At 37.4% G+C, this 57671-nt stretch carries 35 protein-coding genes and 1 tRNA gene; 15 read left to right on the forward strand and 21 right to left on the reverse strand.

The genetic code is table 11. The annotated features are described in order from the left end of the window. Positions 1-778 precede the first annotated feature (778 nt). On the forward strand, positions 779-2266 hold the full coding sequence (gene hisS, locus WCP78_RS05870) for a histidine--tRNA ligase (RefSeq protein WP_336279577.1): 1488 nt from the start codon (positions 779-781) through the stop codon (positions 2264-2266). A 110-nt stretch (positions 2267-2376) separates the two neighbouring features. Here hisS and WCP78_RS05875 read toward each other — a convergent pair whose 3' ends face one another. Beyond that, entirely contained in the window at positions 2377-2901 is a 525-nt protein-coding gene (locus WCP78_RS05875) for a peroxiredoxin (RefSeq protein ID WP_336279578.1), read from the reverse strand. Between the two features lie 190 nt (positions 2902-3091). On the opposite strand from WCP78_RS05875, the gene WCP78_RS05880 reads away from it, so the two are divergent. Further along, positions 3092-4720, forward strand: coding sequence for an alpha-D-glucose phosphate-specific phosphoglucomutase (locus WCP78_RS05880; protein WP_336279579.1), 1629 nt, complete (start codon positions 3092-3094; stop codon positions 4718-4720). Positions 4721-4738: 18 nt separating this feature from the next. On the opposite strand, the gene fumC is transcribed toward WCP78_RS05880, so the two are convergent. Further along, the gene (gene fumC, locus WCP78_RS05885) at positions 4739-6127 is read right to left on the reverse strand and encodes a class II fumarate hydratase (RefSeq protein ID WP_336279580.1); all 1389 of its coding nucleotides are present in this window, start codon (positions 6125-6127) and stop codon (positions 4739-4741) included. A 222-nt stretch (positions 6128-6349) separates the two neighbouring features. On the opposite strand from fumC, the gene groES reads away from it, so the two are divergent. Continuing rightward, entirely contained in the window at positions 6350-6646 is a 297-nt protein-coding gene (groES, locus tag WCP78_RS05890; RefSeq protein ID WP_336279581.1) for a co-chaperone GroES, read from the forward strand. Between the two features lie 59 nt (positions 6647-6705). After that, on the forward strand, positions 6706-8349 hold the full coding sequence (groL, locus tag WCP78_RS05895; protein ID WP_336279582.1) for a chaperonin GroEL: 1644 nt from the start codon (positions 6706-6708) through the stop codon (positions 8347-8349). A gap of 981 nt (positions 8350-9330) precedes the next feature. Here the strand turns inward: groL and WCP78_RS05900 are convergent. The 4 genes from WCP78_RS05900 to murJ all read right to left on the reverse strand — a co-directional run bounded on the left by WCP78_RS05900 (position 9331) and on the right by murJ (position 13242). Further along, positions 9331-9909 carry a NifU family protein gene (locus tag WCP78_RS05900; RefSeq protein WP_336279583.1) on the reverse strand — a complete coding sequence of 193 codons (579 nt, stop codon included), beginning with the start codon at positions 9907-9909 and terminating at the stop codon, positions 9331-9333. Between the two features lie 64 nt (positions 9910-9973). Then, positions 9974-10465, reverse strand: coding sequence for a universal stress protein (locus WCP78_RS05905; RefSeq protein ID WP_336279584.1), 492 nt, complete (start codon positions 10463-10465; stop codon positions 9974-9976). A gap of 58 nt (positions 10466-10523) precedes the next feature. Then, the gene (trpS, locus tag WCP78_RS05910) at positions 10524-11594 is read right to left on the reverse strand and encodes a tryptophan--tRNA ligase (RefSeq protein ID WP_336279585.1); all 1071 of its coding nucleotides are present in this window, start codon (positions 11592-11594) and stop codon (positions 10524-10526) included. Between the two features lie 76 nt (positions 11595-11670). Continuing rightward, complete coding sequence (gene murJ / locus WCP78_RS05915; protein WP_336279586.1) at positions 11671-13242, reverse strand: murein biosynthesis integral membrane protein MurJ; 1572 nt, start codon at positions 13240-13242, stop codon at positions 11671-11673. Between the two features lie 1184 nt (positions 13243-14426). On the opposite strand from murJ, the gene WCP78_RS05920 reads away from it, so the two are divergent. Further along, complete coding sequence (locus tag WCP78_RS05920; RefSeq protein ID WP_336279587.1) at positions 14427-15272, forward strand: TIGR01459 family HAD-type hydrolase; 846 nt, start codon at positions 14427-14429, stop codon at positions 15270-15272. Then, positions 15272-16297 (forward strand): bifunctional riboflavin kinase/FAD synthetase, encoded by a 1026-nt coding sequence (locus tag WCP78_RS05925; protein ID WP_336279588.1) that lies wholly within the window; start codon positions 15272-15274, stop codon positions 16295-16297. Before WCP78_RS05920 ends, WCP78_RS05925 begins: the two co-directional genes overlap by 1 nt. A gap of 205 nt (positions 16298-16502) precedes the next feature. Here WCP78_RS05925 and WCP78_RS05930 read toward each other — a convergent pair whose 3' ends face one another. Next, positions 16503-16835 carry a protein tyrosine phosphatase family protein gene (locus WCP78_RS05930; protein WP_336279589.1) on the reverse strand — a complete coding sequence of 111 codons (333 nt, stop codon included), beginning with the start codon at positions 16833-16835 and terminating at the stop codon, positions 16503-16505. Positions 16836-17464: 629 nt separating this feature from the next. Between WCP78_RS05930 and parA the strand changes: the two genes are divergently transcribed. The 3 genes from parA (at position 17465) to WCP78_RS05945 (ending at position 20635) form a co-directional block, all read left to right on the forward strand. After that, positions 17465-18094, forward strand: a complete 630-nt coding sequence (parA, locus tag WCP78_RS05935) for a ParA family partition ATPase (RefSeq protein WP_336279590.1) — start codon at positions 17465-17467, stop codon at positions 18092-18094. Next, positions 18091-18321 (forward strand): hypothetical protein, encoded by a 231-nt coding sequence (locus WCP78_RS05940; protein WP_336279591.1) that lies wholly within the window; start codon positions 18091-18093, stop codon positions 18319-18321. The genes parA and WCP78_RS05940 overlap by 4 nt, the downstream gene beginning before the upstream one ends. Before the next feature lie 1900 nt (positions 18322-20221). Next, positions 20222-20635, forward strand: a complete 414-nt coding sequence (locus WCP78_RS05945) for a flagellar protein FlgN (RefSeq protein WP_336279592.1) — start codon at positions 20222-20224, stop codon at positions 20633-20635. A 537-nt stretch (positions 20636-21172) separates the two neighbouring features. Here the strand turns inward: WCP78_RS05945 and WCP78_RS05950 are convergent. From WCP78_RS05950 to WCP78_RS05980, 7 genes are all read right to left on the reverse strand, one after another. After that, positions 21173-24037 carry an autotransporter outer membrane beta-barrel domain-containing protein gene (locus WCP78_RS05950; protein WP_336279593.1) on the reverse strand — a complete coding sequence of 955 codons (2865 nt, stop codon included), beginning with the start codon at positions 24035-24037 and terminating at the stop codon, positions 21173-21175. A gap of 133 nt (positions 24038-24170) precedes the next feature. After that, complete coding sequence (locus tag WCP78_RS05955) at positions 24171-26531, reverse strand: autotransporter outer membrane beta-barrel domain-containing protein (RefSeq protein ID WP_336279594.1); 2361 nt, start codon at positions 26529-26531, stop codon at positions 24171-24173. Positions 26532-27733: 1202 nt separating this feature from the next. Beyond that, positions 27734-27807 (reverse strand) — tRNA-Gln (locus tag WCP78_RS05960). 86 nt (positions 27808-27893) lie between these two features. Then, positions 27894-28652 carry an iron ABC transporter ATP-binding protein gene (locus WCP78_RS05965; RefSeq protein ID WP_336279595.1) on the reverse strand — a complete coding sequence of 253 codons (759 nt, stop codon included), beginning with the start codon at positions 28650-28652 and terminating at the stop codon, positions 27894-27896. Continuing rightward, positions 28649-29599, reverse strand: coding sequence for an iron chelate uptake ABC transporter family permease subunit (locus WCP78_RS05970; protein WP_336279596.1), 951 nt, complete (start codon positions 29597-29599; stop codon positions 28649-28651). The genes WCP78_RS05965 and WCP78_RS05970 overlap by 4 nt, the downstream gene beginning before the upstream one ends. Then, the gene (locus WCP78_RS05975) at positions 29592-30548 is read right to left on the reverse strand and encodes an ABC transporter permease (protein WP_336279597.1); all 957 of its coding nucleotides are present in this window, start codon (positions 30546-30548) and stop codon (positions 29592-29594) included. The genes WCP78_RS05970 and WCP78_RS05975 overlap by 8 nt, the downstream gene beginning before the upstream one ends. Before the next feature lie 97 nt (positions 30549-30645). After that, the gene (locus WCP78_RS05980) at positions 30646-31581 is read right to left on the reverse strand and encodes a siderophore ABC transporter substrate-binding protein (RefSeq protein ID WP_336279624.1); all 936 of its coding nucleotides are present in this window, start codon (positions 31579-31581) and stop codon (positions 30646-30648) included. Between the two features lie 265 nt (positions 31582-31846). Here WCP78_RS05980 and WCP78_RS05985 point away from each other — a divergent pair, with 265 nt between their 5' ends. The 3 genes from WCP78_RS05985 (at position 31847) to WCP78_RS05995 (ending at position 45810) form a co-directional block, all read left to right on the forward strand. After that, a complete protein-coding gene (locus WCP78_RS05985) occupies positions 31847-38296 on the forward strand; it encodes an autotransporter outer membrane beta-barrel domain-containing protein (protein WP_336279598.1) in 6450 nt (2149 codons plus the stop codon). Between the two features lie 654 nt (positions 38297-38950). Next, positions 38951-42109 (forward strand): autotransporter family protein, encoded by a 3159-nt coding sequence (locus WCP78_RS05990; protein ID WP_336279599.1) that lies wholly within the window; start codon positions 38951-38953, stop codon positions 42107-42109. 425 nt (positions 42110-42534) lie between these two features. Continuing rightward, entirely contained in the window at positions 42535-45810 is a 3276-nt protein-coding gene (locus tag WCP78_RS05995) for an autotransporter outer membrane beta-barrel domain-containing protein (protein ID WP_336279600.1), read from the forward strand. Between the two features lie 410 nt (positions 45811-46220). Here the strand turns inward: WCP78_RS05995 and WCP78_RS06000 are convergent, their stop codons facing one another. Continuing rightward, positions 46221-46406 (reverse strand): hypothetical protein, encoded by a 186-nt coding sequence (locus tag WCP78_RS06000; RefSeq protein WP_336279601.1) that lies wholly within the window; start codon positions 46404-46406, stop codon positions 46221-46223. A gap of 2235 nt (positions 46407-48641) precedes the next feature. Next, complete coding sequence (locus WCP78_RS06005) at positions 48642-49385, reverse strand: creatininase family protein (RefSeq protein WP_336279602.1); 744 nt, start codon at positions 49383-49385, stop codon at positions 48642-48644. A 903-nt stretch (positions 49386-50288) separates the two neighbouring features. Here WCP78_RS06005 and WCP78_RS06010 point away from each other — a divergent pair. Beyond that, on the forward strand, positions 50289-50411 hold the full coding sequence (locus WCP78_RS06010) for a hypothetical protein (protein ID WP_336279603.1): 123 nt from the start codon (positions 50289-50291) through the stop codon (positions 50409-50411). A 248-nt stretch (positions 50412-50659) separates the two neighbouring features. Here WCP78_RS06010 and WCP78_RS06015 read toward each other — a convergent pair whose 3' ends face one another. Further along, positions 50660-51997 carry an NAD(P)H-dependent oxidoreductase gene (locus WCP78_RS06015; RefSeq protein ID WP_336279604.1) on the reverse strand — a complete coding sequence of 446 codons (1338 nt, stop codon included), beginning with the start codon at positions 51995-51997 and terminating at the stop codon, positions 50660-50662. Between the two features lie 164 nt (positions 51998-52161). Here WCP78_RS06015 and WCP78_RS06020 point away from each other — a divergent pair, with 164 nt between their 5' ends. Beyond that, the gene (locus WCP78_RS06020; RefSeq protein ID WP_336279605.1) at positions 52162-52650 is read left to right on the forward strand and encodes a MaoC family dehydratase; all 489 of its coding nucleotides are present in this window, start codon (positions 52162-52164) and stop codon (positions 52648-52650) included. Here the strand turns inward: WCP78_RS06020 and WCP78_RS06025 are convergent. Genes WCP78_RS06025 through WCP78_RS06035 form a run of 3 tightly spaced genes read right to left on the reverse strand, consistent with a single transcriptional unit; the run spans position 52647 to position 55158 of the window. Next, positions 52647-53306 (reverse strand): methionine ABC transporter permease, encoded by a 660-nt coding sequence (locus tag WCP78_RS06025; protein ID WP_336279606.1) that lies wholly within the window; start codon positions 53304-53306, stop codon positions 52647-52649. The two genes, WCP78_RS06020 and WCP78_RS06025, sit on opposite strands and share 4 nt — an antisense overlap. Continuing rightward, a complete protein-coding gene (locus WCP78_RS06030; protein WP_336279607.1) occupies positions 53299-54333 on the reverse strand; it encodes a methionine ABC transporter ATP-binding protein in 1035 nt (344 codons plus the stop codon). Before WCP78_RS06030 ends, WCP78_RS06025 begins: the two co-directional genes overlap by 8 nt. 6 nt (positions 54334-54339) lie before the next feature. Then, the gene (locus WCP78_RS06035; protein WP_336279608.1) at positions 54340-55158 is read right to left on the reverse strand and encodes a MetQ/NlpA family ABC transporter substrate-binding protein; all 819 of its coding nucleotides are present in this window, start codon (positions 55156-55158) and stop codon (positions 54340-54342) included. A gap of 520 nt (positions 55159-55678) precedes the next feature. Between WCP78_RS06035 and WCP78_RS06040 the strand changes: the two genes are divergently transcribed. Then, positions 55679-56320 (forward strand): SH3 domain-containing protein, encoded by a 642-nt coding sequence (locus tag WCP78_RS06040; protein ID WP_336279609.1) that lies wholly within the window; start codon positions 55679-55681, stop codon positions 56318-56320. A gap of 87 nt (positions 56321-56407) precedes the next feature. Here the strand turns inward: WCP78_RS06040 and WCP78_RS06045 are convergent, their stop codons facing one another. Continuing rightward, on the reverse strand, positions 56408-57439 hold the full coding sequence (locus WCP78_RS06045) for an aspartate-semialdehyde dehydrogenase (protein ID WP_336279610.1): 1032 nt from the start codon (positions 57437-57439) through the stop codon (positions 56408-56410). Positions 57440-57671 lie beyond the last annotated feature (232 nt).

Below are 57671 nucleotides of genomic sequence, written 5' to 3' on the forward strand. Positions count from 1 at the left end.
GCAAACTGAAATAGTCAATGCTGTGATAAGCCCAGCAAAAATTGCTGACCATGAAATGGGTGTATAAAAAAGTGGAGACTCCGTTTCTATTGATGTTTCTTTTAAAAAATGAGCATCAAACGTCTCTCAAATTGAAATAGTCAATGCTGTGATAAACCCAGCAAAATTGCTGACCATGAAATGGATCTGTCAAGATGCAGAGAGTGAGAGTATCAAAGATAGAGAGCGGTACTTTTGCAATATAGCAATATGGTGGAAAATTCTATTTTTAGTTGGAGAAGAGTTTCAATTTGCCACTATGGATAGTTAAACACAAAGTCAATATCTGAGTAAAATGGAACTTAGTTTCTATTGATGTAAAATGTTGTCTTGTAGAAAAAGTATAACTTTAGACCAAGCACTTGTAAGAAGAAAAATTAATGGTGCTCAAAGCTGAGCAAGAATGAGGGGATATCTTGTGGTCATTTTACAGGCGTGCATTAAAACGTGTTTTAAATCTAGATGATCCTGCTTCAAAATCAAAACTAAAGTGTGAAATTATATTCATTGTAAAAATACAATTGGAATAAAAATAGAAGACATTCTCAAAATTGAAAAAATTCTTCAGTGAAGTATCTTTAAGGAGAAAGGAGTATCGTCTTTGTAAAGCAAAAGCTTATGTGTGTTTGCTTCATGCCTAATCTATAAATCCATTGCAGTGTGTCTTTCTATAATATAGACACGAGCCTATAAGATCGATACAAGTCATCCGTGAATTATATTGTTGCTAGAGAAAAATATGTCATCAAAACAAGAAAAAACCAAAGCCCGTTTACCACGTGGTTTTGCTGACCGCGTAAGCTCACAGTTGTATGCAACTGAAACAATGATTGCTCAGATTCGTGAAGTATATGAACTGTATGGGTTTGAAGCGCTTGAAACGCCAATTTTTGAATATACAGATGTTCTTGGAAAGTTTTTGCCTGATACAGATCGCCCAAATGCGGGTATTTTTTCCTTACAAGATGATGATGAGCAATGGATGTCTTTGCGTTATGATCTTACTGCACCTCTTGCTCGTTATTTTGCAGAAAATTTTGAGGTTTTGCCAAAACCGTATCGGAGTTATCGTCTTGGTTTTGTTTTTCGTAATGAAAAACCCGGTCCAGGGCGGTTTCGCCAATTTCTGCAATTTGATGCTGATATTGTTGGAACACCAACAGTCGCAGCTGATGCAGAAATTTGCATGATGGCAGCGGATAGTTTAGAAAAATTAGGAATCCAGCGTCATGATTATGTTATTCGCCTTAATAATAGAAAAATTCTTGATGCTGTTTTAGAGAAGATTGGTTTGGGGGGAAGCGAACAGACTGAAAAGCGCTTAACCGTTCTTAGAGCAATTGATAAACTTGATAAATTTGGCTCTGAGGGGGTTCGTTTACTTTTAGGGCAGGGACGTTTAGATGAGAGTGGTGATTTCACTAAGGGAGCGGAGCTTAACAAGCAAGAGATTGATTATATTCTTTCTTTAACTGCTCTTGAGGCTGAACCAGAAGGTGAAATGATTGATGCCCTTAAAAAAATTGTTGGTCATCATTGTCAGGGGCTTGAAGGGATTCGTGAACTTGAAGAAATGCAAATCATTTTTAAAGAGAATGGTTATCAGGATCGTATCAAGATTGATCCATCTGTGGTGCGTGGATTGGACTATTATACGGGATGTGTTTTTGAGGCTTCCTTGCTTTTTGATGTTTTCAATGATGATGGACAAAAAGTTGTCTTTGGATCTGTTGGTGGTGGTGGGCGCTATGATGGGCTTGTTGCGCGTTTTCGCAGCGAAAATGTTCCAGCAACAGGGTTTTCAATCGGCATATCGCGCTTGATATCAGCATTGCAAAATCTTGGCAAACTACCTGTAAAGAAGACTATAGGGCCAGTTGTGGTCTTGATGATGGATAAAGAGCCAGAAGCTGTTGCTCGGTATCAAAAAATGGTGATGCAATTACGCAATGCGGGAATTCGTTCTGAACTTTATTTGGGTGCATCAGGGATTAAAGCACAGATGAAATATGCTGATCGGCGCCATGCTCCTTGTGTGGTGATCCAAGGATCACTAGAACGCAAAGACAATAAAATACAAATTAAAGATTTGGTTGAAGGTGCACGTTTATCTCATGAAATCAAAGATAACCAAATATGGCGTGAAAGTCGGCCAGCGCAAATAACAGTTGATGAAGAGCAATTAGTAAAAACGGTACAGGATATTCTGGCAGCTCAAAAACTGTAAAATTTTTTAGCTCTTTAAATATGAGGATTATCGTTCTAAGTCTTAATAAAATGGCACAAACTCTATTTGCAAAAAGGGATTGTGCCATTGAATGGGAAAATGGACTGAAGCTAGCTTTTTAATGTTTTTAAAATATTTTCTGGTGAAGAGACTTCATAAGGGTCTGCTGTACAATTATCTGAAAAGCCTGGTTCTTCAAACCATTGTTCAATGACTTCGTCGTTAATAACGGCGGCATAGCGCCATGACCGCATTCCAAAACCAATATTGTCTTTGGCAACCAGCATTCCCATTTTGCGAGTGAACTCACCTGATCCATCAGGGATTAATTTCACTTTTTCGATGCCTTGTGCTTTTCCCCAAGCATTCATGACAAAAGTATCATTGACGGAAAGACAATAAATTTCATCAATGCCAGCTTTTTTAAATTCATCATAAAGTTTTTCAAAGTTAGGGAGCTGGAACGTTGAGCAAGTAGGCGTAAAGGCTCCAGGAAGAGAAAAAAGAATAACCCGCTTCCCTTTAAAATACGTATCACTATTAATATCTTGCCACCGATAAGGGTTATTTCCACCTATTGATTCATCACGCACGCGTGTGTGGAAAGTGACATTGGGAACTTTTTTTCTCACCATGATTATGCTCCTGTATTTTGATGAAATTGCAATTAGAACAATTACTTTGTTTAAAGCGTGTCGGAAAGCGCATTTAAACGATCATATTGCAATAAGTTTGCAAATATTTCATTCTTACGTCAAGTAAAATTAATGGGCGCCTTTTCTAGGTGTTCACCTTAAAATTTAAAAATAGTATGAAGGCATTTTCATGACTATAACCACAGTTTTGACAAAAGCTTTTGATGATCAAAAACTGGGAACATCTGGTTTGCGCAAAAAAGTTTCGGTTTTTCAACAGCCTCATTATGTTGAGAATTTTATTCAATCTGTTTTTAATAATATTGGATCTATTGAAGGGAAATTATTTATTTTGGGTGGTGATGGCCGCTATTTTAATCATAGGCTTATTCAGACTGTCTTAAAAATGGCAGCTGCGCATGGTGTGGCGTGTGTTAAAGTTGGAAGAGGGGGCATTTTATCGACACCTGCTGTTTCCCATCTTATTCGCAAATATCATGCACATGGTGGGATTATTCTTTCAGCAAGTCACAATCCTGGTGGTTTAGATGGAGATTGTGGTATAAAGTATAATATCTCCAATGGTGGACCTGCTCCCAATTCTTTGTGTGAAGCTATTTTTGCAACGTCACGTTGTCTTTTTTCCTATAAAATTATCGAGGCTCCAGATATCGATTTAAAGATGGAAGGTACAAGTTTTATAGGATCTATGCGGGTTGATATTATTGATCCTGTCACCGATTATGTTGCTTTGATGCAGGAAATTTTTGATTTTGATCGCATTGCCAAGGCGGTTGCAGAAGGATTAACTTTGAAGTTTGATGCAATGCATGCCGTAACAGGGCCTTATGCGCATGAAATTTTTGAAAAATGTTTGCAGTTTTCTCAAGGGACAGTTATGAATGGCGTCCCTTTATTGGATTTTGGAGGGAGACATCCAGATCCAAATTTGGTTCATGCCAAGGGTCTTTACGATTTATTGATGTCTGATCAAGCGCCTGATTTGGGTGCTGCATCTGATGGTGATGGGGATCGTAATCTCATTATCGGTCGTAAACAATTTATCACACCTTCAGATTCTCTGGCTATTATGGCTGCACATGCGCATTTGATTAAAGGGTATAGGTTTGGTATTGCAGGGATTGCCCGCTCTATGCCAACAGGACGCGCAGTGGATCTTGTTGCTGAAAGAAAAGGACTTGATTGTTTTGAAACGCCAACAGGGTGGAAATTTTTTGGGTCACTTTTAGATGCTGAAAAAGTAACCTTTTGTGGTGAAGAAAGTTTTGGAACGGGATCTAACCATATCCGCGAAAAGGATGGTTTATGGGCTGTATTATTTTGGTTAAATCTTTTAGCTGTGACAGGAAAAACAGTAGCGCAAATTGTTCAACAGCACTGGCGTACTTATGGGCGTTTTTACTATTCACGTCATGATTATGAAAATGTGGAAGAAGATAAAGCATATGCCCTTTTAGAGCAGTTGCGCGCGCATTTACCACAGGCAGGAATGAAAATTGCTGGATTAACGGTCGAAAAAGCGGACGATTTTATTTATTGTGATCCAGTTGATCAGAGTATCACTACACGGCAAGGAATACGCGTTTTTTTTGAAAATGAAGCACGGTTAGTGGTGCGTTTATCTGGGACAGGGACGGTTGGAGCAACCTTACGGCTTTATTTTGAGCAGTATGAAGGTGATTGGTGTAAACACGCTCAAGATCCACAACAAGTTCTCCAACCCTTGCAACGAGCAGCACTTAAACTCTTAAATATACCACAACGGTTGGGTCGCGAGCGACCCGACGTTATCACATAAAGGTTTGCATCAAGCCGTTTATTGTGGGTGGATCATCTTTTTTGGGTCAACGAGTCGATCATAATCTTCTCCAGAAACACCAGCTTTGATAGCTTCAGTACGCAAAGTTGTATCATTTTTATGTGCCGCTTTAGCAATTTCAGCAGCTTTTTCGTAGCCAATTTCTGGTGCAAGAGCTGTGACCAACATGAGAGAGCGTTCCATAAGAGAGTGAATATGAACGCGATTGGCGCGTAATCCTTGGATACAGTGCATATCAAAAGAACGCATGCAATCACCAAGAAGATTAATTGATTGCAAAACATTATAGCCAATGACAGGCTTGTAAACGTTTAGTTCGAAATGTCCTTGGCTTGCAGCAAATGTTACACTGGTATGATTGCCGAAGACTTGGCATGCTACCATCGTCATGGCTTCACATTGGGTAGGATTGACTTTGCCCGGCATGATAGAAGATCCTGGCTCATTTTCTGGGAGGCTTAATTCGCCTAAGCCTGAGCGCGGACCTGATCCCAAAAACCGAATATCATTAGCAATTTTGAAGAGATCCGCCGCTAGTGCATTCAGGCATCCATGAAAATATGCCAGAGCTCCATGATGCGCAAGTGCTTCAAATTTATTGTCAGCAGTTTTAAAGGGGATCTCTGTGAGGGAACTGATTGTTTCTGCAAATGCAACGTCAAAACCTTGAGGTGCATTAAGTCCTGTTCCGACAGCGGTTCCTCCTTGGGCAAGCATCTGAACATCAGTAAGAGCCGCTTCAATGCGCTGGCGGTCAGCTTGGAGTGCGGTTCTATAGCCTGAAAATTCTTGTCCCAAAGTCAGAGGTGTTGCATCTTGAGTGTGAGTACGCCCGATTTTGATGATGTCTGCAAATTCTTCTTCTTTTTTTTCTAAAGTCGTAATAAGAGCTTCAAGAATAGGTAATAAGTGTTGACGTGTTTGGAGTGTGGTTGCAATGTGCAGTGCTGTTGGAAAAGAATCGTTCGATGATTGACTCATATTGACATGATCATTGGGGTGTACAGGTGATTTACTTCCAAGCTTTCCTCCTAAAAGCATGCTGGCCTGGTTTGCAATGACTTCATTGACATTCATATTGCTTTGGGTTCCCGAGCCTGTTTGCCAGACAGAAAGTGGAAAATGCTTATCGAAGGCACCTGAAAGCACGTCATCTGCTGCAGCAATAATTGCTTTCCCTATGTTTTGTGGAAGTTTACCTTTTTCCATATTTACGAGAGCTGCGGCTTTTTTTATAAGGCTTAAGGCATAAATTATGGTGAGAGGTTGTTTTTCTGTGCCGATATTAAAATTATGCAGGGAACGTTCAGTTTGTGCACCCCAATAACGGTCTTGACGTACTGAAATTGTTCCAAAGCTATCAGTTTCCTGACGTGTTTCAACCATGATAAAATCCTTTTATGTTCATCGGTTATAAAGCAGTAAATAACGCAAAATAGAAAAGAGAGGCAAGACTTCGAAGCGTCTTAAGATAAATTTTTGTGGGTAATCCTTGACATCATAAAGTCGCGATTTTATATTCTCCAGTAGTGTTAGCACTCACATATGAAGGGTGCTAACAAGGACTTAAGATTAATTCCATTATATTAAGTTTTAAGGATTTTTAAAATGGCTAACATACAATTCCGCCCACTTCAGGATCGTGTCGTTGTCCGCAGGGTTGAATCTGAAAATAAAACCGCTGGTGGGATTATAATCCCAGACACAGCGAAGGAAAAACCGCAAGAAGGTGAAGTTATTGCTGTTGGTAATGGTGCTCTCGATGATAACGGAAAGCGTGTGCCTTTGGAAGTTAAAACAGGGGATCGTATCTTGTTTGGAAAATGGTCTGGAACCGAAGTGAAGATTAACGGGGAAGACCTCTTAATCATGAAAGAATCTGACATTATGGGAATTTTAGGCTAATTCGGCCTTTCAGTTTTTTCATTTTGTACTATTTTGATAGAACTCCAAGGAGAAGTTAGATGGCTGCTAAAGAAGTCAAGTTTGGCCGTGATGCGCGTGAGCGTTTGTTGCGCGGTGTTGATATCCTTGCTAACGCTGTTAAGGTAACACTCGGCCCTAAAGGTCGCAATGTGGTGATCGATAAATCATTTGGTGCGCCTCGCATTACAAAAGATGGTGTGTCCGTTGCTAAGGAAATCGAACTAGAAGATAAGTTTGAAAATATGGGTGCGCAAATGTTGCGCGAAGTTGCTTCCAAAACCAATGACATTGCGGGTGATGGTACAACAACTGCAACTGTTTTAGGACAAGCTATTGTACAAGAAGGTGTAAAAGCTGTTGCAGCTGGCATGAACCCAATGGATCTTAAACGTGGGATTGATGCTGCTGTTGATGAAGTTGTAGCAAATCTTTTTAAAAAAGCTAAAAAAATCAAAACTTCAGAAGAAATTGCACAAGTTGGAACGATTTCTGCTAATGGTGCTGAAGAAATCGGTAAAATGATTGCTAATGCCATGGAAAAAGTTGGCAACGAAGGTGTCATTACCGTGGAAGAAGCAAAAACTGCCGAAACGGAATTGGAAGTCGTTGAAGGAATGCAGTTTGATCGTGGATATCTTTCCCCTTATTTCGTCACAAATGCTGACAAAATGGTTGCTGATCTCGATGATCCTTACATTCTCATTCACGAAAAGAAATTATCTAATCTGCAATCACTGCTTCCAGTACTTGAAGCTGTTGTTCAGTCTGGAAAGCCACTTCTCATTATTGCTGAAGATGTAGAAGGTGAAGCTTTAGCAACACTCGTTGTCAACAAATTGCGCGGTGGCTTGAAAATTGCTGCTGTAAAGGCTCCAGGATTTGGTGATCGTCGTAAAGCAATGCTTGAAGATATTGCTATCTTGACATCAGGTCAGGTTATCTCTGAAGATGTTGGCATTAAATTGGAAAATGTCACTTTAGATATGCTTGGTCGTGCAAAGAAAGTAAATATCTCTAAAGAAAATACGACAATTATTGATGGTGCTGGACGGAAATCTGAAATTGATGCACGTGTAAGCCAGATCAAAATGCAGATCGAAGAAACAACTTCTGATTATGACCGTGAAAAATTGCAAGAAAGACTCGCTAAACTTGCTGGTGGTGTTGCAGTCATCCGTGTGGGCGGTGCAACAGAAGTTGAAGTGAAAGAAAAGAAAGATCGTGTTGATGATGCCTTGAACGCAACACGTGCAGCTGTAGAAGAAGGTATTGTTGCCGGTGGTGGTACAGCATTACTGCGTGCTGCAAATGCGTTGACTGTGAAAGGAAAAAATTCTGATCAAGAAGCTGGTATCAGCATTGTTCGCCGTGCGCTACAGGCTCCAGCTCGTCAAATTGCTACCAATGCAGGTGAAGAAGCTGCAATTATTGTTGGAAAAGTGCTTGAAAATAATTCAGACACGTTTGGTTACAATACTGCAACAGGTCAATTTGGTGATTTGATTTCTTTTGGAATTGTTGATCCAGTGAAGGTTGTACGTTCTGCTCTCCAGAATGCTGCTTCAATTGCAAGCCTTCTTATCACAACAGAAGCTATGGTTGCTGAAGTTCCAAAGAAAGATGCTCCAATGCCTCCAATGCCTGGCGGTGGAATGGGCGGAATGGGCGGAATGGATTTCTAAGCCTTTTAAAAAATAGTAGTAAAAGAAACGGGTCGAGATCGACCCGTTTTTTGTATGAGTTTTGCCTTTCTTTTAATAATTGCTGTCCCGTATGGTGTTGATATATTCTCTCATCAATCAACCGACTTATTTCTTAACTATCCTAAATGTTTTTTTCGCTTGCTTTAAGTAAGTATTTTTGTAGAGAGATTTTTTCAAAGTTTGTCGTATTTTGGAAATCTCTTACATGAGAAATAAAAAATAAAAATTTCTTGCTCTATGGCTGCTTAAAGGGGTGTTTTTTGAACAAAGAGGCAGCTACACAAACTGATATCTTATGAAAGATTTTCACTGGAGTGATCTTTATATTTACGAAGACTGCAGAATATTTACGAAGATTGCAGATGATTTTGGTATCTTGAGTGCATTTATGAATGATTTCGAAAAAAATTTTTCTCACTTTAATATTTTTTATAATGTGAACAATGAGATGTAGATGATTATGCTGTAACTCATGGAAGTGATGTTAGGGTGCTAAAAAACTTCAAGTGAAATATATATTTCTTCTTAAGAATAATGATGATGGTATAAAGTATTTGTATTGTGGAGGGTAATAATAAATATGAACCATAAAACCATCAGAATTGATTAGGTTAACTGAATAAAGTTGGAAGCCATTAAAAAGTTTTAGTCTATATATATTATTATAAGTTGAAAATCTTTTCTGTTGTCCGAGCGAATTTGTATAGCGGGAACTTATTTTAGTTAAAAACTCTTCTGCTTTCTTTAGAAACCTTGCTTATTCCTCAGAAATTGCCTGTTCAAATCGTACTTTGGACTGATATGTTAATAGGTTTGTTTTACATGAGAATGTCGTACCATCCAAAAGGTTGGCTGTGGTATACTCCAGTTAGTTGAATAGGTAATGATACCCTACCACATCATGCTTTCTTAGAGAGTTGATTTTTATTGGTTGGATATTTTTAAGTTTTACCTTTTGGTTTATTGTGGCATGGCTTCAACACCAAGAACTTCTGGGATAAAATGTCGTAAAAGATTTTCAATGCCATATTTAAGTGTTGCAGTTGAAGAGGGGCATCCAGCGCAAGCTCCTCGCATATTGAGGTAGACAATACCATTTTCAAATCCGCGGAAAGTAATATCTCCTCCATCATTTGCAACTGCTGGGCGAACACGCGTTTCAAGTAGCTCTTTAATGATTAAAACAGTCTCTGCATCTTTCTCATCATAGAACTCTTCATTAAGCGCATTTGTTTGTGCTTTTGTTGCAGCATCAGTTGTAATGACTGGTGCACCAGACAGAAAATGCTCCATGATGGTGCCTAAAATTGCTGGTTTGAGATGCTGCCATTCACCATCTTTTTTGGTTATGGTAATAAAGTCATAACCTAAAAAAACACCTTTGACATTGGGAATATTAAAGAGTTTAGCAGCTAAAGGAGATGTGTTAGCGGTTTCTTCTTGTGAATAGAATTCTAATACTCCTTGGGGAAGAACCACACGACCTGGCAAAAATTTTAGTGTTGCAGGATTTGGAGTCGTTTCAGTTTGAATAAACATAGATTCTCCTTTTATTGCTTTAAGATTTGGAAAGAGGCTTGAGCATATAAAATATTATTGTATTTTAGGCGAGAATTTCAATATCCTCATCTGCAAGGTTGCTTGGGATAACAGTAACGGGGATAGAAAAAGCAGGTTCCCGAGAGCTAATTAATTGCACAAGTGGTCCTGGTCCTTCGACTTGTCCACTTGCAGCTAAAACAATGAGAGAAATTTTCTTATCTTTATTGATGAGTTCAAAAATTTCATCAATTTTTTTGCCTTCACGCACAATTATTTCTGTTTCAAGGGTGTGAGCGGTGTACACATCATCCGCGATTTGTTTTAATGTTTCATAGGCACTTTGCGTTAATTCAGTTCGCATGATATTATTAACACCCAGAAAATGTTGAAACTCTGAATTATCAACGACAGAAAGCAATACTAATGTTCTATTGGTATTTTTAGCATGCTGTGCAGCAAAAGCAACGGCACGTCGACATTCTGATGTTCCATCGATAATAACCAGAATTTTTCGTTTGTGATCTGTTTTTTTGCTTTTTTCCTCAGAAACCATGCTTTCCCCCCTATTTTTTATGAAGTATTTTTATTTATTATTAACTATATATATTTTGTTATGTATTATGCACAAATCCGACGATTTCACGAACTTTTTTCATATTATTTTCTGCTATTGCACTGGCACGCTGTGCACCACTACACAAAATAGAATCAATATAACTTTTTTCTTGGTTAAGACGACGTAATTCTTGTGTGATGGGAGCAAGCTTATGGACAATAAGATCGATTAAGGCTGTTTTAAAAAGTGAAAATTGTTGTCCAGAAAACTCTGAAAGAGCCTTTTCTTTACTTATTTCAGCAAAGGCAGCATAGATACCAAGCAGATTATCGATTTCTGGTCGTTTTTCCAAGGCCTCCGGTGTGTCGGGTAGAGGGGCGGAATCGGTTTTTGCTTTGCGTATTTTTTTTGTAATAAGGTCAGCATCATCTGTTAAATTAATGCGTGAAAAATCTGAAGGATCTGACTTTGACATTTTTTTTGTACCATCACGCAAGGACATCACGCGTGTGGCTGTTTTTCCAATAAGAGCTTCTGGTATTGGGAAAAAAGCTTGTTTTTTTTCCTCTCCTATTTGTATAGAGACACCAAAATTTAAATCAGCAATGCGATGAGCATAGTCGTTGTTAAATTTTTGTGCAATATCGCGTGTCAATTCGACATGTTGTTTTTGATCTTCTCCTACTGGAACATGGGTAGCACGATAGACTAAAATATCAGCAGCCATCAGGCTTGGGTAAGAAAAAAGCCCAAGAGATGCTTGTTCGCGGTTTTTTCCTGCTTTATCTTTAAACTGTGTCATGCGTTGAAGCCAACCAATACGGGCGATACAATTAAAAATCCAAGCCAATTCCGTGTGTTGAAAAACCTGCGATTGATTGAAGATAATTTGTTTTTGAGGGTCAATTCCAGCCGCTAAAAAGACCGCTGTAACCGCTCTGATCGATTCATTTAAGGCATGTGGGTCTGGATTAACAGTCAGTGCGTGCATATCAACAACGCAATATAAGCAGTTATAGGATGCTTGCAGTTCAACCCAATGCTTGATAGCTCCAAGGTAATTGCCAAGATGAAGATGACCACTTGGTTGTACGCCGGAAAAGACAAGGGGTGTGAAGGTATTCATAGGATAATTCTTTCTTTGTAAAATTATTCATTGTGTGCGTTGTGACAAAGCGTCTTTTTGAAAGCAAGATAAAATATCACAGGCGTTGTTTTAAATTTTTGAGAGTGAGAAAAAAGGAACGAGCGTCAAGAAAAAAATATGCTATAATGTACACGAGAACTATGAAGCTCATTATGCCCGCTAAGGCGAAAGCGCGTAAGAAGAATGGCGCTTGCGAGGACAAAGAGGTGGATAAAAACCCAAACACATCCAGCATGTAATGTAGAGTTATTACATTGAAAAAAGTGGCAATAATCAAGCGTGCAATTCTTTTTATTAGTTGTGCGTCGTGTTTCCAGTAGTCGCGTTTGATGAGGAAAGCACAAAGCAACAGCGTGTTGATCCATCCAGAGGTAATTTCAGCAATGACGATACCTCGTGCTGACAAAATTGGGAATAATGTTAATGCAAGACTGATATTGATAAAAACGCAAATGCCTGTGAAAATCATAGGTGTTTTTGTATCTTCACGGGCAAAAAAATTAGGAATAAAAACCTTTATCAAGACAAAAGCTGGAAGCCCTATTCCATAAAGTTCCAGTAACTGTGCAACATGATATGTTGATTCTTCTGTGAATTGCCCACGCTCAAAGAGCAAGCTGACAATGGGATTAGATAGGAGCAAAAAGGCGATGGAAGCAGGTAGTGTCAACAACAAGGTTAATTCAATAGAACGGTTTTGTAAATTATGAGTTTCTTTGTATTTTTTGCTGCGTAGGGCTCTCGTTAATTCTGGTAAAAGAACGGTTGCTATTGCAATTGCTACGACTCCTAGCGGTAATTGATAAAGGCGATCTGCATAAACTAAAGAAGATACAGCTCCAGATTGGCTAGAGGCAATATTGGTGTTGATCAATAAATTAATTTGCGTAATGCCTCCCGTAATGGCTGCCGGCAAAGCCAAAGTTAAAAGTTTGCGAACATTGGGGCTAAAATGAGGGACGCGGAAGGAAAACTTCATTCCGTTTTGACGCAAAGCGATTGCTATTAAAGCAAGTTGGAGAAGTCCTGCAACCATAACACCCCAAGAAAGATTTAATCCAATATGCCAAGCATCAAGCTGATCTATCCAAGCATAGACGAGCACGATAATCAAAATAATATTCAAAAAAAGAGGAGCAATGGCTGCAACAAAGTAGCGTCGCAGAGCATTGAGCATTCCACCCATCATTGCTGCTAAAGACATACATGTTAAATAAGGAAACATGATCGCGGTAAAATGAATCGTAGCATTAAATTTTGTCGCATCTTCTGCAAAACCTGGAGCAATAATGGTTCGTACCAAAAATGGCATACTTAATTCCATGCCAATGGTTAAGAGTAAAAGAAATGAAAATAAAACACCAAATACTTCTTCTGCAAATTTGCAGGCAGCTTCCGTACCATCTTCGGTGATTTTTTTCGAAAAAAGAGGAATAAAAGCTGCATTAAAGGCACCTTCAGCAAAAAATCGGCGAAATGTGTTGGGAAAACGGAAAGCAGCGTTAAATGAATCAGAAACAGGACCCGTACCAAGAGCTGCGGCCATCAGCATTTCGCGTACAAAGCCAAAAATACGACTCATTAAGGTTCCAGTAGCAACAGTGGCAAATTTTTTAATTAGGGTCATAAAGATACATAAGTTTGCTATATAAAGAGGAGATGAAAAGATACATAAAAATCATTGTAGATTGTAAGGATCTGATCAACATGCCAGTAAGTACTATTCTAAAGCGTTTTACGATGGTGTTTATCCTTCTGTCAATAAAAGTACATTCAGAGTGTTTTCAGTATATTGAAAAAAATAAAACTCGCCTCACAATTTGTTTTTGAGATATGAGCCGTTAAAAGTGCTGCTCTATTTGCTTCTTTATCTCTTTCTTTCTGTAGTGGTATAGGGTTTATTGTTGACATCAATATTCTTTTTTTTAAAAGCTGGAAATATGGGATAAGGCGATAACTAGAAAAAGCTCCGGAAAATGGGTTTGTAAGGGGCATTTTATAAATGTGCTGTGTTTAATTTTTTTTAGATAGATACGTATGAAATTCATTTTCTTTTATAAGCTTTATCATAATTAGCTGGTTGTGCCATTCTATTTTTCTACCGTTTTATTTTTACAGTTTTTTTCCTACTTTAGATAGATAGTATGAATTATGTATGTATTCTATTTTCTTTCTTATTCATTTTTAGTGGAGAGTTTTTGCCGATTCAGAGTAAAATTTTGGAACATTGATACAGTGTGTTGTGTAAAGAGATCTTATTGAAGGTGAGGAACAATCGTTATGCTTAAAATCAATGCGTTGATGTAAGCATTTAGGTTGAGTGTTTCGATTTAAATGAAAAAATGATTGTTGGATCTCTTATTTTTGCAGACACTCTTTTAAAAATATACACACAGCACGTACATTTTTAAATTTGATCGTGAGCGTTTTTTAATTTTCTACAAAAGGTGGGAATTGAAAGTACTTTCTTTTAGTGGGAGTTGTTATCTGCAATGTTTTACGTAATAGCTTAGGATATCTTGATGAAAAATGGTCAAGAAAAGTCCTCTGACAAAAATTAATAAACTTGAAAGTAATGGGATAAGTTTTGGGGAGGGAAAAAGTTCCAGAAAAAGCCTCATAGTTTTAACACAAGTTTTAAAGAAGTAGGATATGAGCTATAGATATTATTGTAAACGATGATCTTTTTCTAAGGGAGAGAGAGAGCAATAAAAGGTGCAGTATTAAGAAAGCAGATGACACGAGAATGATCTTTCGATAAGTAACTTTAAAGATAGTTTGATAAATGACAAACAGGTAAACAGGTGCACCATGAACGAACTCACCCATATCGAGAGTATTATAGAACATTATAATGCTGTTTTTTGCGATGTTTGGGGTGTTGTGCATAATGGTGAGAAGGCATTTGAACCAGCGTTAAAAGTGTTGCACAAAATCCGACAAATGGGAAAAAGTGTCATTTTTCTAACCAATTCACCTAGACCTCGGGAAGATGTGATCGCTCAATTACAGAGCATGAACATTCATAACGGATATTATGATGCAATTATCACTTCAGGTGATGTGACAAGGGATCTCATTCGTGCTGCACCGCGTAAAGTTTTTTTTATTGGTTTGCAACGTGATTTGGTTTTATTTGAAGGATTAGAGTGTGAACTCGTTGAAGAATGGGAAGCATCTGTTGTAGTTTGCAGTGGCTTTCTTAAAGATCTTGATGCAACGCCGCGTGCCTATGAAAGTATGTTTCATCGTATACGGGCACGAAATTTACCGTTTATTTGTGCCAATCCTGATATTATTGTACATTCTGGAAATCAAGAGTTTTGGTGCGCTGGTGCATTAGCGCGTCTTTATCAGCAATTGGGGGGTGAAGTGCGAGTTGCTGGGAAACCCCATGCTTCGATTTATAATTGTGCCTTTGAAAAACTTCGAGAAATGTGCAAGCCAATGGAAAAAAGCAACGTTTTAGCTATTGGTGATGGTCTTTTAACTGATGTCAAAGGAGCAGTCGATTTTGGTCTTGATGCGCTTTACATCATGAGTGGTATTCATCGCCATGATTATATGAAAAATGGCGTGGTGGATAAAGAAGCTTTGCACGCATTTTTAAAACATTATGGTTATGAACCAAAAGCAATGATGTGGGCACTTCAGTAATGTCTAATTTTTTACGTCTTCAGGGAGCTAATATGCTTCCTTCCGCTTGGCGAGGGGCGGTGTTGGCACTTGGAAATTTTGATGGTGTTCATTGTGGTCATCAAGCAGTGCTCCAAAAAGCGCTCGATTTAGCGCGTGCAAACAATAAACCAGCTCTTGTTTTAACATTTGAACCACATCCAAGAAGCTTTTTTCAACAGGAAACTCCTGTGGATCGTTTAACAGAGGCTGCTGAAAAGGCTGAAATTTTTAAAATTCTTGGATTTCATGGTGTAATTGAACAGACTTTTGATGCAGGTTTAGCTGCTCTTTCAGCCGATGAATTTATCAATGTTATTTTAAAAGAAGCATTTGATATTTCGGTTGTAGTAACGGGTGAAAATTTTCAATTTGGTTATAAAAGAAGTGGAAATTCGCATCTTTTGTGTCAGAGGGGAAAAGAATGTGGGTTTGAGGTTGTGCAAATTCCTTCTATGTATAGCGCAGAAGAGACACAACAGCAGAGGATGATTTCTTCTAGTTTTATTCGTCAGCTTCTCTTGCAAGGTCAGGTAAAAAAAGCAGCTCATTTATTAGGGTATCATTATCGGGTGCGCTCAAGTATCGTATCTGGGGAAAAGCTCGGACGTCTTTTAGGGTTCCCTACCGCTAATCAAATTTTACCTCCTCAAACCAGTTTGGCTCAGGGTGTTTATGCAGTACGATTGCGGCGTGCTAACGGTATTTTGTATGATGGGGTTGCAAGTTTTGGGTGTCGTCCAACGGTTGTTGAAAATGGAGCACTTCTTCTGGAAACTTACTTGTTTGACTTTGATGACAATCTTTATGGAGAAAGCTGTACTGTTTCTTTTTTAGAGTTTTTGCGCGGACAAGAAAAGTTTAATGGACTTGAACCTTTAATTGCACAAATGCAATGTGATGAAAAAGCAGCAAGGTCAATTTTGAAGGCAGCACAGCCATTATCACAGCTGGACGAGTTACTTACTTTTAAAAATATACCTTCATATGTTTTGAAAAAGATATGAGAGAGGCAAAAATAGCACTTAAACTGATCATAATGATGAAAATGTATTCTAAAACATCATGGAATATATGGCGTTTTCTTTGATGAGCTGAGGAATCAAAGATTTTAAGATCTGATTTTGGCATTATCTTTACCTTTTTACAATCTGGTGTTTCGCAGCTTAGAAATTTATCGTCTGTTTCTTTCTAATCAATTAAAATAGGTGATTAATAAAGGCGTGCTAAACGATAAAGATGCATCGAGCGTCCTCCAGAACGGCAATAAGATACAAGGGGAAGAGATGCCGTTTCTAAAACTTTTTTCATGGCTGCAACATCTGTTTGTTTATAGCAGGAGGTAACAATCGGAATATGATAGGCCTTTATTCCATATTTTTGCGCTGTTGCCTTGATAATCGAAAAATCAGGTTGATGGATATCTTCTTGATCAGGTCGGTTGCAAATAATCGTTTTAAAGCCCGATTTTGCTAATGATTCTATATCTTCGACGCTAATTTGGCCACTGATGAAAATATGAGGTTCAATTTGTTGCAAGTTCATTTTTGCTCATCCCCAATGGTATTCTTTACAATATTCCTTTATTGGCACATTGAAAGGAAAGTATAAAGAGAAGATTTTAAGGGGCAATGTTTTAACAAAGATGTTTTACTTGTCGAGTAAAATAACTCAGTTGGAAAAAGTGCATGACATAAAGTATGTTAAGTATTCTGTTTATAGCGTAACGATTTCTATCAATAATCTTTTCTATTTGGGTATGATGATATCATCTGATACATTTATGCGATTATTTTGGGGAAAAGTTTATTAACGGCAGTTATTGTGCTGACGAGGATCTTGAAAAGGGAATCCTCAATCTGAGAATATTTTTCTAGGCTTTTTGTTAAAGATTCTTTTAAGGGGGGAGAGAATTGAGGTCTTAAATTCACAGATTTGATAATGGCTTGTATATTTCATGCAAGTAGAGAGCTGCTCTTTCGTTTTGGCGCTTGTATTGGGTTGTAAACAAAGTGAACATATTTTCACCAAAGCATTTAAGAGAGATTATTGTGTCTGTAGCGTATTTTAATTGAGGAACAGAAGAGAGCAATTGTTTTAAATTTATAAGATGCTTGTGTGCTTTATTGTTTTCTGTATAAACGTAAAAACGATAAAGCTGAAAGGCGTAATTAATGATAATTGGACTATTGAATCAAAAGGGTGGTGTTGGAAAAACCACGTTGAGTGTTAATCTCGCTGCCAGTTTTGCGCGCGCTGGAGCACGTGTTTTGTTTATTGATACAGACCCGCAAGGCAGTGCCTTGGATTGGGCTGCTGCTCGTGAAGATGATCCCTTGTTTCCAGTTGTTGGTTTGCCACGGGCAACAGTTCATAAAGAGATTGCACAGATTGGTGATGGTTACGATCATATCTTTATTGATGGCCCTCCACGTGTGACTGATCTTGCACGCAGTGCTATTATGGCTTCGGATTTAGTACTTATTCCAGTTCAGCCTAGTCCCTATGATATTTGGGCAGCCGATGGAATTGTAAAGCTTATTGATGAGGCTCGTGTATATAAAGAAAATCTGAAATCTGTTTTTGTGATTAATCGTAAAATAGTAAATACAGCAATAGGGCGTGATGTCGGGGAAGCTCTTTCAGTGTATTCCATGCGTGTTCTTTCTTCTAGTGTTGCACAGCGTGTAATTTTTGCAGAAGCTGCAGCACAGGGAAAGGCAGTCTATGAAATTGATCAGGAAGGACCAGCCGCAGCAGAGATTGAAGCTGTTGCTGCTGAGGTAAAGGAATTAGCACGATGAGTAAAAAGATTAAAATTGGGACAAAGCCAACTAATAAATCAATTCCTGCAACAGCTGATGCATGGGTGGAAGATCGTGGGGATCATCAGGATGAACGTATGAAGCGCCTTACAATTGATGTGCCGGAAAGTTTGCATCGTTTAATTAAGACAAGTTGCGCAAGCCGCGGAACAAAAATAGCAGATGAGGTGCGTGAATTGCTTTCAAAAAAATATGGAAAAGTATGAAATATAAAAAGTAATGTGAGATCATAAATTTCAATTGGCTGGAGTGATCTTCCTGGTGTTATCAAGATCAAGCTCTAGCAAGTGTGTGATGTTTTATATTGTGCTATAATTGCAATAATATTGTCTATTGAATTTATTATTAAAATCATTGGATCCAGTAAATCTGAGACCTGCATGTCGTCATAATACCTGCTGTATTACCATGAGAAAGTAAATATTAATTGATAGGAATAAAAATTTTGTTCCTATATTAGCGTTTTTTTGCGGAAATAAAAAATCTTATTTTATCTGTAGGGTACATTGACGACAGTTCATATGGTGAATAGTAGGCTAAAGAAAAGTGAAAAAGATTTTTATAGTCGCTTCTCTTGATAGCTTATGAACAGAGATTTGAAAAACACATTGGTAAACGACACAATCTTAGGCAGTGGATTTTTTCTACGTAAGTCATCAAAAGGAGCTTCTGTTTTTTCTGTTTGAGGAGTGAAATGAGGGAAATTTGATACGATAGAAGTGGTATGGAGACGCCAAAAAATCTCGTAGAGGTTTATTTATCAAAAAAATAAAAATGAACGCACACCTTACTCCTGACACTTGGAATCGGTGTCTGATTTATCTGCAAAATTTGTGCAGATCATAGAAATTACGTATCTATTACGAATGCTAAAACAACAGCTACATTGATTGTGATAATCAACATTGAATAAAGCATAGCAGTCTTTATGAGATCAGCCATAAGAACCTCTTTTTGTTTTTTGTAGGAGCGATTTATGGATCACACAATATTACAGTCTGTAATATACGCTGATACAAGATATTCGGCAAGCCTAAAATGACTTTTCTATCCTACGAAGAATTGGTGGGCATTTGTGTTGCATCTTATAAGGGAAGTGAAGAAGACTATTGTGTTGTATTTTTTTAAGTATGCAGATTTTATACAAAAAAGCCTTTTTCATATTAATTTGCTAATTGATTTTGCATAATAAAAAATAAAAATTGTATAACGTTGCTTTTTGTAAAAGGGTATTTAAGTATTGCTGTTTAGCGGGAGAAAATCATGTGGTATAGGCTGATGTCTAAATGTTGGAAGGCTGAGCTGACTTTATTAGAAGCGATAGACAGAGGGACTTCGACTTTTAGAAAGTTTTGTTTTCAAGCAGAATTAAATAAAAAGATGTCGCTTTAGCAATAAAAATTTAATTTATTTGATTATATGCGAGTATATTAGAAGATTACATTGTCAACAAAACGGTGAGAGTCTCTGTAGAGATATGAGTCTAACAGTCTATTCTCTATTGAATAATCACAAGCTTTATGCTTTTTTAATGAATGCTTGAAATGGTAAAAAAAATCTTGTACCATTTCCCTATAATTGCAAAGAAAAGCGGATAGTCATTTAAAAAGAGAAGGCTACAGGAGTCGATCTATTTTAAAAGAGTATTTTTATAACGGTTGTTTTGTTTAGAGTCGTGTGTGGGCAGCCGACACGAAGGAGGATGGATCTTTCTGTATTAGTGCGAACTAACTGTTGAGACACGGTGTGTGTAGCACTAGGTGCATATGAAGCTAGAAGAAAGATGGGCAACAAGCTAATCTTTACAGTTCTATGTGCTGTCAGTTTTTGTTAAGGATGTGATGTTCACTGTCTATGAATGTGAGGGTTTTTAGCATTTTATAGAATTGGTCTTATCCTAGTGGGGTTTGCATGTTCTTTAGCAAAAGAGAAACTTGTTTCATATAAGTAAGCTGAACAGATTTGAACTTTTAGGGATTCTTGTACTATCGTCGATGTAATTATTCGTACAATGAATTTAATTTCGTACGTCGATATCGAGAGAAGCTACTTGATCATTTTCAGTTTCAAAACCATTAAAATAATATTGTTGAAGGGGGAATAAAAATGATTGAATCAAAAGCAAAAGTTCTTGATAACGACCATATTTGTCGTGAGTGGGCGATGACAAAATTTGTAACCGCAGTCAAAGGGTTATCTCAAGTGATCGATTATGAAAGCTCTATGCTCGAGAGAAACGGTGTTCCAGATTATGCAGAAATAAATTTATGCAAAATACGTGGTCTGCGCGATCTTAATAAATCTATGAGTGATGTCAAGCGTTACATGAATCAAGATATTGAGCATGAAATAGAAAGCTTGTTATCGGATTTACAGGAAAAATTACATCGAAACAGTGAGTTTCTTCAAACATACTTGGATGCAGTAAATGATCTTTCGCAAGCTTTGCAAATTTCTACGCGTGCAAAAGAGTCAGATGGAACTGGTGATCTAGCCAATTTTAGTTTTTTGAAGCCATGAGTATGACTTCTGTGGAGCTAGATGTGTTTGGTGCGGTCTGTTTTTATATCAAGCGCTTCGTATAAAGTTCGATCTAACGTTGAGGAAAGATTTCTCCTTGATTTTAAGAGAGATGCCTCTGGAAAGAAAGAGGTTATGTCTTCTTATTTTCATTTTTCATTAATGGAGGAGGGGTCTTTTTACATCTTTTTTATATCAAATAATGTTGTAGTTTTATGGAAAAATCTTTTTGGGTTTATTTACATGTCATTATGATAAAAGAATGGGTGTTTGAACACACAATTAAATTAAATATGTGATTTTAAATTATCACTCTGGATAAATAAAAGATCTCATAATATCATGATCTTTTGTCAAGTTGAGTAGAGATTTCTTTGGTTATTATACCGTGTGGAATTTTTATCAATTTTGTACTTGGTTAATGATAATTCTTATAACGGCTTTTTATAAAAGTCTTTTCTGAAAAGTATAGACTTCTCTAAAAGAAAAAGACAGCACATCGTGCTGCCTTTTTAGTAAAATTATGCTTTATTGGTTTTAAAAATGGTAGCGTATTCCACCGGAAAGATTTGTTCCAGATACACCAGCTTTTTGGAGTTTATGCTGATAGCTAACATCCCCATAAAATGCAACATTCTGAGATAAATAGGCGTTAACACCGATCCCGCCCTCAATTGATGATCCTATAGAGTCAGTATGAAACGTATCACCAATGCGTATCGTTTTACCGTCACCAAAAGCTCTAAGAACATTCAGCTTTCCATAGAAAGATACACTACGACCTTCTTCAGCGATAAGCACGCTTCGTGTTAAACGTCCGCCAACACGTATTAACCATTGATGAGGATTCTTCATATCCACTTCAAAGCCTTCAGCATCTGAGAGGGTCTTGAACATAAGATTTTGATAAGCAAGCTGTGCTTGTGGTTCAAAGACTAACTCTTTAATATTGGTCTCTAATTTTTGACCAATTGTAGCAGATGCACTTAACATTCCCGTGCCTTTCAATTCTGTTTTACCTTTGATCAGAGGAGCAGTAATATCTCCTTTCAAAGTTCCATATGAAAGAAAAGCATTTACATACAAACCATTGCTATGCTTAAGACCACTATATGCTGTGATTGACCATTTATCCAACATTGTCTTTTCAGAATCTTTCATCCCTTTTGGAGTAAAAGTCAACTTTCCGTATGTTCCTAAAAGACCAAAATCGGTAGTAATATCTGTTCCTTCTAATGCGGCCAATACAGTGCCTACTTGTATAGCTTTATAATTCACATCAGCATCATAACCATATTGCTTTGGATCGCGGCTAGAAGATAATGTAAGTTTATTACCATAGGAAGATACAAAGATCCCTTTACTTTTCTTATCCTCTGATTCAAACATTTTTATTCGTATAGTATCTATCAATACGTTTTTGTTGTTAATATCAGAGAATCCGGCAGAAAATAAAGCACCTGGCATAACTAAATAATTTGCTACCTGTGGCAAGAGCGCTCTAACATTTTTATCGCCATCAACATATTCATTTTGTAATCGGAAATCCCAGAAGCCATCGTTGTTTACATTCAGAAGATTCTGGCTAACATCAGATTTACCTGGTTCATAGGCTCTTAAAATATATTTATAAGGTGAGCCACTCATTGTCGTATAGTCTCCTGGCAACCTGAATGAGTCTTTCTCAGCTTTTCCATTAACTTGAATAAGCGAAATCCCATGTCTTGCAATAGGGATAGAAGCCATTGCTTTTTCCCAAACAAAATCGCTGTTTGTTGTTCCCTTATCTTGAGAAAGGTCAACGTGGACTATAGTCTTACCTGATACACTGCCAGAGAATAATAGCCGATCGGTTTTCTGTTTGTCTATTGGCAGATTATGGCTCAACTGAGAGTGTAAATAAATTTCAGCTTTACCTTGTGCATTATAGGCTATCATAGGATCCCCATTTTCTTGCCGCAGATCAGGATGAAGTGTGTTAAACCCTACATGCAGGGTTTGATAAATCCCATCTGTTGGCTTATCAAACACAATAGAGCTATCGCTAAGACTCAGCGCAAAAAGGCTCGAATATGATCTTTCATTAACACCCAATAACAAATGGTCAGAGCGACCATAATCATTAAGCTTTGGATTGTTATTAGTTTTCAAAAACCATCTTGTGTTATGATTTAGATCAAAAAATATCCCGCTCTCTCCTAACATTTTTGTTTGGCCTTCTAAGAAAGAACTATCGGCAACTAACACAAGACTATGTGGAAATTTTTTATTACCTTCATCACTTTTTGCTAAGATATCACCGCTGATTTTTGAATTCATGAGTTTTATAGTATTAATTGTCTGTTGCGGTGCATAAATACCAATACCATTGGGAACAGAAACCGTCGTATTAGTCAATATTACGGTATTGGGAATGTTTCCTAGGATAGGATGGTTATCAGCATCATTACCTATATTTGGATTTCTGTAGGCAAAAGAATTTTTCTCAAAAGCTATACCATAGGCTTCATGATCACCCGTAACAGTTACAGTTGAATTATTAAGTTTGATAGTACCGCCTGTATTGAGCAAACCCACAGTTACTGCTTTCACAGTAAGGTCTGTCCCATCAATAGTTCCTCCATTATTTGCACTTAATGCAATGAAGTCTGAAGTAATATCGCCTTCCATTATTTTGACTACAGAACCTTTTCCATGTGCATTTACAGCAGAAATTCTATCATTAATTTTAACATTATTACGTGTTACAACTGTACCATCACGAACATCAATTGCAGATTGATATTGAGAATCTACCACCTGTACAGAATCTGCTGGCTTTCTAGGTACAGGCGGTTGCTGCTCAGAACGAGCGCCTGGATTTCCAGCTACAGGTGATTGTTGTTCAGGGCGAGCGCTTGGTTTGCTAGGGACAGGCGGTTGCTTATTAGGATTAGCACTTAGGTTGTCAAGTGAAGGCAATTTTTCAATGGAAGATGATTCAGTTAAAGAGGGGAGCTGGCGCCTTCTACTTTTAGCTCCTCCTGTCTCCTGAGTAGTACCTTCAGGTTTTTCACTTAAAATCGCGGAACGATCGTTTGAAGAGCCTGCATCATTGTTCCAAGGTTTATATGTATAATAAGAGTCTGATGTTTCTGTAGAAAACGGAGAAGGTACTGTAGTACTGACTTTTTCAGGTTCTCTTACAGACTTATTATTTTTAGATTTTTGAGACACAGATTTTAAAAGGCTGCGATCAGCTTTAAGTGCAGCTGCAGGGTCTGTAAATGTATAATCTTTATAAGATCTATAATCAGTTTTAGACGGAGCAATAGTATCATTCACTGTGATGGCATAAGACAGACTCGAATAAGAACAAAAAATAATCCCAGAAACTGTGCATAGTAAGATATGTTTTTTCATATAAATATTCCTAAAATATTCACCCCCCTTCTAAAAACCAAAATGCTTTCAACACATTATATATTCTTATAAATTTCAAAACAAGTTATTCTAGATATTTTATATGTTTTAAAAGGTGCTATTCAATAAATATTTAAAAACGATAACGTATTATACCAGAGAAATTAACACCAGATATGCCAGCTTTTTGGAGCTTATGTTGATAACTGACATCACCACGAAGCTCTAGAGTCTGAGATAATTGCGCATTGATTCCTATGCCACCTTCAATCGAAGATCCCATAGAGTCACGGTGAAAAGTGTCACCAATCTTTATTGAGCCATCATCACCAAATGCTTTAAGAGCATTTAATTTACCATAGAAGGAAACGGTACGGCCTTTCTCGTTCTGAGGCACATGATGTACCAATCGTCCTCCAGCACGTACTAACCATTGATGCGGCTTGCCCATATTTACTTCAAAGCCGTCGACATCTGTTATGGTATCAAGCATGAGATTCTGATAAATAAGCTGCGCTTGTGGTTCAAAGACCAACCCTTCAACACCGGTTGTCAATTTCTGGCCAATGGTGGCTGATGCGTTTAATATTTTAGTGTCATCTATTTTTGCAGTATTTCCAGTAAGACCCGTGGTAATGTTTCCATTCAAAGTCCCATAAGAAAAGAATGCGTTCACATATATACTATCACTGTGTTGAATATTGCTATATGCGGTGAGTGACCATTTATCAAACATACTTTTCCCAGAGTTTTCCATATCCTTTGGGGTAAAATCTAATTTTCCGTATGTTCCTAAAAGACCAAATTTTATAGCAATATTTTTATCTTCTAGTGCAGATAACATGACGCCTGCTTGTAACGCAGTATATTGAACATCAGCGCCGTAACCATATTGATGTGGATCACGGTGAGAAGATAATGTAACTTTATTGCCATAAACAGACGCGAAGACACCTTGCTTTTTGTTCTCTTTCGGGTCATGTTCTGTCTCTATTACATTGGTTAATAGGGTATTTTGATTATTTATATCAGCCAATCCAGCGGAAAACAAAGCGCTAGGCATGACCAAATAACTAGCAACTTGCGGGACAAGAGCTTTAATTTTTGCTTCAGAATCAAGATATGCATTTTGTAAGCGGAAATCCCAAAAATCATCACCTTCTCCCAAGACATTCTGTTCCGCATTTGCTTTACCAAGACTTGACGTTGGTCCATAGGCTCTGAGCACATACTTATAAGGTAAACCACTCATTGTGGCGTAGCCTTTCGCTAATTTAAAGGCATTTTCATCTGTTTTTCCAGACACTTGTACAAGAGAAAGACCGCGTGTATTCAGAGGAATAGCATTGTCTGTACTTGTTTTTTTATTTTCAAAGGGAGTATTTAAATAGAGTGTTGTCGTGCCTGATACATCGCCATAAACAAGAAACCGATCAGCTTTTTGTTGGTCTTTTGCAGCACCATTGCTCCACTTAAGATTAGCATAAATTCTTGCATCGCCTACTGCATTATAAACAGCTTCTACATTAGACTGCTCATTTCCATTTTCTCGAGGGTTTTCTTCAGCTTGTTGGGGGGCTGCCGCTGCAGGCAATGGCAGAGCAGGTAATTGCAGATTTAAACCTGGTAGGGAGTTTTCTTCAGCTTTTTGCGAGCGTCCTACACTTAAGGTTTGATATTGATCATCTATCGGCTTGTTAAATATGATAGAACTGTTTTTAAGATTCAAAACTGAAACACTCGAATGAGCTCTGTCATTAAGGCTACGTAGCAAATAGTTAAACAGATTGGTATCATTATCTGTTTCACCTTCACTGATTGTTACAAACCACTTACTATCATTATTCAAAGTAAGAATTGTTGTTTTTTCTTTCGATGTTCTTGCTTTTCCTTTTAAAATCGAATGATCGGCAGTCAAGGTAAGAGTAGAGGGAATAGGCATCAACATCATACTTACGTTTTTTAATAACATATCAGCATGAATTTCTGAGTTCTTCAGTCTAACGTTACCGCCTGCTGATGCTCCAAAAATACCAATCCCATCTTTAACAAAAATCTTTGAATTAGTAAGTACTGCCTCACTATTCTTGGCTACCGCTCCGCTTTCGAAAACGATACCATAGCCTTCATGATTACCTTTGACAGTGATAATGGAATCTTCAAGATTGATCGTAGAATTTCCGATTTGTAACCCTGTCGTCATTGTTTTGCCAGTAATTGCTTTTGCATTAATTCGCGCACCTTTTGTCGCACTAAACAAAAGAAGTTCCGAAGTTATAGTCGCGTTTTCAATCATGGCAGATGATTGTTGCCCACTTGCATTGACTGCAACAACTCTATCGCGGATATTGGCATTGCTTACAGTCTTCTCTCCCTCGCTAGCATCAACTTTAGGGGAGTAAATGAGGGGAGTAGTCTCTGCATACGCTGAACTAAAGTGAGAGAAAATCAAAGTTCCGGCAATTGTACACAATAAAAATTTTTTCTTATACATAAGTAGGCTCTTAATGTTGATATGCTCTTAATGCTCATTCCATTTTTATGGAGCAAGTACCGATTGGCTTTATTTCATTATGTATTTTTTGTAAATACTAAAATGAATTATTTGAAATGTTTTTTATAAAATATTTTAAAATGATTTTGAAATGATATTGTATTTTATAGGAAACATTAATTTCAGATATATTATCTTTTAGAAGGTTATTATTGTGACAGAAAATATCTCTACAAAGCTTGATATTCTGAGATAATTATATACAAACGTTTGATTAGCTTAATCAAAGATTCCGTAGAGCTAAGGTGAAGAATCTCACTAATCTTTATCGTGTTACCATCGCAAAAATTTTGGGAATATTCGATCTATTATAGAAAGTTTTTTCTATTCCGTAAAATAAAAAAATGGTGTATTTTCTGCAATGTAAAATACATTATATATCAATTAAGAATCTGCCAATACTGTCTTAGTCATTGATATGAATTATCCATATTGTTAAAAATTGTTTTCATTTGTAATAGTATCAAATATATCATTTTGATCAATAAATAAAACATAAGACTTTGATAATTAAATTGTGCTTGCAGTTCAAATACTAACTTTTCCATTCTGTTTGTTAATTTTTGATCAAGAGTGGCAGATGCACTTAATATTTTATACCATCCATCTTCACATATATTTCTGAGATTTATGATAATATGACATTCAGAGTTTTATAAAAAGAGTGTTTTTTAGTTTATTATGTTGAATGGGTGTATGATACTTTATGAAGTAACTTCAGCGTTTCCCATAGGTGTTTAAAAATTCTTTAGTGACAGCGATATTTTGATTTTCCAGTGCAGCCATACGATACTTGTTTGTTATGAAATTTATTTATGGAGGAGGCAGTAAATGACTAGAAAAAATAATTTGGCTTATTCCATAGAGTGCTTTATCATTTAGCGGTTGTTAAAAAATCGGCTTATGATTTGAGAAATGAATTGTGATATATAGCAGCTGATGCAAAAATGGCGATTCTACAAAAACATATAGATGTATGTTTGAATTAATGTAAAAAAAGATGTAATATTTTGCCAGCTTCAATGGGGCAGTAGAGGTGGCTGGAAATGAAATGGTAAAAATCTTTAAAACAATTCACAGTAATTTCCTGATAAAACAGTAAGCTTAATATTTTCTTTGAATGGTCAACTTTATTGAGAAACTGGCTGGGGAACCTGGATTCGAACCAAGATTGACGGAGTCAGAGTCCGCTGTTCTACCATTAAACTATTCCCCAGCAAGCAAGTTTCGTTATTTTTAGCAGATTTTGCGATGTACGCAACTTAAAAAAGAATCTTTGTAATCCTTGATAACAAGAAGAATTCATTGGTAATAAAGAGCGATTGGTGTGCCATTTATTGTTTGGATCTGAATGTCTACATCATAAATATCTTTAAGGATTCTGGGCTGCATAATTTCTTTTGGTGTTCCACAATAAGCTGCTTGACCATTTTTTAGTGCAACGATCATATCGGAATATGATGATGCAAAATTAATATCATGCATGATAATAAGAATTGTTTTTTTGAGCTCATCAGCTGTGCGGCGTAATTGCTTCATCATGGCAATAGAATGTTTCATATCAAGATTATTTAATGGTTCATCTAACAGAAGATAGTCAGTATCTTGGCAAATGACCATGGCTATGAAAGCCCGTTGTCGCTGTCCCCCAGATAGTTCATCCAAAAAACGGTCTTTTAAGTCTTCTAAGCCGAGATATCGCAGTGCACTCTCAATAAATTGTTTATCTTTGTTGTTATATCGACCTTTAGAATAAGGGTAGCGCCCAAAACTTACTAAGTCGTGGACAGTTAAACGGACAGACAACGGATTATCTTGACGCAAAAGTGAAAGTTTTTGGGCTAAAATATCATGTGGTGTTTTGTAAATGTCTAAACCATCGACGTTAATTGTGCCTTTATGACTTGGGAGAAGGCGTCTTATCATCATTAAAAGGGTTGATTTCCCAGAACCGTTTGGGCCAATAAGAGAAATAATTCCTCCTTTGGGAAGATGAAGACATAAATTATCGATAATCAATCTAGATCCATAAGCTTTGGAAAGATTGTTGATTTCAATCATTTTAATTTTCCCTTCATCAATAGAATTAGGAAAGAGGTTCCACCACAAAATTCAATAATAAAGCTTAATCGTCCTGCCATATTGAAAATTTGTTCTAAAATGAATTGTCCGCCAACTAAACAAATAATAGACAATAATATGGCAATCGGCATAACAATGCTATGTTTTGCTTGAGGGGAGAGCACATAGGAAAGGTTAGCAACTAATAGCCCAAAAAAAGTAACAGGTCCGACAAGTGCGGTGGAAATGGATACAAGGATTGAAACAAAAATAAGAATAGCTGTCGCGCTTTTGTGATAATCAATTCCAAGATTGAGAGCGGTTTCACGTCCTAAAGCAAGAATATCAAGTACATGACGCAAGCGCCAACCAATCAAACTAACGATTAAAACAATGATAGTGGCAAGACCTATTAATGATGTGTTAAATTTGTTAAAATTTGCAAACATTATATCAGTTAAATTCATCATTTGGTCTGGATTTAGTTGTAATTGCATGAACATGCGTAAGCTGAAAAAAAATCCACCTAAAATAATCCCAATCAATAATGTTAAATGAAGTTCTTTTAAGTTATCTGAAAATAGCCAGCGAAAAAGGCTTATGGAAAAAATAATGAGAATAAGAGCTTCAAAAATCAATTGTCCTCCTTCATTTAAGAAGGGTAGGGAAAGGGAACCAAGGAAATAGATCGTAATAGTTTTGATTAAAATATAGAGTTGATCAAATCCCATGATAGAAGGGGTGAGGAGACGATTGTTAACAACTGTTTGAAATAAAACAGTAGAAACAGAAATTGTATAGGCAATGAGAAGAAGAGAAGCGAGTTTCGTAAAACGAAATGTCCATGTATAAATATTGATATTCCAGGTCATATAAAGGCTTATTACAGTGCATGCCATTAAAATAAGTGTCGCTAATATACATGTTGTTGCTTTCTGTTTACCCAAGATGTTTTCTCCAGCGTAAAAGAAGTATAATGAAAATAAAGCTACCGATAATTCCCATTATGGTGCTGATAGGAATTTCAAGAGAAGGGTGAAGTATTCGTCCTAAGATATCACAAATCAATACGAGTCCTGCACCGCTAATGGCTACCCAAGGAGCCGTATAACGCATATTGTCACCCATGAAATTTGAAACAAGGTTTGGAATAATAAGCCCGACAAAGGGGATTTTACCGACTGTACAAACAACGACGGAAGTAATTGATGAAACAATAAAAAGACCAAAGAACATGACGGTGCGATAATTGAGGCCAAGGTTGTCTGTTAAATCTTCTCCCAAACCAGCTACTGTAAAGCGATCGGCGGCAAAATAGGCAAGAAGGCAGAGAGGAAGAGATAGCCATAAAAGTTCATATTTTCCATCGAGAATCATCGAAAAACTGCCAAATAAGTAGGATTGGAGGGAGGGAAGTAGCATTTCATAATCGGCAATAGCATTGGTTAAAGAGCCAATAACATATCCCAGCATAATTCCTGTGAGTGGTACAATTAGGACAGATTTTAAAGGAATTTGACGCAATAAAAACATAAAAAATAATGAACCACTTATGGCAAAAATTGTAGCGATGGCCATTTTTCCTAAAACAGGTATGTCAGGAAGAAAAATCATAATAAAAAGAAGACCAAGCGATGCGGATTCAACTGTGCCAACAGTTGATGGTTCAACAAAGCGATTCCGTGTGAGCAATTGCATGATCATGCCAGACAAAGCAAGCGATGCACCTACTAAAAGCACTGAGATTGTACGGGGAAGACGTGTTTGCCAAAAAATAAGCCACGCATGTGGATCTCTTGATAATAAGTCAGAAGGTCTTACATCAGAATAGCCAACAAAAATGCTAAGGGTGGATAGCAAGGCGAGAACTATTATGGCTATCCAGTAATTCTTCACGATGAATCACTTCCTAACAAAAAAGTAGAGGATATTTATCAAAAGCCTCTACTCCTAAATTTTATTTTTATAACACGCAAGTAATTTATGCAATTACTTACTTACTTTTATTAAAAGCCTCGCTAATTTGTTCAGCTGCTTCATTGAGTCCAGTAAGACCACCACTGGCTCTGTACCAGCTCCAAGAATCTAGATAAATGATTTGATCCTTTTTTCCAGCTGTTGTACGTTGAACCAACTCATTGTTGAGCAGTTGTGCTGCAGATTGTCCTTCTCGTCCAATTGCTGCATCCCGATCAATGACTAATAACCAATCAGGATTGGTTTCAAGAATAAATTCAGGAGAAATAAGTTGTCCATGTTTTTGCACGGTCAATTTATCAGTGGCAGGGGCAATCCCAAATTGGGAATGGAGAATGTCAAAACGCGACTGGGGTCCAAGAGCACTTATTTTTCCACCAGAGGTCATCAAGATGAGACCTGTTCCTTTTCCTTGAGTGCTTTTACGAACTTTTTCTAAATTTTCTTTGAGTTTTGCTATTTCTTTTTTTGCTTCTTCTTCTTTGCCAAAAATTTTCCCAAGAATAGACACATTATGTTCAATATCGTCAAGAGAATTTTGGTTTCTTACTGTTAAATCAATAGTTGGAGCAATTTTGGATAAGTCTTTATACTTGGTTTGAGTTCTTGAAGAAATGATAATAAGATCGGGTTGAAGGGCGGCAATTTTTTCATAATCTGGCTCAAAAAAAGTGCCAATTTTTTCATATTGTGTGTTATCAAATTCTTGTAGGTATATAGGTTTTTTTCCTTCAGGAACACCGGCAACTGCGTCGATACCAAGGTGCTTCATGTTGTCAAGTGATGCAAGGTCGAACACAACAACCTTTTTAGGAGAAGTTGGAACAGAAGTAGTACCTGAAACATGATTAATAGTTACAGTTGGGGCAGCGTTTACACTTTTCCATGCAAATGTCGCAAAACTCATGGCAACAAGTAAGATGGAAGCTGCCCATTTCAGATATTTGATCATCGTCATTTTATCCTTTTAGCTCAAAAATATTACAAAGATTTTCCAATTATAATTTTCAATATTCAAAGTATTCACCCCCCCCTGTTTAAAAGATCAATTTAGGCATTTTTATGCACAATGCAATAAAATTAATTATGCACAATGCAATAATTAATAAAGAACATTATGTTGTAATGTTGTTTAGCATATGTTACAAATTGGACTCATGCCTCATTTTGTACTTACTAGTGCTTTTGCAAAATTACTTATTTAGAAAGTTTGACATATGATTAACGTGTTTAAAAAACATGCGCATTTGTGCGCCATCACAACAAGTGTTTTCTTTTTCTTACAAGGTATGGATGTTTGTGTAGGGAGAAGTACCGATTTAATAAATGGCGAAAATGGCGATGCGCAAGTGGTTTTTTCATGTCCTCTTGATGTAAATTTTATGGGGGGGACAGGTTCCTACGATGTGGGAAAAGGGCGGCCGATTTCTCCTTATGTTTGTAGTGGGAGTGGATCGAATGGTGCTTTCTTCCATGAAATTGATGGATATACGTTTAAAATGAATAAGGGGGGAAGAAATGCTCTGCGTGGAGGGGTAAATGTCGGGTATTCTCCTACATGGATGCCAGAAAGCATAGGTGATGATGTTATGCTTGATACTGGCAATAAAGTTGTGATGTGGGATATAGTGAGGGCAGATGAAAAAATAAGGGGTGTAAGTGGCAGCACGTATGATGCTGGATACCAAGGGAATGAAATTATCATTCGCGCAAAAGGTGTTACTATGATTGGGGGTAGTCCTTCTACTGAGGAAGAAAATTCAGGTGTTGTTTCTGTAGATTTTTCTCGTGAGAAGTACAGTAATTCTGAGATTGTAAGTGCTGTGCTGGCAGGAAGAAACACAAAGATTCTTTTAGGAGCGGGAGGGAGAGTAGCAGGGAAAAAAGAGACGACTATTCAGTCATTTCCGATTGGACTTGAGGCTGATTTGGGCGGAGAGATTTATATGGCAGGTGGAACAATTGATGTTCCTCATGTAGGTGCTGTGGTTGGTCCTAAATCATCTATTTTTTTGAATGGTACGCATATTCAAACGACCGGGGGTGCTAGTTCGGCTGGCCTTATGAGCCAAGGCGGAGAGATCACGATGGATACGGGATCAATTCAGTTTAAAAATGGGTTAGGAGTGGGAGTCTATTCAGAGTCTGGTGGGCATGTAGTATTACATAAAGTTAGAATAACTGAGGCGCGTCCGTCAAATTTGAGAAGCCATAATAGTACGGCTTTTTTAGTGAAAAATGGTGGCTCTGTTGACTTTCTCGTTAGCTTTGTTGAGGTTACTGCTTTCAGTGGATTGCACATTATGGATAAGGGCAATATTGCGCTCGAAGGGTCAGTTGTTACAGTGAATGGTGCTAATTCACATGGTATATATTTTGACACGTTTGATCCAAGCAAATCTTCTTATTCGATTCAGGTTATGCCATTGGAGCTACAAAAAGGGCGGCGGTCGGAGTTACAAAGAGAGCGGAAGTTACAAGAAGCTGTGCAAAAAGGAATCTACTTAAACAGTAATAGTGGCAAGGCTACTAGAAGAGGAGATTTGATCAGGCAATCTTCTCTCATATCAAGAGAGCAAGTAAATCTTAGTGACAGCAAGAGTGTTTTGTTAAAAAGAGCCATTTTGACTGTTCCAAATGGTACAGCTATTTATGGTCATAGTAGTGGGAATGTCTTCTTAGAACAGGAAGCAGAACTTTCTGGTGATTTATTGTTACAATCTAACAACAACTCAAATGTATTAATCTCGGCTGATAACTCTTCCATTACGGGTGGTGTTCGCGTTGCCGGCAGATCTCAGGCTAGAATTCATTTATCTGGACAATCGAAGTGGTTTTTGAAAAAAAGCACACGTGATAATCATAATCAGGGAAATGGTTTTTGTCTAGATTCATGTGTTTCATCTGTGAGTCTTGACAACAGTATGATTAGATTTGTATCTCCAGCATCTGGGGCAGGCAACAGATATCAGACACTTTTTATTGGCCAAGGGAATGGTTTAGCTTATAAAGCGCAAGGCGATTCTAACATTTATTTTAATGTAGATGAAAATTTTATTAGTTCAAATGGAAGGCAAGCAGCTGATCAACTTTTAATTTATGGTGATGTTTCTGGAAAGACTAAAGTTCATATACAACCTGTTTTGACGAATTCAAGAGTTGTAGATAATCAAGATCGAAGTGTTTCGCTTATTCAAGCATACGGAAGCGGGATAGAGAAAGATTCCTTTAAATTGCAGAGTGAATATGTGACGTTGGGAAATTATCCTTATCAATATACTCTGCGTGCTTATGGCCCATTTGAAGTTATGACTGTATCTTCTTCTGGTGAAAGGGTATCTGATTCCCAGAAAAAGTTTTGGGATTTCCGTCTAGAAAACAGATATATGCGTACTAATTCTGTTTCTCCACGTGCGTTTCTTTCTGTTGGAGAAATGCCTTCTAGACTTGTTGCTGACAGTCTTCAAAATGATTCTGCCATTAATCTTCGTAGTGATAACTCTGCCGATGGATCTATCTCTTCTGGTCTTGTAGCTCCTCTTATTGTTTATCCGAGCTCTGCTTCTCAGAGTGTTACGTCTGTGAATGGAGGTTTGGAAGGAATTGCTCCTGTAGGTGTGAGCGATGAAGTTTTGCAGGCTGAAGATGTTGAAATCTTCCTTCTTAAGGGAACCGATCCCGCTTCTATCGGTGAGGCTCTTTATACCATTTCTGATGCCGATGCAGATGATGCTTCTTCTACCAGTGAGGCTCTTTATACTATTTCTGGTACCGATGCAGATGACACTAGTGATGTTAATGCATCTACCCCGCGTGTTTTACTTACTCTGTCTTCATCTAGCGAAACGCTTGAATCTGGAGTTTATCCTACATCTGATGAAATGCTTACACCTAGTATGACTCCTACACCTAGTGAGGCGCTTACACCTGATGAAATGCTTACACCTGGTGGAACTCCTCCATCTAGTGAAACTCGTACACCTAGTGTAACTCCTGCGCCTGGTGGAGCTCCTACACCTGGTAGAACTTCTACACCTAGTGTGACTTCTAGACCTAGTGTAGCTCCTGCATCTGGTGGAACTTCTACACTTAGTGGAACGTATACATCTGGTGGGGTTCCTTCATCTGATACAGTGGGTTTTGGAACTTTATCGAGGTTGGATGGAGTTGATTTAGACAGTACTCGATTTACTACTGATGTTTTACTTGAGACAGGTACAAATGTAGATACTTCTTCGCTTGTGCCAGATGATGGGGATGATGCAGATGATGGAGATTTAGATTATGGAAACTATTACAGCAGTGTAGATTATGGAGATTATTTCGGTGGAGATTATGAAGATCCTGAAAGAGAAATTTATCTCTATCCTACTGTTCGAGGAGATTTGTCGTTGAGCTCTCATCCTACTCCTGGGTATGATGTTGCTTCTACGGATACTGTTTCTACTTACCCTATATCTGTTGAAGGTGTTCCGCCGGTTCCATCTGCTCCGCCGGTTCCATCTGCTCTGCCGGTTGCGTATGTTGGGCGTGTTTTGTCTGCTGCATCTGCTCCCATAAAGAATCTTGCTCAAAGTACTGCTAATTCTTCAGTTGGTTCTGGTGATCAATCTGGCATATCCACATCTGTTTTACCTGGTGATAAAGAAAGTTTTGTTTCTACATGTTCTGATTATTCCGACAGTAAGGTGAGAGCAGTTTCTAAAGTTCCTTATCAGTGCCAAGATGGTGTGTCACACAAAATCAAGGGGCGTACTTTCAAGATGGAAAGAGGTGACGTGCATGCGGTGCGTGTAAAAGGATCGCTTGGAACTGCTAGCAGTAACGGCAAAAAAGAACCAGGTGCGAAAACTGTTATTGACATGGATAAGGTGGTTATTTCTGGTGTAGGTTTTGCAAGTGATAAGCGCAGCGTTAGTCCGACTGAGCTTGTGAGCGCCGTACTTGCAGAACAAGGGGCAGAGATTTCTGTCGGTGATCCAATAATTTATTCTTTCCCGATTGGGGTTGAGGCTCAGCTTGGTGGAAAGATTAAAATGGCTGACGGAACGGTTGATGCTCTTTATGTAGGTGTTTTAGCTGATGATGCATCAACTGTTCGTTTAGATAACACAAAAATTAATGTGGGAGGATCTTTCGCTGTTGCTGGTTTGAGTAGTGGTAATGGCAGTACAGTTTCCATGAAGTCTGGATCTATTGGGTTTTCAAATGGGGTAGGGGTTAGATCGGAATTGGGAGGGCGTGCTAGATTAGAAAACGTTAAAATTATGGGAAAGAGGGAAAATACGGGTTCGAATTCTGATGCGGCTTTCCGTGGGGCAGCTCTCTTACTCAGCGACAGTGGTTTTATTAGTATTGATCGTGGAACTATTGCGACTGATGGTAATGGTTTGTGGTTTAGAGATCGTAACGCTGGAGCTAATAATATAGCTGAAATTGAAAATTCGACGGTTACGGTGAATGGTGATGGATCTTTAGGTATATATTTTGATGGAACGATACGGAGAAAAGGTAATGCTCCAGAGAGAGAAAGTACTGAGTTAGATTTAAACATATCAGAAAAACCGGGGCAAAGGGAGCTGATATCGAGTAGTGAAAATTCACTTGAAAGTGTTTTATCACAAGGCGTTAATGTGCGAAGTTCTAATGCAGTATCAGGGCTTGACGTTAGAAAACCGACAGTAAATGATGCGAGTGGAAATGCTCTTAAATCAGAGCGCGTAGTTAATCGGCATGCTAGATCCGTACAAAAGAGAAGTCTTTCAGGTGATGTATTTGCAAAAGAGAGAAGCTCTTTAATTGGTATAGATGCATCATCTAAAGTTTTACTGCCACAAACTGAATTTAATGTTCCAGATGGTATAGCTATTTACGGTATTAACTCTACGGGTCATATTGCTTTAGAGAATAGATCTACGCTTATGGGTGATGCATTGTTGAGGGTTACAAAGAATTCCAATGTGTCTGTTTCGGTTAATAATTCTGTAATTAAAGGTGATGCTCGCGTTGATAGAAGTTCTCAGGTTAAAATTGATTTGTTAAATGGATCAGAGTGGTTATTAAGTCGTAGTAAGCGTCAGCAAGCTGCAAATTTTGATTGCTCAGGTTCATGTATTTCACTTTTGAAGCTTTCAGATAGTACTATTAAATTTGTCCATTCAGAATCTGATAGGCATCCATATCAAATCCTGCGCATTGGAAAAGGAGATGGTATTGTTTACACCGCACTTGGTAATGCGCAGATTCACTTAAATGCACGTTTAAATCCCAATGATGTGAGTAATGATCAAGTAACGGATCGTCTTTTAATTCATGGGGATGTTTCTGGAACAACTGTAGTGCATGTGAAAGCTACTTCAGAAGGTACGAGAAGAGGTGAAGGTCGTGATAAAACTGCTCATGGTGTTTCAATCATTCAAGTTCATGGAAAAGCAAAGGAAAACTCTTTTAAGTTGAACGGTGATTATGTCACGTTGGAGAGTTCACCTTATAAATATGCTCTTCGTGCTTACAATCGGGGTGATCGTGAAAATGTCGTGTATTTTGATAATACATTGGCTCAAAACAGTGGAGAATTTTGGGAGTTTCGCTTAGAAAACCAATATGTTGGATCGAAGGGTATTTCTACTTCTCCTAAACAGGGTTCTTCTGTGGATATTCTCTCTAAGCCTGTATCTATCAGCGAATCTGACGATTTGGTGAAGGTTGTTGTTCCACAAGTTCCAACTTATTTGCTTTTGCCAAATACCTTATTCCATGCTGGATTAGTGGATATCAACAATCAAAATAAGCAGTTAGAGTCTCTGAGAGTTAATGCTGGTGGTTTGTTGGAAGTTCAGGAAAATCCTGCTGTGTTTTTGCGTGGCTATGGTGGTAGTTATCGTTATACTTCAGATTTATCGGCTCTTGAATACGGTTATGGAGGAAATGTTGATTATAATGCTGTAGAGGCAGGTACTTTGTTGTACACAATTGAGAATATGTACAGCGCTGTGTCTTTTGGGGTTATGGGCTCTTATGGAAGGTTTGCTTTAGAACCTCTAAATGTTGAACAAAGCCAGAAAAGTGAATTTGATAAATGGTCAGTTACAGCATACGGCAGCATGCAGCATGATGAGGGCTTTTATGTGGATAGTCTCTTATCCTATGGCCTGGTTAAAGGTGATGTTTCTACCCTTGCACGAGGAAAGACAGCGACATTGGATGGTAATCCTCTTAGTGTTTCATTAACTGGTGGTAAAGCATTCCCTTCAGGGTATGAGGGTCTTGTTTTGGATCCGCAGGTTCAGGTTGTTTATCAACGTCTTGGATTTAATAAAGCGCTTGATATTGACGGCTTTGATATTGATATGGGAAAACTTGATCAATGGGTCGTACGCGTTGGTGGACGTGTGACCAAAAATCCTGTTGGATCTCAGGATGCGCGTGCTATTTTTGTCTACGGTAAGCTTCACCTTACTCATGGCTTTGGGAAAAAGAAATCTGTTCATTTCAAAGATGCTTTCCAGTTAGGTTCCTTTGGTACATCTATAGAAGCTGGACTAGGTGTTAATATCAAACTGTTCTCCCAATTTGCGCTCCATGGTGATTTCGTTTATCAGCATAAACTTGATAAGGCTGGTTTTTCTGGAGCTAGTTTCTCTGGTGGATTGCGCTATCAGTTTTAGATAGAGTAGTCTAGTGCTTTTACAGAAGGCAGCACATTGTGCTGCCTTCTGTGTTTGTAACGATATGTATTTATAAAGAACTCTCCTTTAAAATATTTATAAAAAAATATTTTGAATATTTTTTTCTTATTGGTTGATTATAATATTTTTATTTCTTTTTAGAGATAAAATTATCTTGAGACAAAGACACAATAAGTTTGATTATTTCTATTTCAGAAAATAATTTAATGAGGGGAGAGTTTAGTGTCAGTGATAATCCATTATTCCATTTATAATCCATTAAGTGCTTGTTAAATATTGTTTTTTAACAGGTACTTCGATTATTTTCGATTTATCGCTCTTTATTTATCCCACATCAATATTTTTGAAGACCACAAGGATAGATTGTGATTAATTACACGTAAAGGTTTTATTTTTTCTTTACACCAAATACAGAATGTATTATACACCTATTAATTGTGTTTAATAAGATTATTCACTTATAGGTGGTTATTGTGGTGTTCGTAAACTGTCTATCAAATGATTTGGATAATTCATTGCACGATTTAAATGGGCACTGAATGCGTCTTTGGGTTTCATATTTGAGGGTGTTTTAGGAGTGCTTTTATTTTCAACGAGAGGGGAAGGGAAGTTTCGATGGAGCTATGATTAGCTATGATTAAGGTGTTTAAAAATCGTGTACGTTTATGTACTTTCACAACAGCTATTCTTTCTGTGCTGCAAAATGGAATATGGGGATATGCGCATGCAGAAGAAGCAGGATATAAGATCACTGTTCAGAGTGCTGCCTCCCCCTATCCTCCACACACCGAATATCCTACACACACCGAATATCCTGCACACGCCGAAGTTTTTGTCTTTCCTACTTCTTATGATCCTGGAAGTGCGGGTGTACACATCGATGGCAGGGTAGTTTTGGATAACGAAGATAGTAGAGACTATAATAACTATGGTGGGGGAGGTGATGATGGTGTGGAAGATGGAAAGGAAAGCAGTCTCATAGAATATGATGTATATGATGGTCAGTATTTTGATGATGGGCGAACTATGTCATATTATTATTGGTGCCAAAACTGCGGAAATAAAACAATTCACTATCAAAAGTTTGTGATGAATTTGAAAAACAGTGTTTCTAAAAATAATCCCAACAAGATTGCTATAACTGTAACAGGAAGTGAAAAAGCAGAATCTATAACGAACGTAACGGGGGATAATGTAGTTATTTTTAGTCAAGATCCAGGAGTACGTTATAAACGTGGTGTGTCTGTATCGCTGGGTGCGGAAGCTAATTTTTTCAATTTAAATATGAAAGATGCAGAGGTAGGTCTTCATGCGAGTCGTGGAGTAATTTCTGTTGATGGTGGGGTTATTGAGTCGATTAAGGAGGTGGGTGTTCAGGCAATAGGGGTGGAGACGTTAATTTTGTTAGAGAATGTGGCGATTCGGATGGGGGATACTTTTGCTTGGGGGAATCAGGATTTGGCAGCCATTTATAGTGCTGGCGGTGCATATGTTGTAATGGATGGGGGGGTTATTAATTTTCCAGTAAATCATGGGGTTCTTTCATCGAATGGAGTTGTATTGCTCAATAATGCTATGATTATGAGGGATGGGATAAATAAAAATCAAAAAGATAATGCGGCTTTTCTTGTAGAGCGGGGTGGTTTTGTTCAATTTAAAGAAGGGGTTGTCACTATAGCTGATGCCCACGGCATATTGATGAGAGATACGCCTGGAAATAGTGGTGGTATTAGAGGTTTAGTGAGTCAGAATGTGAGTCTGCAATTGGAGGAGGAGAATATTCTTGTTACGAGCATTAATATGGATAATTCTACTGTTCATGTGAAAGGTTCTGAACATTACGGGATATATTTTCAGAAAGATCCACGATATGAAACATTTGAGCACGGATATGAATTGTATACGATCCCACATCAGCTGAGTTTTGTGGAGTTAAAGGATACACAGTTTTTTGTTGAGAAGGTGGGTGTTTTTGGTACCAATTTTACTGATGGTGTTGTTGTTTTGAATAAGAGTGTTATAGACTCAGACGACTTATTATTAAAAGCTGAAGAAGGTGCCTCTGTCAGAATTTATGCTTCTGATAGATCTGCTCTTAAAGGGGGAAGCTATGTGGATAATCATGCTTCTTCCAGTGGTGAGGTGTATTTAAGCAATCAGTCAGTATGGATTTTACAAGCTAAACCTCTTGTTAGAAATGAGATATCTGTTAATTCATATATTTCATTCGTTAGTCTTGAAGATAGTTCTATTGACTTTTTAGCACCTGCTCCAAATAGTTACCAAACGCTTTATATTGGAAATGGATCGGGAACTGTTTATGAGGCAAAGGGGAATGCAAGGATAAGTATTCGTACATATCTGAATGAGGGTGGTAAGCGCGAGAAGCAATATACTGATCGTTTTTTGATTTACGGTGATGTTAAAGGTGATACAACTATAGTTTCTGTAATTGCTGCTGAAGGAAGTCCAGGAGGAGACACGGGTAGGGGTAATGATAAAGGTATTTCAATTATTCAGGTTTCTGGGCAGGCTCATGAGAATTCTTTTCGGTTAGAGGGTGATTATATTACTTTGGACGGTAAACCTTATCGGTATGGACTCTATGCATATGGTTTGGGTTCTAAGTTAGGAAAGGCGGATCCTTATCAGAAAATGGTTGGAAATACGGATGATTTTTGGGATTTTCGTCTTGAAAGTGAATATATTGAACCGAGTCCAGCACCAGAGCCGCCAGCACCAGGCCCACAGCCACCAGCACCACAGCCACCAAAGCCAGGCCCACAGCCGCCAGCACCACCAAAGCCAAGACCAGAGCCAGGGGTGAGAGCTGTTGTTCCACAAGTTTCAACTTATCTGCTGTTGCCAAACGCTTTGTTTCAGGCTGGTTTGATGGATATTAACAATCAAAATAAGCGGTTAGAAACTATGAAAACTGCTTTTGGTGGATTGTTAAAAGATGATGAAGTGTCTGCCTTTTTTGTACGCGGCTATGGGGGTAATCACCGTTATATTTCAGATTTGTCTGCACTTCAATACGGTTACGACGGTGATTTGAGTTATAGTGCTGGAGAGGCCGGTATTTTACTGCAAGCAATTGAAAATGCGTATAGTAAGGCATCTTTAGGAATTATCGGGACTTATGGAAGGCTTTCTCTACAACCTTTGGATGTTAAACAAAGTCAGAAGAGTACGTTTGATAAATGGTCAGTTACAGCATATGGAGGTTTTCAGCATGATGAGGGCTTCTATGTTGATGGTCTTTTATCCTATGGTTTGTTTCAAGGGGATGTTCTTACTCTTGCGCGGGGTAAGACAGCGACGTTAAAAGGTAATCTTTTAAATGCTTCTTTGAGCGCTGGTAAAATGTTTATGACGAGTTGTGAAGGTTTGTTTTTGGATCCGCAGGCTCAAATTGTTTATCAATATCTCCATTTTGATAAGGCGCGTGATATTGATAATTTTGATATTGAGATAGGCAAACTTGATCAATGGGTGGCGCGTATTGGTGGGCGTTTAACTAAGATACTTAATACCACTGAGGAGGGGCGTGTTATTTCCTTCTATGGTAAGCTTAACTTGTCTCATAGTTTTGGAAAAAAACACGTTGTGCACTTCAAAGATGCTTTTCAGCTAGGCGCGTTTGGTTCCTCATTGGAAGCTGGGGTAGGTTTTCGTGCGCAATTGTTTCCAAAGCTTGATCTTTATGGTGATCTAGCTTATCAGCATAAGCTTACAAAGGCTGGTTTCTTGGGAACTACTTTTTCTGGTGGGTTGCGCTATCATTTTTAACTGAATCCTGCTTTAAATCAATCTTTTTACAGAAGCCGCAAGCTATGCTTGTGGCTTCTGTATTAGTTTTGTCTTGCTAGCAATTTTGAAAATAGATTTGAATATTTTATTTAAAATGATGCACTGTTTGGCTAGTTTTGTTCATTTTTCCTAGAAACTAGATTGGGGATTTACGCTCATTATTTTTTGCATGCATATTTCATGTCATGGTGATTGATCAATTTACTTAAAGTTGTTTTTGAATAACTGCTTTAGGGGTGAGTTTTCATATTAGTCATTGTTTGATTAGTTCTGCATGAAAATTACAATCTCAATTATGACTTTTTGGTGTTTTTTTGATTTTATCTTTACATAAAACACAAAACGTATTAATAAAACACAAAACGTATTATATTCGTCGCACGCAATGAAGGCAGTTAAGCAGAATGCGTGTTTTTATTTTTAATGAGAAGGGGAAGAAAGTTTGTAGAAAAATAATGATCAAAATGTCTAAAAATCACTTACCTTTATATACTTTTACGACAGCTATTTTTTTCTTTGCGCACAATGCTAATACCAATGCAGCTAACACCAATGTGGCTAACACCAATGCAGCTAACACCAATGTGCCGTCTTCTAGAGAAAATCTATTTACCTGTAATGACAATGATCAGTTTTATCGGTGTAAAGATGGTAAATCGCACGAAATTTCTCATAAAACTTACAAACTTAGGCATGATGCTTATGGAGCGATAACAGCATTGGGAAAAAATACATCAATTAATGCAAAGGGTATAACCATTGATGGTGCTAATACAGGCAGCAATTCAAATTCAGAAGAATTGCAATATGGTGTAAGAATATTGGAGGAAGGAAAAGTTTCTTTAGCCAATTCAGTGTTGAAGGATGCGTCAATTGGGGTGGATGTTGATTATGGAGTATTTGATATACAAAATGGATTGATAGAAGCAACGCGAAGGGGTGTTAGTGTAGGTGGTCATCAATCGCTTATTACTTTAACCAATACAAAAATTAATATGGGTGTTAATGCGATCGGTCTTTTTAGTCATAATAATGCAGAAGTTCAGATGGTAGGGGGAGCTATTGATTTTAAAAATGGTGTTGGAATTCAAACAGGAGGAGGGGGAAAAATTACTCTCAATAGAGTTATAATTACTGAAAAAGGCAATCAGGCGCAGGGTGTAGACAGCGGCAGCAAAAATGCAGCTTTACATATGCTTCAAGGGAGTGGTCGTATTAATATTCAGAATAGTACAGTTGATGTGACTAATGCTCACGGCCTGTTATTAGAGGGAGTTGATAATCGTGCTGATATTAAAGATTCTGCTTTTATAGTGAAGAGTGGTACACCATTTTATGGTATGGGCTTTTTTTGGGAGACAGTATTTAACGGGAAAAAAACACTTGAAGCAGGGCGAGGAACTGTTCATCTAGAGAATACGATGTTTATAACTCCAAGCAGCACGGCCATTTACAATAAAAAATTCGGTAGCTCCATTCAACTTTCAAAAGGTACAACAGTTTTTGGAGATTTATTGCTGAAAGTTGAAGATAATTCATCTGTAAAAATTGCAGCTGACTCCTCTATAATAATAGGGAGAACTTATGTTGATGATAGTTCTACAGCAGAAATTAAATTAAGCAATAATTCGAAATGGATTTTATCTAAGCCGGTAAGTAAAGAACTTCAAAATTTTCTTTCTAAAAATTTGAATTCTATAGATCTTTCATCAGTACACCTTACTGATAGCTCTATTCATTTTAACACAATAAAATCCAACATGTTGAGTAATTATCAAACACTTCGTGTAGGAAAAGGGGCAGGCACTGTTTATACTGCGCAAGGTAAAGCACGTCTTTATCTCAATACATGCCTAGGGAAGGGGGGAGATCTTTACAGCCAAAAAACCGATCGGCTTTTAATTCATGGGAATGTTGAGGGAGAAACGACAGTATATGTGCGAGGCGTTCCAGTTTTTTTAGGCCATTTAGGGGAAAGCACTGGTAAAGGCAATGATAAAGGTATTTCCATTATTCAGGTTTCTGGACAGGCGAATAAAGATTCTTTTAAGCTTGCCGGTGGTTATACCGTATTTGTGGGGTCACCTTATCAGTATCATCTTGTTGCTTATGGTCCAAGTTCTAATTTAGGGTTAGCAAATATTAATCAGAGATTAGTTGCAGGTCAGGGCAGTTTTTGGGATTTTCGTCTTGAAAGTAAAGCTGTCCTACCTTATGTCGCTCCTGCTATTGATCCGGATGAAGCTCATCACACTTTTACTGATGACGTTTTCCATTCCGTGACGAATATTAATCCTAATGTTACAGAGCCTGGTGTTAGTCCTACCTCCACTGATGTTGAAAGGCCTAGTGTAATAGCGCCGAGTTTTCCTTATAATCCTGATACCACTATTTCATCTGTTGTCCCTACTTTACCTGATTCCAATTCTATTTCCCCTAATGTTTCTGCGTCACCTGATACTAATGCCACTTTTGTTACATCTACTGTTTTTACTAAACCTGAGTCTGATGAATTTCCTGTTAGACCTCATACCCCTACTGCATCTGATACTGATGTCATTCTTGATAGACCTACTGCTCCCACTGTATCTGATACTGATTCCACTGCTGTCTTTATGCCTGCCGTGCCTGAGTCTAACTCTCCTGTCATTGTCCCTGTGATACCTACTCTTATAGCCGCTTTGGAACGTGTTACATCTTTTGGGAACAATGTGAGAGCTGTTGTTCCACAAGTTCCAACTTATCTTCTTTTACCAAATGCTTTATTCCATTCTAGTCTGATGGATATTAATAATCAAAGAAAGCAGTTAGAGACTATGCGCGCTGTTTCGAGCCGATTATTGAAAATTGATAAAAATCCCACTCTGTTTACACATGGTTACAGTGGAAATCACCGTTATAATTCAGATTTATCTCCTCTTGAGTATGGGTATGGAGGTGATTTTGATTATAACGCTATTGAAGCGGGTATTTCATTGAAAACAATCGAAAGCCTACATTATGTTGCATCCTTTGGGGTTATGGGAGGTTATGGGCAACTTTCTCTACAACCTTTGAATGTTGAACAAAGCCAAAAAAGCACATTTGATAAATGGCTCGCTACAGCATATGGTAGCTTGGAATATGACATGGGCTTTTATGTGGATGGTCTTTTATCCTATGGCTTATTTAAAGGTGATGTTTCTACCCTTGCACGTGGTAAGACGGCATCGCTGAAGGCTAACCCTCTAAGCACCTCATTAACTGTTGGTAAAGCGTTTACGACAGGAGATACAAGCATTGTTTTTGATCCGCAGGTTCAGTTTATTTATCAACAGCTCCATTTTAAAAAAGCGCGTGATGTTGATGGCTTTGATATTAAGATGGGAAAATCAGATCAATTGACAATGCGTGTTGGTGGGCGTTTAACCAAGACTCTTTCCATAGCCAAAGAGGCACATGTTGTTTCTTTCTATAGTAAGCTTCACCTTACCCATAATTTTGAAAAGCAACAGTCTGTTTATTTTAAAGATGCTTTTCAGTTAGGTTCTTCTGGCTCTTCGCTGGAAGCTGGAATTGGTTTTAATGCTCAATTGTTTCCCAAACTTACGTTCTATGGTGATTTATCTTATCAGCATAAGCTAACAAAAGCTGGCTTTTGGGGAACGACTTTTTCTGGTGGTCTAAGCTATCGTTTTTAGTGTGATCATTAAATAATACAATTTATAAATGTATTTTAACTTTACATAAAACACAAAATGTATTATATTTAACATAATCCAATAAACAAATAAGCGTACTTTTAGATGTTTTTGGATGTTTTTTTGACTGATCGTTTTTTTTAAGAGAAAAAGGACTGTGAGGTAAAATTATGATTACAATGTTAAAAAAAAAGTGTGTCACTATGTATTTTTACAGTGGTTACTTGTTCTTTTTTGTAAGTTGCAGATGCTAATGCAAATTTTGAAAGAGATAAATTTCAATATGCTCTTCCTGTTGCTATAGCAGCACGAAATATTAAAAGTGTGAGTGCAGCAACCATTGATGTTTTGGATGAAAACTTTGAAAAAGGTAAGATTTATAACTGGAAAGCTTGAAAAAGTAATTTATGTCAAGGGAGATCGAAGGATGTAGAATGATCTTGAACCTTTTCAGGGAGTCTGTTCACGCTTTTAAGGTTTTTACGAATTTTTCCAGAACGATTTAAGAAAAACAGTATTCTGCGGATATTGGGAATGATGCGTGCTGTATTGTTGATAATAATGATAAGCCGTTTTACTTGAAATTTTAAGGGCAAGCGGCTTACCATATTTTTTTTATAGAACTTCTTTAATATGCAATGCTTAATAATATAAGCGATAGGCATTTTTCATTTTTAAAATATTACTAAAGAGATTTATAGAGATCGTTCTGATTTTCTATCTTTGTCTGGTATTGTTGATGAAAGTAAGTGGTATTTGTTGGAAACTCTGAAGGAAAGCAGCATGTTGTTTTGAGGGGGGGATGAGAGCTTTGTTCATTTTATTTTATTTAAAGATGAATTGAGCTTTGATGCTAATTATCTCTGGAAAGTTGTTCTACCCATTATGAATTGTGTTGAGTGTCTTTTCTTAAAGTAGATGATAAAATATGACATTTACCGCTTTTTGATTAAAGGTTTAGTTATTTGCTGTTTGATCACAGTTTAATGCTACAATAGTGTTTTTCCCATAACTTTTGAAAATGATTTCTTGTTTCTTACATCAATATGCACGCAAAATCGTTTCATCATTGAGATCTATACAGTTTTTTTATTTCTCATATATCGAGTTGTATGGCACTTTTATCATAGGGTTATCTTGTATGAAAAGATCAAATAATTGCCGCTGTTGTATCGGAGATATTGTTAGCCATTTCCCTGTTGAGCTTTAAAACTAGTTTTTTATTTTATGTGGAGAACATCCACGTGTAAATGTTATTAGCAAACTTCCAGTAATGTAGGGCATTTTCGTGTATAGTAGAGATTATATAGGTTGTGGGGTGAGAAGGTGAGTATAATGTTATTACATTATACCAAATACAATGCGGCTGTGGTTATTTATATTGATCATCAATGAATGGTAAAACTGTTGGCAACAGTACGTTGCAATTTCTAGAGAAAAAGGAAAAATCTTTATGCTGCATTTATGAAATGTGCTCTTGTAGTTCTTTTCCAATATTCACAAATGTAAGCCATGAAGAGATCAGGGAAAAAGCTTTCTATAATTCAAAATATATTGCTTTATCCATTTGCACTGTTTTTTGCTCTGCACTTTATACAAACATTTTTGGTTGTTTGGTTGAATTTTCAGCCTTTCCCACCTGTGATGATAGATATGTTTTATGGTTCAATATCACTTAAAATTACCGCGTAGTGCACTTTAAGGGTTTGTATAGCTGGGCTTAAAAGGACAAATAAATCTTTTACTGAAAGAAAGCTAAATTATTTGTCAATAATAAAACTGCAATCAAGGCAATAATTTTATAGATTAAATTGATTAACGCTTTGCTTTGTCATTAGCTTATGCATCATTTTTAAAATTAATTTTAAGTGTTTAGGTATTTTAAAATACAGTCGATAACAACAAGTGTTGATTTTTATGTTGTTCGTTTCTACGGCATGGATGTTGATGTTGTTCTTTAAGGGGTCAATAATACTTTGATGACATAACAATTGTGCTTTCCTTGAATTGAACTGTAACATATTCTTAAATACAAATATCGCGATTTTTTTGTTGAGTGATTTTGGGGAGACTATAGGAAATTTTTTCCAGTTTAAGAGTTCCATTTTAAAAGTTACAATAATTATCATAATATCCATGAATTGGATGTATAATGATGTTCATGATTATAATTGCAATCGGAACTGCGCATATAACTTGAATGCTGGTAGTTAAAAATGAAGATCATTATTTAAAAAGTATGTTGTCGATTATGCACTGTGATCAAAGGGTTAAGCGAAAAGGATATTCGCATACTCTTTGTTGCATCAAGTATGGTTTGGTGGTTAATCACAAGAATAAGCGGTTTTGTATGTATGTTTTTGTAATCAATAAAATGATTATCAGAGAATACAGTTTTCTCTTGAGCTTTACAGCGTTTAAAAGTGAAAAATATTGTCATCAATGATTGCTATGGCACTGTTAAGTACTATTTTTCACCTACAGCATTGTTGGTAAAAAGTTTTGTAATAGGAAGGGAGTTTTGTCAGTGCTCGTTGTTTTCTCTGTACGGATGGTTTTAAGTTGATGAATGCGCGCTGCATTGTTCTTTTGATAACATGGATATAAGATCGCTAGTATCCAGTATAAGGAATACGGCTAACTATTTGTTTTAAAATTTTTTTCGATTTAATGATTACGTCATGATTAATGTTAATTACCAAATTTACTGGCAATAATCACGTAATGTTTATAACAGTTTTTTCTGAGAATGCGGTTGGAAAGAAAAGTTTTTTCCTAATAAGATATTTATGAGAATCAAAACAGAAGTTTGTTGGATATATTTGTGTTCTTTATGATAACATATCCACTTTAAATCGGTTAATATCATCAAGTAAACTACGAAGTCCACAAAGAACATGAGAAAAAATTGCCTCGCCTGCTTGTGGTGTTGCTGCACTTGCGTTCCCTGCTGCTCCTTGCGGGTTAAGATCGCGCATTGTCCATCCAAAGGCATGAGAGCCATAGGCGCGTAAATACTGATAATTGGCAATCATATCAGCTTGCTTATTATGAAAATTTTTTGCTTTTTCCATATGCACTTTTTCTGGTGCTAAATAAAGCATTAAGGAGGTTTCAAGAAATCCGCCATGGATATCGAGGTGCTGTTGGGACGGATTGATTAAACCTTGTGGTAGGCCAAAACGGCTCCAGCTTGTTGCAACTGCGAGCATTGAAAAACGTCTTCGTAATTCGGTAATGACGATGCTCATTAAAGGTGAATTACCACCGTGTGCGTTGAGAAGAAGGAAACGCTTAATCCCTTTACGATAAGAGTCCTCACCAATATTTATCCATCGCTCTATGGCGTTAGAAAATGTGAGTGTTTGCGTGCCAGTAACATCCATATGCTCTACTGAGTAGCCAATTTTTTCAACTGGTAAGAGTGCGATGTGAAATTTATTTTTTACTTGGAGAGTGAGTGCTTTTGCAAAGGCTTCAGCAATGATCCAGTCAGTTTCAAAGGGGAGGTGATTCCCGTGATATTCGTGTGCGCCTAGAGGTAACAGAGCAAGGAAAGGTGTGTCAGATACCATAAAACTTATTGCCGAAAAGATACGTCAACAGATGTAGAGCGTTTAAAAGTGGTAGAATCATTTCAAAATTTTAGTTTACATATAGAAAACACAAATTATGGCGTTTTTCAATCAAATATATGTATCAACATCTTTCATCAAAGATATGCATTGTGCAAACAAAAGAGAGCTTTATTAAAAGCGATTCGGATATAATAAAAGGCACAATATCGTATTTTCGAAATTGTAAAGAAAGTATTTTTTGTGAAGTTGTCTGATTACGGCTATTGCTTTTAAAAGTTAGTTCTTGAGCATATCACACTATGGAATTTGAATAGACTCATTATTTATCTGTTCAGGATTAAATTTAGGCAAAATTACGAATATTTCATATTGCTATTATAGAAATAGAAGACAAGATAAGGCTGTTGATATGACGAGGAATATAGGCTTAGAGTTACTTATTTTAATTGCTTTCAACATTGGGCTTCATGCTAATCTAATTCTCTAAAGTGTGAGCAATTTAGAAACGCATTTTCAAATTTTCCTCATTCGTATACCTTAAAAATTTAAATTATGTTTTTTTTATGTCTTTACATATTACACATAATGTATTATATATAAGATGTTACTAAATAAGATTTTGAGTTTTATAAGTTAATACTCTTTAGTTTTTGATAGTAAGGAAAAAGAGGAGCAAAAGAAGCTATGTTTTTGGTCTTGGGAAATCGTATGTGTGTTTATAAATTTTACAATATTTGCTTTTTAAAAACTGTGAAAGGATAATGCAAATATTATAAAATATTTAAAGATGAACTGTTCTTGTTGTACCAGGGGAGGGATGTAGCTTAAGAGTAGGATAATGGCTGTGATTATTGGTGCTAGAGAATAGTATGAATGTTTTTCTCTGAGAAAGGTTAAGAAATGTCTTTTTTTAATGCATTTTGGGGAGGAGTCAATATCGTCTCATTATTGGTCTCTTTAGCTTTTGGGAATGTAGCTGGAGCTGTGGTATCTGTTGTGTGTTTATTTTGCACAGTTGTGTAAAAGATTCTGCTCTTTTATTGATGAGCTTTAATAATCATTTCCTTATTGTAAAGAAATCAATATTTTAAATTAGGGGGGATATTATCTCGGAGAGGGGAGGAGGTTGCTGAAGAAAATATAGGATGTTTGAAGATAAAACTTGATATAAGCTGGTAAGAGCTCACAGTTTTTCAGTTTTTTCAACAAATTATAGTTTGAATTCTCTGTTACAGTTTACTGCTATTTTTAAAAACGACGATAGAGTTTTCTCATGCGTTAGTAGGAGGAGAATTACGATTCAACAAAATATCTTGTTTGGTTCGAAGTCGTGCAATCCACTGATTTTCTCGAATAGCAGTGTTATGTGTCGTGATGAGCTCATTTTTTTTAATTTCAGCTGTAACTGTTGCTTTTTCTAGAAGGCCACAGGGAATGGCTTGGTGAGCACGTGCTTCTGTAGCACTCATTACCCAAGCACGATAGCTATAAAGACCGATAAAATCTAGCTGGTCGCCAGGATATAAGTCTTTTTTAGCAACAGCACAAACTTCTGCGACTGGTTGATTGAGTGGTACCATGTCTTTTTTGCCATAAAGCATCACACGTGCACAGGTTAGGGGAACTTCCATTGCTGTTAGATGATAGGGACGGTGAAAGGTGAAGTAAGGTCCTTGACCAATTTTTAAATCTTCCATACGTTCACGTAGGCGGGGATGTGCTATTTCTGCAATTACAAAAACACCAGGGGAAACACCTGAACCTGTTGAATAATCTACAACACCGTATTTTTCTAAAATACCTCCATCTTGTTTTGGGATAAGTACTTTGCTTAAATCTTGTAGCGCAGCCTGTGGTCCGTGCATTCCAGGGCAATCGGGAAGAAGTCCAGTTGCATTGGCAATAGCTGCCATTTCAACCATTGTTTTAGAACCATCAATAAACTCGACGAGCATACGAACATTCATATTACGTCGTAATGCTTCTTCCTCGTAAGCATCGGGCGTAGCATCAAAGATAAGCGGATTGTTTTTGCCTTTACCCGCTGCAACAATCTTATGTCCAAGGGCTGAAACAAACTCAACGAGTTCCATACAAGAAGAAGGTTCATCCCCAGCACCAAGCGTATAAACAAGACCTCGTTTTTCTGCCTCGTGTTTTAAATAAGTGCCGATAGTAACATCTGCTTCAACATTCATCATGACAAGATGTTTGTTGTTTTCAAGTGCTTTGAAGCCAATTTCTGCACCAGCTTCAGGATAGCCTGTTGCATCAACAATAATATCAATTTGTTCATGTCCCAAAACAAGGTTAATATCGTCTGTGACCGCCACTAAACCTTTTTCAATGGTTTTTGTTAAGGCGTTGGCATTTTCGACTTCTCGTGCATGACCATCTTCGCCATAGGCTAGTGTGGCAGCATCGAAGACGCGTGAAGGTGTTCGAGTGGCGACGGCTGCAACTGTTATACCATCCATATTCGCTACGCTCGACAACAAATCTGTTCCCATTTCACCACAGCCAACCAGTCCAATACGGATAGGTCTATGGTTTTCTGTGTGCTGCTTTAGATCATGTGCTAAACCAGTGAGGCTTACATTGCTTGCCATTATTTTTTCCCATTTTAAAATTATGTTAGTAAAGGGGTACTTTCATATTTAAAGACACGTTTACTCTTGAGACTTTTAAGCTTTTATGATTGATGCTCTAACCAATGGGTTTTATAAAAGCAAGAGGGTGTGTGAGCTTTTGTCACATAAAACAGGAATACGTTATGCAGCGAAAAATAGCAGTACAAGATGTGGAAAGTTTCATTGGGAAAGAGATGGGTTTATCACAGTGGCGTCTTGTTACACAGGATATGATTAATCAATTTGCGTGCGCAACAGATGACCATCAGTGGATCCATGTAGATGAAAAAAGGGCGAAAGAAACACACTTTGGTGGTACTATTGCACATGGTTTTTTGACATTATCGCTTTTATCTACGCTGGCCTATGAGGCACTTCCAGAGCTGGAAGGTGCCACGATGGGAATCAATTATGGCTTTGATAAAGTGCGTTTTATGAGTCCTGTAAAGACGGGGGCGCGGGTGCGTGCTCGTTTTGTTTTAAGTGATGCAGAGATTCGCCCATCTGGTCGGGTTATTTTCAATTATGAAGCAACGATGGAAATTGAACATTTAAAAAAACCCGCTCTTATTGCACAATGGCTTATCATTGCGATGGTTGGAAAAGAAGATCAGATGTCTAAATTTTGTTAATGTTTTGTTTTATCAAATGCCTGCACAATTTTGTCAGAAGACCATTGGATAATAACATTAAGAATAATCAAGAGGATAATAACTATTGTCATAATGGAGGTGTTATAGCGTTGATAGCCGTAACGGATCGCCATATCACCTAAACCGCCTCCACCGAGATATCCAGCAAGTGAAGTGGCTCCAATAAGAGAAATAATCATGACCGTAAAACCGGTGATTAAGTGAGGAAGCGCTTCAGGAATGAGAACATACCTTACAATTTGCAGACGGTTTGCTCCCATGGAACGAACAGCTTCAATCAGGCCGTGGTCAACTGTTTTAAAGGAAAGCTCTGCCATTCGTGCATAAAAAGGAATTGCTGAAATTGTGAGAACAAAAATTACTGAAGGCATTCCTACACCACTTCCCACGATTACACGCGTGATAGGGAGGAGATAAAATGCAAGAATAATAAAGGGGATAGCGCGAATACTATCAATAATGATGCTCAGAGGGCGGTTTATAAGACGTGATGCAAAAAGTCCTTTGCATGCAGTTGTATAAAGCAGTAATCCAAGAGGGAGTCCAATAATCAGTGCTATCAAAGAAGCACTAACCGTCATTAACAACGTATCAAGGATGGCAGTGGGGAGTTCATGGGATAGGATATTAAACATAGCCTAAAACCTCGCAATATTGACTTTTGTCGCTTAACCATTTGACAGCTTTTTTCAATGTTTCTTTATCTTGTCCGGGAAGACCAAGGAATAGGCGCCCAATGGTTTCTCCTTGAATCGTATCGATGCCTCCATGTAAAATACGCGCTCTCAAACCAATTTCATCCTCAAGAATATTGAGAAAAGGTTGCTGAGCAATTTCGCCTGCAATATTAATCTCAATGACGGCTTCTTGACCTGTTGGTTTCAGGTTTTTTGCAAATTTTTCAGGAAGCTGTGGTGTTACAAGCTTAAGCATAGCAATTGTTGTTTCTTCTTGCGGTGATGTAAAAATGTCTTTCACACATCCTTCTTCTACAATGCGTCCTTGATTTAGAACGACAACGCGATGCGCAATGGCTCGCACAACTTCCATTTCATGGGTAATGAGTACAATAGTAAGATTAAGACGGCTATTAATATCAGCAAGAAGTTCCAGAATAGACTGTGTTGTTGCTGGATCAAGAGCAGAGGTTGCTTCATCTGATAACAATATTTTAGGATTAGCTGCAAGAGAGCGCGCAATACCAACACGTTGTTTTTGTCCTCCTGAAAGCTCTGCAGGGTAACAGTATTCTTTGCCACATAATCCTACTAATTCAATGAGCTCAAAGGTGCGTTCTCGGCGTTGTTTTTTGCTGATACCTGCTAATTTCAGTGGTAATTCAATGTTATCAATAACGTTTTGCGATGACAAAAGATTAAAATGTTGAAAAATCATACCAATGCGTTGACGATAAAATGCCCATTCTGTTTCTGATAGATTTGAAATATTGATACCTTCAAAAAAAATGGAGCCTTCATCAATATGTTTTAATCCATTTAAACAGCGTATGAGTGTGGATTTTCCTGCACCACTGCGCCCGATAATGCCAAGAATTTCACCTTCATGGATATCAAGAGATAAATGATTGATCGCGGGGATATCTGCTGTTTTTTTAAAACGGCAGCTGACGTTTTTTAAAGAAATAAGAGCAGGATTTTCCATTTATAATTACCACGATGTTTGAGCTGCTGTACCGAAAATTTCTTTAATTTTTGCACGGACAGGTTCGCTGTTGTAGGCGGCAACTAGTTTTTTAACCCATGGCTCATCCTTATCAGCGCTACGCACAACGATAACATTATTATAAGGGTTATTTTCTGCTTTTTCCCATGCAATGGCATCTTTTTGTAAATTTAATCCAGTTGTCAAAGCCCAGTTTGTATTTACAATTACAATATCAAAATCATCAATTGCACGCCCTAAAATGCCGGCATCTAATTCACGGATTTTCAAGTTTTTTGGATTTTCAATGATATCGAATGGGGATGCCAGAATATCGTGAGGATTTTTTAATTTAATGAGTTTTAGAGAATTGAGAAGAAATAAGGATCTAGCACCATTAGACGGATCATTAGGAATACCAACGCTTGCTCCATTTTGCAGTTCTTTTATATCTTTAATTTTGTGTGAATAGATAGCAATTGGCGTAATAAATGTGTTCCCAGCAATTGAAAGTTTGTAGCCATGTTGTTCAATTTGATTTTTGAGATAAGGAGTGTGTTGAAAAGCATTTGCATCAATATCTCCTGCATGAACTGCATCATTTGGTAAAGTGTAATCAGAGAAATAAACAAGTTTTATATTTAAACCGTCTTTTTTTGCTTGTTCAACGGCAACTTTCCAAATGATTGCCTCCTCTCCTTCCATAACACCGAGTTTGATGTTTGATTTATCTGCTGCCATAGAAAGAGCTGTTGATAAGAAAACTGCATACAGAGAAAGGAATAATCCGAGAATAGCATTCTGGAATAATTTTTTTGATATCATATGCGCCTGTCTTTCTTTTTCTTTGCCAAAAGATTTTGAGGGAAGATCTAAGATACTTTGTACTATTGGGGAGAGGTTCAAGAGTATAAAAGCTCAATAAAATATTCAATCATTTTTATTTTAAAAATAATATTATTTTCTCCTAATATTGTGAACACCTTGGTAGGTATACAGCATATATTATTTGAAAGCTATTTTTTCAAATTAGGCAATAAACTTTTATTTAGGCATAATTTTTTTTGGAACAAATAGTGGTTTCAAAACTTCTTTAAGTAATGATTGGCTGAAGAAGCAGATGATCAGATTACCTTATTGAAGGCAGTGAATGCGTGACGTGAACACTGTAATCAAAAAATCAGCCGTGTGTATAAGTGCTCTAGGGAACAACAAGAAAGTTTTTCTTTAAATACGGTGAATCATCCAGGGATAAAAACTGATCACCAACCACTTTATTGAAATACGGTAAATCTTTCAAAGACTAATATTTTATCCTTCATATTATGGAGAGGAAGAAGAAATAATGTTAAACAAGAATTTTTTATCAACTACAATGATTTTGTCGTCTTTAATAGGGGCGGGACTTGCGATGTCTGAGTCTTATGCAAATGCCGGAATAGTTGCTCGTGTGGCTACAGGTTATGCAGTTTTGCGTACAGGACCAGCTAAAACTTACAAAACTATAGCGATAGTTCCAGCTGGAGAAAAAGTGAGAATTAACGGCTGTTTATCCAATAAATCTTGGTGTGCACTTCAATATAAAGGAAGCATTGGTTGGGCATCTGCGCGCTATTTAAATGTCAACAATATTCCTACAGTTTCTTTCACACATATGCGTATGAAGCCAAACTCTATTATGATTATGAAAGAACCAAGACGGGCAAAAGTGAAAAAAGCTGTTTCTGACTTTAGAACTGTTATGGCATCTAAAAAAATACAAAAACAAGTAGGAAAAGAGTACCGATACAGGAGAAACGCAAATATTGATCCCACAGGCGTAAAAGAGGGGGATGAGCGAACAATTTTGAATCCATTACCAACGGCGCATGGTATATCTGTAAGGCATGTTTCAGCTTATAACCCCATGTTTCCCAATGATATTAATTCCAAAAATTTTGAACGTAATGAAACACGCTATCGCATTGTAACATATCCTATTCCATAAAGATAAGAACTCTTCTGTATGAGGATAGCAGGAAAAATATGGTGCATGAGACATTTTATTGTTTCATGCTGCCCCTTTCTCTTTTGTTTAAGTTGCTGACTTAGGGGTTATCAGGTTACGAGAAACAAGTAATTCAGCAATCTGAACTGCATTCAACGCTGCTCCTTTTCTTAAGTTATCAGCAGCTATCCAAAAAGTTAGACCATTTTCGACGGTGATATCTTCACGAACACGACTAATAAAGGTGTCGTCTTCCCCAGTGCATTCATAAGGGGTTATATAGCCTCCATCTTTGTGTTTGTCGATAAGTTGGCAGCCAGGCGCATCGCGTAGAAGAGCTTTTGCTTCATTGGCACTTAGTGGTTTTTCAAATTCAACATTAACGGCTTCAGCATGTCCGATAAAGACGGGTACGCGAACAGCTGTAGCAGTTAATTTAATCTTAGGATCAAGAATTTTTTTTGTTTCAGCTACCATTTTCCATTCTTCTTTTGTATAGCCATCTTCCATGAAAACATCGATATGAGGAATGACGTTAAAGGCAATGCGTTTAGTAAATTTTTTTAATGTAATTGGATCTGCAACAAAAACTGCTCGTGATTGTTCAAATAATTCGTCCATTCCTTCTTTTCCAGCTCCAGAAACTGATTGATAGGTAGATACAACAACGCGTTTAATAGTTGCTGCATCATGGAGAGGCTTTAAAGCCATGACAAGTTGAATTGTTGAGCAATTGGGATTGGCTATAATATTGTTCTTGGAAAACCCACTAATGGCTTCTGCATTAACCTCTGGCACAATCAGAGGTATATTGGCATCATAACGCCAAGTCGATGAATTATCTATTACTACGCAGCCTGAAGCCGCAATTTGAGGAGCATATTTTTGCGAAACGCTTCCTCCAGCAGACATGAGACATAAATCTGTGTCGGAAAAATCGTACGTATCGAGTGCCTTTACTTTTAGGGTTTTGTTACCATAAGAAACGTTTTGTCCAAGTGAACGTCGTGATGCTAAAGGAACGATTTGACAGGCAGGAAAATTTCGTTCTTCCAAAATTGTTAACATTTCACGGCCAACATTTCCAGTTGCGCCAACAACTACAACTTTAAAGCTCATTTTTCATACTCCTATTCCTCTCCATTTTTTCCTAAGCTGTTCCCAGGAGAGGGCGAGTTGGCTAAGGAGTTTAAATAATATCGCTGGTTTTCATAAATCTAATTTGGAGACACATCAACCATAATTTTCGGTACAGTCAATCGTTTTATTTTGCATGCACTGTTCTTTGGTTTTTTTTGAAAGATGAGAAAACTCGAATAGTTTATGCCGAGTTTGTGAATATCCTCTTGAC

The organism is Bartonella occidentalis, assembly GCF_037070875.1.
Taxonomy (GTDB): Bacteria; Pseudomonadota; Alphaproteobacteria; order Rhizobiales; family Rhizobiaceae; genus Bartonella.

Excerpts from the sequence above, each read along its gene's own strand:
- hisS (WP_336279577.1), top strand. The coding sequence starts at position 779 with ATGTCATCAAAACAAGAAAAAACCAAAGCCCGTTTACCACGTGGTTTT.
- WCP78_RS05875 (WP_336279578.1), bottom strand. The coding sequence starts at position 2,901 with ATGGTGAGAAAAAAAGTTCCCAATGTCACTTTCCACACACGCGTGCGT.
- WCP78_RS05880 (WP_336279579.1), top strand. The coding sequence starts at position 3,092 with ATGACTATAACCACAGTTTTGACAAAAGCTTTTGATGATCAAAAACTG.
- fumC (WP_336279580.1), bottom strand. The coding sequence starts at position 6,127 with ATGGTTGAAACACGTCAGGAAACTGATAGCTTTGGAACAATTTCAGTA.
- groES (WP_336279581.1), top strand. The coding sequence starts at position 6,350 with ATGGCTAACATACAATTCCGCCCACTTCAGGATCGTGTCGTTGTCCGC.
- groL (WP_336279582.1), top strand. The coding sequence starts at position 6,706 with ATGGCTGCTAAAGAAGTCAAGTTTGGCCGTGATGCGCGTGAGCGTTTG.
- WCP78_RS05900 (WP_336279583.1), bottom strand. The coding sequence starts at position 9,909 with ATGTTTATTCAAACTGAAACGACTCCAAATCCTGCAACACTAAAATTT.
- WCP78_RS05905 (WP_336279584.1), bottom strand. The coding sequence starts at position 10,465 with ATGGTTTCTGAGGAAAAAAGCAAAAAAACAGATCACAAACGAAAAATT.
- trpS (WP_336279585.1), bottom strand. The coding sequence starts at position 11,594 with ATGAATACCTTCACACCCCTTGTCTTTTCCGGCGTACAACCAAGTGGT.
- murJ (WP_336279586.1), bottom strand. The coding sequence starts at position 13,242 with ATGACCCTAATTAAAAAATTTGCCACTGTTGCTACTGGAACCTTAATG.
- WCP78_RS05920 (WP_336279587.1), top strand. The coding sequence starts at position 14,427 with ATGAACGAACTCACCCATATCGAGAGTATTATAGAACATTATAATGCT.
- WCP78_RS05925 (WP_336279588.1), top strand. The coding sequence starts at position 15,272 with ATGTCTAATTTTTTACGTCTTCAGGGAGCTAATATGCTTCCTTCCGCT.
- WCP78_RS05930 (WP_336279589.1), bottom strand. The coding sequence starts at position 16,835 with ATGAACTTGCAACAAATTGAACCTCATATTTTCATCAGTGGCCAAATT.
- parA (WP_336279590.1), top strand. The coding sequence starts at position 17,465 with ATGATAATTGGACTATTGAATCAAAAGGGTGGTGTTGGAAAAACCACG.
- WCP78_RS05940 (WP_336279591.1), top strand. The coding sequence starts at position 18,091 with ATGAGTAAAAAGATTAAAATTGGGACAAAGCCAACTAATAAATCAATT.
- WCP78_RS05945 (WP_336279592.1), top strand. The coding sequence starts at position 20,222 with ATGATTGAATCAAAAGCAAAAGTTCTTGATAACGACCATATTTGTCGT.
- WCP78_RS05950 (WP_336279593.1), bottom strand. The coding sequence starts at position 24,037 with ATGAAAAAACATATCTTACTATGCACAGTTTCTGGGATTATTTTTTGT.
- WCP78_RS05955 (WP_336279594.1), bottom strand. The coding sequence starts at position 26,531 with ATGTATAAGAAAAAATTTTTATTGTGTACAATTGCCGGAACTTTGATT.
- WCP78_RS05965 (WP_336279595.1), bottom strand. The coding sequence starts at position 28,652 with ATGATTGAAATCAACAATCTTTCCAAAGCTTATGGATCTAGATTGATT.
- WCP78_RS05980 (WP_336279624.1), bottom strand. The coding sequence starts at position 31,581 with ATGATCAAATATCTGAAATGGGCAGCTTCCATCTTACTTGTTGCCATG.
- WCP78_RS05985 (WP_336279598.1), top strand. The coding sequence starts at position 31,847 with ATGATTAACGTGTTTAAAAAACATGCGCATTTGTGCGCCATCACAACA.
- WCP78_RS05990 (WP_336279599.1), top strand. The coding sequence starts at position 38,951 with ATGATTAAGGTGTTTAAAAATCGTGTACGTTTATGTACTTTCACAACA.
- WCP78_RS05995 (WP_336279600.1), top strand. The coding sequence starts at position 42,535 with ATGCGTGTTTTTATTTTTAATGAGAAGGGGAAGAAAGTTTGTAGAAAA.
- WCP78_RS06005 (WP_336279602.1), bottom strand. The coding sequence starts at position 49,385 with ATGGTATCTGACACACCTTTCCTTGCTCTGTTACCTCTAGGCGCACAC.
- WCP78_RS06010 (WP_336279603.1), top strand. The coding sequence starts at position 50,289 with ATGTCTTTTTTTAATGCATTTTGGGGAGGAGTCAATATCGTCTCATTA.
- WCP78_RS06015 (WP_336279604.1), bottom strand. The coding sequence starts at position 51,997 with ATGGCAAGCAATGTAAGCCTCACTGGTTTAGCACATGATCTAAAGCAG.
- WCP78_RS06020 (WP_336279605.1), top strand. The coding sequence starts at position 52,162 with ATGCAGCGAAAAATAGCAGTACAAGATGTGGAAAGTTTCATTGGGAAA.
- WCP78_RS06025 (WP_336279606.1), bottom strand. The coding sequence starts at position 53,306 with ATGTTTAATATCCTATCCCATGAACTCCCCACTGCCATCCTTGATACG.
- WCP78_RS06030 (WP_336279607.1), bottom strand. The coding sequence starts at position 54,333 with ATGGAAAATCCTGCTCTTATTTCTTTAAAAAACGTCAGCTGCCGTTTT.
- WCP78_RS06035 (WP_336279608.1), bottom strand. The coding sequence starts at position 55,158 with ATGATATCAAAAAAATTATTCCAGAATGCTATTCTCGGATTATTCCTT.
- WCP78_RS06040 (WP_336279609.1), top strand. The coding sequence starts at position 55,679 with ATGTTAAACAAGAATTTTTTATCAACTACAATGATTTTGTCGTCTTTA.
- WCP78_RS06045 (WP_336279610.1), bottom strand. The coding sequence starts at position 57,439 with ATGAGCTTTAAAGTTGTAGTTGTTGGCGCAACTGGAAATGTTGGCCGT.